The 57,671-nt window shown below is 65.9% G+C and carries 49 protein-coding genes and 3 pseudogenes (1 of these 52 running past the window's edge); 22 read left to right on the plus strand and 30 right to left on the minus strand.

The window, feature by feature from the left end; all coding sequences use genetic code 11:
* From QZ994_RS01495 to QZ994_RS01535, 9 genes and pseudogenes are all read right to left on the minus strand, one after another.
* A pseudogene (locus QZ994_RS01495) lies at positions 1–123 on the minus strand ((Fe-S)-binding protein); the annotation flags it as partial.
* Positions 124–143: 20 nt separating this feature from the next.
* On the minus strand, positions 144–1,703 hold the full coding sequence (locus tag QZ994_RS01500; RefSeq protein WP_290867289.1) for a hypothetical protein: 1,560 nt from the start codon (positions 1,701–1,703) through the stop codon (positions 144–146).
* Positions 1,700–2,059 (minus strand): L-rhamnose mutarotase, encoded by a 360-nt coding sequence (locus QZ994_RS01505; RefSeq protein ID WP_290867291.1) that lies wholly within the window; start codon positions 2,057–2,059, stop codon positions 1,700–1,702. The genes QZ994_RS01500 and QZ994_RS01505 overlap by 4 nt, the downstream gene beginning before the upstream one ends.
* Positions 2,060–2,073: 14 nt before the next feature.
* Positions 2,074–3,042, minus strand: a complete 969-nt coding sequence (locus QZ994_RS01510) for an ABC transporter permease (RefSeq protein ID WP_290867293.1) — start codon at positions 3,040–3,042, stop codon at positions 2,074–2,076.
* Positions 3,039–4,088: an ABC transporter permease gene (locus QZ994_RS01515; protein ID WP_290867295.1), complete on the minus strand. Its 1,050-nt coding sequence runs from the start codon at positions 4,086–4,088 to the stop codon at positions 3,039–3,041. Before QZ994_RS01515 ends, QZ994_RS01510 begins: the two co-directional genes overlap by 4 nt.
* Positions 4,085–5,749, minus strand: a complete 1,665-nt coding sequence (locus tag QZ994_RS01520) for a sugar ABC transporter ATP-binding protein (RefSeq protein ID WP_290867297.1) — start codon at positions 5,747–5,749, stop codon at positions 4,085–4,087. The genes QZ994_RS01515 and QZ994_RS01520 overlap by 4 nt, the downstream gene beginning before the upstream one ends.
* A gap of 21 nt (positions 5,750–5,770) precedes the next feature.
* Positions 5,771–6,766 (minus strand): rhamnose ABC transporter substrate-binding protein, encoded by a 996-nt coding sequence (rhaS, locus tag QZ994_RS01525; RefSeq protein WP_290867298.1) that lies wholly within the window; start codon positions 6,764–6,766, stop codon positions 5,771–5,773.
* Between the two features lie 150 nt (positions 6,767–6,916).
* Complete coding sequence (gene rhaI, locus QZ994_RS01530) at positions 6,917–8,206, minus strand: L-rhamnose catabolism isomerase (RefSeq protein ID WP_290867300.1); 1,290 nt, start codon at positions 8,204–8,206, stop codon at positions 6,917–6,919.
* A gap of 7 nt (positions 8,207–8,213) precedes the next feature.
* Positions 8,214–10,322, minus strand: a complete 2,109-nt coding sequence (locus tag QZ994_RS01535; protein ID WP_290867302.1) for a bifunctional rhamnulose-1-phosphate aldolase/short-chain dehydrogenase — start codon at positions 10,320–10,322, stop codon at positions 8,214–8,216.
* A gap of 267 nt (positions 10,323–10,589) precedes the next feature.
* On the opposite strand from QZ994_RS01535, the gene QZ994_RS01540 reads away from it, so the two are divergent.
* From QZ994_RS01540 to QZ994_RS01560, 5 genes are all read left to right on the plus strand, one after another.
* Complete coding sequence (locus tag QZ994_RS01540; protein WP_290867304.1) at positions 10,590–11,519, plus strand: LysR family transcriptional regulator; 930 nt, start codon at positions 10,590–10,592, stop codon at positions 11,517–11,519.
* 62 nt (positions 11,520–11,581) lie between these two features.
* Positions 11,582–12,544, plus strand: coding sequence for a DHHA1 domain-containing protein (locus QZ994_RS01545; RefSeq protein WP_290867306.1), 963 nt, complete (start codon positions 11,582–11,584; stop codon positions 12,542–12,544).
* Positions 12,545–12,758: 214 nt separating this feature from the next.
* A complete protein-coding gene (locus QZ994_RS01550) occupies positions 12,759–14,357 on the plus strand; it encodes a mechanosensitive ion channel family protein (protein WP_290867308.1) in 1,599 nt (532 codons plus the stop codon).
* 188 nt (positions 14,358–14,545) lie between these two features.
* Positions 14,546–14,755 (plus strand): hypothetical protein, encoded by a 210-nt coding sequence (locus tag QZ994_RS01555; protein WP_290867377.1) that lies wholly within the window; start codon positions 14,546–14,548, stop codon positions 14,753–14,755.
* A gap of 64 nt (positions 14,756–14,819) precedes the next feature.
* Positions 14,820–15,170, plus strand: coding sequence for an RNA-binding protein (locus QZ994_RS01560; protein WP_290867309.1), 351 nt, complete (start codon positions 14,820–14,822; stop codon positions 15,168–15,170).
* Between the two features lie 31 nt (positions 15,171–15,201).
* Here QZ994_RS01560 and QZ994_RS01565 read toward each other — a convergent pair whose 3' ends face one another.
* Positions 15,202–16,230: a Gfo/Idh/MocA family oxidoreductase gene (locus QZ994_RS01565; RefSeq protein ID WP_290867310.1), complete on the minus strand. Its 1,029-nt coding sequence runs from the start codon at positions 16,228–16,230 to the stop codon at positions 15,202–15,204.
* Positions 16,230–17,429, minus strand: coding sequence for a phytanoyl-CoA dioxygenase family protein (locus QZ994_RS01570; RefSeq protein WP_290867311.1), 1,200 nt, complete (start codon positions 17,427–17,429; stop codon positions 16,230–16,232). Before QZ994_RS01570 ends, QZ994_RS01565 begins: the two co-directional genes overlap by 1 nt.
* Before the next feature lie 129 nt (positions 17,430–17,558).
* Between QZ994_RS01570 and QZ994_RS01575 the strand changes: the two genes are divergently transcribed.
* Positions 17,559–18,608 (plus strand): LacI family DNA-binding transcriptional regulator, encoded by a 1,050-nt coding sequence (locus QZ994_RS01575; protein ID WP_290867313.1) that lies wholly within the window; start codon positions 17,559–17,561, stop codon positions 18,606–18,608.
* Between the two features lie 266 nt (positions 18,609–18,874).
* Here the strand turns inward: QZ994_RS01575 and QZ994_RS01580 are convergent, their stop codons facing one another.
* The 13 genes from QZ994_RS01580 to QZ994_RS01640 form a co-directional block, all read right to left on the minus strand.
* Entirely contained in the window at positions 18,875–19,219 is a 345-nt protein-coding gene (locus QZ994_RS01580) for a hypothetical protein (RefSeq protein WP_290867315.1), read from the minus strand.
* 124 nt (positions 19,220–19,343) lie between these two features.
* A complete protein-coding gene (locus QZ994_RS01585; protein WP_290867316.1) occupies positions 19,344–19,994 on the minus strand; it encodes a CoA transferase subunit B in 651 nt (216 codons plus the stop codon).
* Between the two features lie 3 nt (positions 19,995–19,997).
* Complete coding sequence (locus QZ994_RS01590; protein WP_290867318.1) at positions 19,998–20,708, minus strand: CoA transferase subunit A; 711 nt, start codon at positions 20,706–20,708, stop codon at positions 19,998–20,000.
* Positions 20,709–20,812: 104 nt separating this feature from the next.
* The gene (locus QZ994_RS01595; RefSeq protein ID WP_290867320.1) at positions 20,813–22,384 is read right to left on the minus strand and encodes an ATP-binding cassette domain-containing protein; all 1,572 of its coding nucleotides are present in this window, start codon (positions 22,382–22,384) and stop codon (positions 20,813–20,815) included.
* Complete coding sequence (locus QZ994_RS01600; RefSeq protein ID WP_290867322.1) at positions 22,381–23,379, minus strand: branched-chain amino acid ABC transporter permease; 999 nt, start codon at positions 23,377–23,379, stop codon at positions 22,381–22,383. Before QZ994_RS01600 ends, QZ994_RS01595 begins: the two co-directional genes overlap by 4 nt.
* Entirely contained in the window at positions 23,379–24,254 is an 876-nt protein-coding gene (locus QZ994_RS01605) for a branched-chain amino acid ABC transporter permease (RefSeq protein WP_290867324.1), read from the minus strand. The genes QZ994_RS01600 and QZ994_RS01605 overlap by 1 nt, the downstream gene beginning before the upstream one ends.
* Positions 24,255–24,278: 24 nt before the next feature.
* Positions 24,279–25,475, minus strand: coding sequence for an amino acid ABC transporter substrate-binding protein (locus QZ994_RS01610; RefSeq protein ID WP_290867326.1), 1,197 nt, complete (start codon positions 25,473–25,475; stop codon positions 24,279–24,281).
* Between the two features lie 13 nt (positions 25,476–25,488).
* Positions 25,489–26,853 (minus strand): outer membrane beta-barrel protein, encoded by a 1,365-nt coding sequence (locus QZ994_RS01615; protein WP_290867328.1) that lies wholly within the window; start codon positions 26,851–26,853, stop codon positions 25,489–25,491.
* Between the two features lie 28 nt (positions 26,854–26,881).
* The gene (locus QZ994_RS01620) at positions 26,882–27,817 is read right to left on the minus strand and encodes a 3-keto-5-aminohexanoate cleavage protein (RefSeq protein WP_290867330.1); all 936 of its coding nucleotides are present in this window, start codon (positions 27,815–27,817) and stop codon (positions 26,882–26,884) included.
* A 12-nt stretch (positions 27,818–27,829) separates the two neighbouring features.
* Positions 27,830–28,744, minus strand: coding sequence for a 3-hydroxyacyl-CoA dehydrogenase family protein (locus tag QZ994_RS01625; protein ID WP_290867331.1), 915 nt, complete (start codon positions 28,742–28,744; stop codon positions 27,830–27,832).
* A 3-nt stretch (positions 28,745–28,747) separates the two neighbouring features.
* Positions 28,748–29,548 (minus strand): SDR family oxidoreductase, encoded by an 801-nt coding sequence (locus QZ994_RS01630; RefSeq protein WP_290867333.1) that lies wholly within the window; start codon positions 29,546–29,548, stop codon positions 28,748–28,750.
* Complete coding sequence (locus QZ994_RS01635; RefSeq protein ID WP_290867335.1) at positions 29,545–29,892, minus strand: cupin domain-containing protein; 348 nt, start codon at positions 29,890–29,892, stop codon at positions 29,545–29,547. The genes QZ994_RS01630 and QZ994_RS01635 overlap by 4 nt, the downstream gene beginning before the upstream one ends.
* Before the next feature lie 3 nt (positions 29,893–29,895).
* Positions 29,896–30,738, minus strand: coding sequence for a cyclase family protein (locus QZ994_RS01640; protein WP_290867337.1), 843 nt, complete (start codon positions 30,736–30,738; stop codon positions 29,896–29,898).
* Between the two features lie 227 nt (positions 30,739–30,965).
* On the opposite strand from QZ994_RS01640, the gene QZ994_RS01645 reads away from it, so the two are divergent.
* Complete coding sequence (locus tag QZ994_RS01645) at positions 30,966–31,745, plus strand: IclR family transcriptional regulator (protein WP_290867339.1); 780 nt, start codon at positions 30,966–30,968, stop codon at positions 31,743–31,745.
* A 502-nt stretch (positions 31,746–32,247) separates the two neighbouring features.
* Positions 32,248–33,348, plus strand: a pseudogene (locus tag QZ994_RS01650) (IS3 family transposase).
* A 108-nt stretch (positions 33,349–33,456) separates the two neighbouring features.
* Here QZ994_RS01650 and QZ994_RS01655 read toward each other — a convergent pair.
* Positions 33,457–33,702 (minus strand): annotated as a pseudogene (locus QZ994_RS01655) (LysR family transcriptional regulator); the annotation flags it as partial.
* A 105-nt stretch (positions 33,703–33,807) separates the two neighbouring features.
* Here QZ994_RS01655 and QZ994_RS01660 point away from each other — a divergent pair.
* The 13 genes from QZ994_RS01660 (at position 33,808) to QZ994_RS01720 (ending at position 51,112) form a co-directional block, all read left to right on the plus strand.
* A complete protein-coding gene (locus QZ994_RS01660) occupies positions 33,808–35,250 on the plus strand; it encodes an MFS transporter (RefSeq protein ID WP_290867341.1) in 1,443 nt (480 codons plus the stop codon).
* A gap of 16 nt (positions 35,251–35,266) precedes the next feature.
* Positions 35,267–36,247: an aldo/keto reductase gene (locus tag QZ994_RS01665; RefSeq protein WP_290867343.1), complete on the plus strand. Its 981-nt coding sequence runs from the start codon at positions 35,267–35,269 to the stop codon at positions 36,245–36,247.
* 32 nt (positions 36,248–36,279) lie between these two features.
* Complete coding sequence (locus tag QZ994_RS01670; RefSeq protein ID WP_290867345.1) at positions 36,280–37,344, plus strand: NAD(P)-dependent alcohol dehydrogenase; 1,065 nt, start codon at positions 36,280–36,282, stop codon at positions 37,342–37,344.
* Positions 37,341–38,141, plus strand: coding sequence for an SDR family oxidoreductase (locus tag QZ994_RS01675; RefSeq protein ID WP_290867347.1), 801 nt, complete (start codon positions 37,341–37,343; stop codon positions 38,139–38,141). The genes QZ994_RS01670 and QZ994_RS01675 overlap by 4 nt, the downstream gene beginning before the upstream one ends.
* 62 nt (positions 38,142–38,203) lie before the next feature.
* The gene (locus QZ994_RS01680) at positions 38,204–39,019 is read left to right on the plus strand and encodes a carboxymuconolactone decarboxylase family protein (protein ID WP_290867349.1); all 816 of its coding nucleotides are present in this window, start codon (positions 38,204–38,206) and stop codon (positions 39,017–39,019) included.
* Positions 39,020–39,046: 27 nt separating this feature from the next.
* Positions 39,047–39,520 (plus strand): (2Fe-2S)-binding protein, encoded by a 474-nt coding sequence (locus QZ994_RS01685; protein WP_290867351.1) that lies wholly within the window; start codon positions 39,047–39,049, stop codon positions 39,518–39,520.
* A 10-nt stretch (positions 39,521–39,530) separates the two neighbouring features.
* Positions 39,531–41,762: a xanthine dehydrogenase family protein molybdopterin-binding subunit gene (locus QZ994_RS01690; RefSeq protein ID WP_290867353.1), complete on the plus strand. Its 2,232-nt coding sequence runs from the start codon at positions 39,531–39,533 to the stop codon at positions 41,760–41,762.
* Positions 41,763–41,807: 45 nt separating this feature from the next.
* On the plus strand, positions 41,808–42,653 hold the full coding sequence (locus tag QZ994_RS01695; RefSeq protein ID WP_290867354.1) for an SDR family oxidoreductase: 846 nt from the start codon (positions 41,808–41,810) through the stop codon (positions 42,651–42,653).
* A 5-nt stretch (positions 42,654–42,658) separates the two neighbouring features.
* Entirely contained in the window at positions 42,659–43,504 is an 846-nt protein-coding gene (locus QZ994_RS01700; protein ID WP_290867356.1) for a formylglycine-generating enzyme family protein, read from the plus strand.
* A 69-nt stretch (positions 43,505–43,573) separates the two neighbouring features.
* A complete protein-coding gene (locus QZ994_RS01705) occupies positions 43,574–46,780 on the plus strand; it encodes an efflux RND transporter permease subunit (protein ID WP_290867358.1) in 3,207 nt (1,068 codons plus the stop codon).
* Positions 46,773–47,933 (plus strand): efflux RND transporter periplasmic adaptor subunit, encoded by a 1,161-nt coding sequence (locus tag QZ994_RS01710; protein ID WP_290867360.1) that lies wholly within the window; start codon positions 46,773–46,775, stop codon positions 47,931–47,933. The genes QZ994_RS01705 and QZ994_RS01710 overlap by 8 nt, the downstream gene beginning before the upstream one ends.
* Positions 47,930–49,363 carry an efflux transporter outer membrane subunit gene (locus QZ994_RS01715; protein ID WP_290867362.1) on the plus strand — a complete coding sequence of 478 codons (1,434 nt, stop codon included), beginning with the start codon at positions 47,930–47,932 and terminating at the stop codon, positions 49,361–49,363. Before QZ994_RS01710 ends, QZ994_RS01715 begins: the two co-directional genes overlap by 4 nt.
* Before the next feature lie 220 nt (positions 49,364–49,583).
* Positions 49,584–51,112, plus strand: a protein-coding gene (locus tag QZ994_RS01720; protein WP_290867364.1) for an IS3 family transposase whose coding sequence is annotated in 2 segments (ribosomal slippage) — positions 49,584–50,028 and positions 50,028–51,112 — 1,530 coding nt in all. Because the reading frame shifts where the segments join, the coding sequence is not laid out codon by codon here.
* A 279-nt stretch (positions 51,113–51,391) separates the two neighbouring features.
* On the opposite strand, the gene glmS is transcribed toward QZ994_RS01720, so the two are convergent.
* Entirely contained in the window at positions 51,392–53,275 is a 1,884-nt protein-coding gene (gene glmS, locus QZ994_RS01725) for a glutamine--fructose-6-phosphate transaminase (isomerizing) (RefSeq protein ID WP_290867366.1), read from the minus strand.
* Between the two features lie 159 nt (positions 53,276–53,434).
* Here glmS and QZ994_RS01730 point away from each other — a divergent pair, with 159 nt between their 5' ends.
* The gene (locus QZ994_RS01730; RefSeq protein ID WP_290867367.1) at positions 53,435–53,944 is read left to right on the plus strand and encodes an Lrp/AsnC family transcriptional regulator; all 510 of its coding nucleotides are present in this window, start codon (positions 53,435–53,437) and stop codon (positions 53,942–53,944) included.
* 3 nt (positions 53,945–53,947) lie between these two features.
* Here QZ994_RS01730 and QZ994_RS01735 read toward each other — a convergent pair whose 3' ends face one another.
* From QZ994_RS01735 to ttcA, 4 genes are all read right to left on the minus strand, one after another.
* On the minus strand, positions 53,948–54,766 hold the full coding sequence (locus QZ994_RS01735; protein ID WP_290867369.1) for a J domain-containing protein: 819 nt from the start codon (positions 54,764–54,766) through the stop codon (positions 53,948–53,950).
* Positions 54,767–54,849: 83 nt separating this feature from the next.
* Positions 54,850–56,244: a bifunctional UDP-N-acetylglucosamine diphosphorylase/glucosamine-1-phosphate N-acetyltransferase GlmU gene (gene glmU / locus QZ994_RS01740; RefSeq protein WP_290867371.1), complete on the minus strand. Its 1,395-nt coding sequence runs from the start codon at positions 56,242–56,244 to the stop codon at positions 54,850–54,852.
* Between the two features lie 7 nt (positions 56,245–56,251).
* Entirely contained in the window at positions 56,252–56,986 is a 735-nt protein-coding gene (locus tag QZ994_RS01745) for a DUF4136 domain-containing protein (protein ID WP_290867373.1), read from the minus strand.
* Positions 56,987–56,989: 3 nt separating this feature from the next.
* The coding region annotated (gene ttcA, locus QZ994_RS01750; RefSeq protein ID WP_290867375.1) for a tRNA 2-thiocytidine(32) synthetase TtcA crosses the window boundary (this coding region is incomplete at its 5' end): on the minus strand, positions 56,990–57,671 show 682 of its 851 nt. The annotated region continues 169 nt past the right edge of the window.

Consider the following 57,671-nt stretch of genomic DNA (forward strand, 5'->3'; position numbering starts at 1 on the left):
CTGCGGGTAGTGCACGCGCACGCCTTCGCGCTCCAGCAGGGTGACCGCGTCCATGCCGGCGTCGGGCAGGAAGAGGTCGACCAGGCAGGTGGCGAAGAAATAGACATCGGAAGAAGCAGACATGGGCAGGAGCGTACGACGGATCAGGCCTCGGCGGCTGCGGTCGGCAGGGCCTGTGTCCAGTTGGTGTGCAGGGAGCGCAGGCGCTCCAGGGCCATGCCGCGCAAGGGCGCCACGACCTCGACAAAGGCCTCGCCCTGGGCCGCACGGCTGGCCAGGGCCTGCCCTGGCTTGCGCACCACGCGCGGTGCCTGCGCAAGCCGCCAGGCGCCACGGGCCGTGCCTTCCATCGGGTCGATGGAGCGCAGCACCTGCTGGGGGCCCAGCAAGGTGGCCAGCACGGCCAGGATCACCGGGTTGTCGGCCTGCGGTCCCTCCACGATGAGGGGGCCACGCCCCCCTACTTCCTTGGCCAGCCAGGCCGTGACCTGGCCCACGTAGAGCGAGGCCAGCGTCGCGCGGATGGCCGGCGCGACCTCGTGCCAGGCGCGGGCGCTGACCACGGTCGCCGGGTCCCAGCCACGCCAGACCTGGCCGGTTTCGCGCGCGAACGGCCCACCCGCCGCGGCAAAACCCGGGGTGGCCCACCACTCCTGGGCCAGCACGTCTTCCAGCACCGCCAGGGAGGCGAGACCGGGCGCCGCCCCATCGCACAACTGGGCGAACTCGCGACCGGCCATGAAGCGCGCCGTGGGCACGGGCTGGCCGGCCACCGAAACGTTGACCAGTTGGTCGTGTTCGGCGTGCAGCGAGGCCACGTCCCCACCGGGGGACATCAGCACCGTCCAGGTGCCCGTGGACACCAGCGTCAGGTCGCGGCCCATGTGGCGGTAACGGGCCAGGCAGGCATTGCTGTCGTGCACGCCACACAGCACCTGCACATTGGCCGGCAGCCCGGTGCGGGCGGCCAGGGCGGCGCGCAGGCCGCCGAGCACCTCATCGGCCTGGCGCACCGGTGCCAGGCGGTCGGTCAGGCCATGGCGACGCGCCCAGGGACTGGGGCCATCGGCGCGCACCGACCACAGGTGGGTGTGACAGCCCAGCGAACTGCGCTCGCTGGCTCGCACGCCGCACAACCACCAGGCCCAGTACTGGGGGTAAGGCAGCCAGTGTTCGGTGCGTGCCCAGGCCTCCGGCAGGCGGGTCTGCAGCCAGCGCAGCTGCCAGCCGGCATTGAGGCCCAGAGGCAGGTCGGGCGAACCGGTTTCGTCGAAAGGGTCGATGGCGTCGGCCTCGGCACGGCGCAGGGCTGCGTGGCCATCCCACTCGTAGTCCATCGGCGCCATGGCCAGACCGCCCTGCAGCCAGGCCTCGTCGGCCGGTGGTGCGCCGTCTTCGGAAGGGCCCAGGGCGCAGAAGGCGGCGCCATGGGTGCTCACGACGATGCGTGCCACGCGTTCGCGCAAGGCCTCAGGCCAGGCCTGCACGCTGTCCAGCCACCATTGGCGCAAGCGGTCCACGCCCAGGGCCAGGTAGCCCTGGGGTGCCGTGACGGCCGCGTTGTCGCTGTGAGCCTGGGTCTGCACCAGGCCCTCGGCGTCGATCAGGAGCAGCTTGGCGTGGGTCTTGCCAATGTCCACGACCATGGTCAGGTCCTGGTGGGCCGCCAGCGGCTGGATGGCGGGTGGTGTGGTCGTGGTCATGGCAGGTGGAAAAGGCAAGGCAGGGGCTCGCTCACCGGCGAGCCATCGGGGTGGGTGCGCATCAGGTCGGCCATGTGGCCCCACCAGCGGCGCATGACCGGGTGCTGGGGCAAGGCGGCCAGCCCATGCACTTCAGGGTGGCGCAGCACGGCGAAGAGCACGCTGTGTTCTTCGTCCAGGAAGATGCTGTAGTCCCGCACACCGGCGCTGCGCAGCAGCTCGACCAGCTCGGGCCAGATGGCATCGTGGCGGCGGCGGTACTCGGCCACCTGCCCCGGGTTCAGGAACATGCGGAAGGCGATCTGGTGAGAGCCTTCCTGGGGGCCCGCAGGCTGCCAAGTCGAGGGGGAGGACATGGGTGCGTCCCCCCTCAGGCGGCCTGCAGGCGCTGGCCAGGGCGGCGCAGTCGCGGCAGCACCATTGCCCCGATCAGCAAGGCGCCAATCACCATCGACATCACGATGCCCGACACATTGAGCATGCCCAGGGCAAAGGTGAAGCCCCCCAGCAGCACCGCGGCCAGCACGGTGCCGGCGATGCTCCCGCGCCCGCCTTCGATGGCCACGCCACCCAGGATCACCATGGTGACGGCATCCAGCTCCCAGCCCATGGCCAGGTTGGGGCGCGTGCTGCCGATGCGCCCCGTGAGGAGCACCGCTGCCAGGGCTGCCATGAGCCCCGCGAAGACGAACAAGCCCATGCGATAACGCTGCACGGCGATGCCCGAGAAGCGCGAGGCCACCGGGTTCAGGCCGATCGCATACAGGCGCCGCCCGTAGATGGTGGCATGCAGCCACACGCCCACACCCAGGGCTGCCACCACCCAGATCAGGAACTCGATGGGCACGATCAGGCTGTCGATGCCGGTGAGGTCGGCCAGGGTGCCATTGCCCAGGAAGCTCAGGGCCTCGGGGTAACCGGTGATGGCCTGGTCACCCAGCACCACCATGGCCAGGCCACGGTAGAGCGAGAGCGTGCCGATGGTGACCACGATGGACGGCAGGCCCAGGCGCGTGACCAGCCAGCCATTGAGCGCACCGCAGGCGGCCCCGGTGGCGATGGCAGCGGCCATCATGGCGGGCACCGAAGCGCCTTGCTGCTGCACCAGGCCCATGACCAGGGAAGCCAGGGCCATGGTGGCCGCCACCGAGAGGTCGATCTCACCGGCAATGACCAACAGGGCCATGGCCAGGGCCAGCAGGCCTTTTTCAGAGAAGTTGGTCGTGCTGTCTGCCAGGGCATAGGGCGAGAGGAAGCCCTCGATGCCCAGACCAAAGCCGGCGTAGACCGCCACCACCAGCAAGAGGAGCACCCGCTCCCAGGGGCCGAACGCGCTCATGCTTTTGCTCCTTCCGTGACCATCTGTGTGGCCAGTTCGGGGCGTACACCCGCGCCCCCTTTGTCGGTTCGTTCCAGGATCTGGCGGCCACCCAGGCGACCGGCCCGCGCGTTCAGCGCCACCGAAGCCAGGATCACGGCGCCTGCAATCGCCTGCTGCCAGAAGGGCGAGACCTGGATCACCGGCAAGGCCCCATTGATCACGCCGATGAACAGCACACCCAGCAGCGCCCCGGTGACGGATCCCACGCCCCCGCCGATGCTCACGCCGCCGATCACACAGGCCGCGATCACGGTCAGCTCGTAGCCACTGGCCAGCTCGGTGAAGGCGATGGCGTAACGCCCCACCCACAGCAGCCCACCGATCCCGGCCAGCAGGCCAGACAGGGTGTAGACCATCATCAGGCGGCGGTCGACCGGGATGCCGATCACCGCGGCCGCATGCGGGTTCCCGCCATAGGCATAGAGATCGCGCCCTTCACGGCGCCAGTGCAGCAGCCAATAGGCGGCCAGCGCAGCCAGCACCGCACAGCCCACCAGGGCCGGCACGCCCAGCCACTCGAGGCGGGGCAGCCCCTTGATGGCGGGGTGGATGTCCTGCTCCGACATCCAGGCCCCACCGCTCACCACGAAGATGGCGCCGCGGTAGGCCGACATGGTGCCCAGGGTCACGACGATGGAGGGCAGCTTGAAGCGCGTGATCAACCAGCCATTGACCGCACCCAGCAGCGCGCCCAGCACCGCTGCCATCAGCAGCAGGCCAGGCAGGCCCAGCCAGGGGGCGGCACGGCCCGCCAGGGCGCACAACATGCCGGTCAGGGCCAGGTTGGATGCCACCGAGAGGTCCACCCCCCGCGTGAGCAGCACCAGCATCTGGCCCATCACCAGCAGCACCAGGATGGACGAGTCGTTCGCCACATCCAGCACCGTGCGCCAGCTCAGGAAGACGGGAGCGCGCCAGCCCACGGCCAGCGCGATCACCACAACGATGGCCAGCAGCGCGGTCTCGCGCCGCGTGGCCCAGTGTTTCAGGGTTTGCGCGTTCATGCCGCGTACTCCTCACCTGGCTCGGCGGTCAGGCCGAGCACATCCTTGTCACCCGGCAGCGGCGTGGCCGCCACCTCTTTCAGGTCCATGCCGTGCAGGTGGCCAGCCTTGGCCGCATGCAGACCCGATGCCGCGGCCACGATGGTCTCGGCATCCATGTCGGGGCGGGCGTAGGCCTCGACCACACGCCCCCGCTTCATCACCAGCACGCGGTGCGCCAGGTTCATCACCTCCGGCAGTTCCGACGAGACCAGGATGACCGACAGGCCCTCCTTCACCATCTCGGCGATCAGCTCGTAGACGGCCTGCTTGGCCCCCACGTCGATGCCCTTGGTCGGCTCGTCGAGGATGACGATGCGCGGGTTCAGGCCCAGCCACTTGCCGATGATCACCTTCTGCTGGTTGCCACCCGAGAGGCCGGACAACAGCGTGTCCTGCGACGCGGTCTTCACCTTGAGCCGGGCCGTCAGGGCCTGAGCAAAGCGGGTCTCGCGGGCATGGCTCAACCAAGGTCCCCGCGCCAGACCGGCCAGGCCCGCCAGCGTGAAGTTGTGCAGCACCGACATGCCCAGGATGCCACCCTGGCGCTGGCGCTCTTCGGGCACGTAGGCGATGCCGGCCTGGATGGCATCGGTGGGACGGCGAACGTGGAGCTTCTGCCCGGCCAGCGTGACCTCGCCCCGGGCCTGCGGATTCAGGCCCATCAGGGCCAGCATGGCCTCGCTGCGCCCCGATCCCACCAGGCCATAAAAGCCCAGGATCTCGCCACGGCGCAGGTCGAAGTTCACGTCGGCGAACTCGCTGGGGTGGCTCAGCCCCCGCACCGACAGCAGCACGTCGCCCACCGTGTCGGGCACCGCCGGGTAGATCTGTTCAATGGCCCGGCCCGCCATCATGTGAACCAGATCGGGCTCGGTGGCCTCCCCCACCTTGCCCTGCCCCACCGTGGCACCGTCACGCAGCACCACATAGCGGTCGCACACGGCAAAGATCTCGTCGAACTTGTGCGTGATGAACAGCACCGCCACGCCCTGGGCCTTGAGCCCGCGCACGATGCCGTAGAAATCACGGATCTCCTGTTGAGACAGGGCCGCCGTGGGCTCGTCCAGGATCACCACACGAGCCTGTTGCGACAGCGCACGGGCGATCTCGATCAGGTGGCGCTGCGCCAGGCTGAGCTCGGAGACCGGCGTGGTCGCCACAAAGCCTGCGCCCACCTGGTCCAGCACCTGCTGGGCCTCACGGTTCATGCGCCGCCAGTCCACCAGCCCACCGGGGCCAGTGGGCTGGCGCCCCACGAAGATGTTTTCGGCCGCACTCAGGGCCTCGAACATCACCGTTTCCTGGTGCACGGCCACGATGCCCGCAGCCTGCGAGGCCTGTGCCTGGTGGAAACGCAGGGGCTGCCCACCCAGGGTCAGGCTGCCCTCATCGGGGGCGTGCACCCCCGTGAGCGTCTTGACCAGGGTGGACTTGCCCGCCCCGTTTTCGCCAATCAGGGCCAGCACCTCGCCAGCGTGCAGGTCAAGGTCGACCCCGCGCAGGGCATGGGTCGGGCCAAAGCGCTTGTGCACACCACGCAGTTGCAACAAAGGCTGCGAGGGCTGCGGGATGGGCGAGGCAGCAGGCTGCACCGCAGCCAGGAAGTCAGGGGCGTTCATGGGCGCAAGACCTCGGGGTCGTCAGAAGATCTTGGCGAAGCGTTCGACGTTGCTGGCGTCGTAGGTGAAGGGCTCGGACATGGCCGCTTCCTTCTGTGCGTCCAGCTTGACCTTGCCCACGCGGCCCAGCGACACGGTCTCACCCGCCACGCCCTTGACCGTGCCCTTGACGAACTGGTGTGCGACATACACGGCCGAGTAGCCCAGGTCGATGGGGTTCCAGATGGCAAAGTTCTTCACCGCACCGTTCTTGACGTGGCCAGCCATCTCGGAGGGCAGGCCCAGACCGGTCACGAACACGCTGCCGACCTTCTTGTCGTCCTGCACGGCCTTGGCCGCTGCGGCCACGCCCACCGTGGTCGGGGCCACCACGGCCTTCAGGTTGGGAAAGCTCTTGAACAGACCCTGGGCTTCGCGGTAGCTCTTGTCGGTCTGGTCATCGCCATAGACCACGCTGACCAGCTTGATGTTGGCGTAGGCCGGGGTGGCCAGCACCTTCTTCATCTCGCCAATCCAGATGTTCTGGTTGGTGGCCTGGGCCGTGGCCGACAGCACGGCGATCTCGCCACCCTGCGGTGCGACGTCACGCGCCATGCGCACCAGCTTCTCGCCGATCAGGGCGTTGGACGAAGGGGCCAGGTGCATCAGGCGGCCATCGGGGCGGATGGCCGAGTCGAAGGTGATGACCTTGATGCCGCGCTTCATGGCCTTTTGCGTCACAGGCACCAGGGCATCCGGGTCGTTGGCCGAGATGATGATGGCCTTGACGTTCTGGGCGATCAGCGAGTTGATCACCTCGATCTGACCTTCGGCCGTGGCCTTGGCCGGGCCGGTGTAGATGATCTCGACGTCCTTGAGTTCCTTGGCTGCGTCGAGCGCCCCCTGGTGGGCCGCATCGAAGAAGCCGCTGCCCAGGCTCTTGACCACCAGGGCGATCTTGTCGGCCGCGAAAGCGGGGCTGACGGCGGTGACGGCCAGGCTCATGCCCAGCAGGATGTGACGTGCTGTGTGCTTCATGGTCTCTTGTCTCCTCTACGGGGGGGGTCGGCGCCGGACACCACGTCCGGCCCTGACCGACAGCCTCATCGGCCGCGATGGCACCAGGGCTGGGGCTTCACACGCCCGGCTCAAGCCGGGTCGGGAATGGGTTGCGGGAAAGGCCGGCGATCAGACGATGCCGCCGCCACCGCCGCGCACGGCCGGGCGCTCCGCCGCCACGCGGGTGCGGTAGCCACTGGCACGGTAGAGCGACAGCGGGTCGATGGCCGCGCCCACATCCAGGCGGGCACGCTGCAGGATGGGGGTCACATCGGTCTGGAAAGCCGCCTTGAGCAGCTGCGAGCAAGCCAGGGCGTCGTTGCCGTCCTGCGCCGCGTCCAGGGCCACGCGGTCGACCAGCAGGGCCTGGGCGTAGCTGCGCTGCACCTGGATGGCGCTGGTCATCAGGCTCTCGATCGGGTCGGTCACGTTGTGGCTCTGGTCCAGCATGTAGGCGGGCTCGAAGCCAGGCACCTGCTCGTGGGCCGCGGCCACCAGCTCGTTGAACACCAGGAAGAGGCGGTAGGGCGACACGCTGCCGGCGTCCAGATCGTCGTCGCCGTACTTGCTGTCGTTGAAGTGGAAACCGGCCAGCTTGCCCGAAGCAATCAGGCGCGCCACGATCAGCTCGATGTTGACGTTGGGGGCATGGTGGCCCAGGTCGACCAGGCTTTGCGCCTTGGGGCCCAGCGCCACGGCGGCCATGTAGCTGCTGCCCCAGTCCTGAATGACGGTGCTGTAGAAGGCCGGCTCGCAGATCTTGTGTTCCAGGAACATGCGCCAGTCACCGGGCAGCGCGGCGTAGATCTCGCGGCTGCTTTCCAGGTAGCGCTCGAAGGCGCGACGGAAGTGCTGTTGGCCGGGGAAGTTGCTGCCGTCACCGATCCACACCGTCAGGGCCTTGGAGCCGATGGCCTGGCCGATCTCGATGCACTCGATGTTGTGGGCCACGGCCTGGGCGCGCACGGCCGCATCGGTGTGGGTCAGGCTGCCGAACTTGTAGCTGCCGGCCTGGCCGGGCTGGTCGGAGAAGGTGTTGGAGTTGATGGCATCGAAGCCCAGGCCCATGCTGGCAGCCACCTGGCGCAGCTCGCCCCAGTCATTGGTCTTGTCCCATGGGATGTGCAGGGACACGGTGGGCGTGGCGCGCGTCAGCTGGTGGATCACGCCGCAGTCCTGCAGCTTGTCGAACACATGGCGCGGTTCGCCCTGGCCGGGGAAGCGCGCAAAGCGCGTGCCGCCGGTGCCGACGCCCCAGCTGGGCACCGCCACCCCGAAGGTGGCCACCTTGGCGCGCACGGCCTCGATGTCGATGCCACGGCGGGCCAGCTGGTCCCCCAGGTGTTCGTAGTCGTACTGCACCTCGCGCTGCAGCTTGTCGTTGTGGGCCGCAATGAGGCCGGTGTCGATGGTGTTCATGGTGGTCTCAGCGGGTGAATGCGGCCAGGTTGCCGGCGTCGACGTTGAGGATGTTGCCGGTGCTCTTGCCGCTCAGCGGGTCGGCGGCAAAGAAGTAGGTGGCTTCGGCGATGTCTTCCGGGAAGACGCTGCGCTTGAGCATCGAGCGATCGCGGTAGAACGCCTCGAGGTCGCCCTCGTCGATCTTGTTGGCGGCGGCGCGCTCTTCGCTCCACTTGCCTGTCCAGATCTTGGAGCCACGGATCACGGCGTCCGGGTTGACCACGTTGGAGCGGATGCCCAGCGGTGCGCCTTCCAGCGCAAAGCTGCGGCTGAGCTGGATCTCGGCGGCCTTGGCGGCGCAGTAGGCCGTGGCCTGGTTGCTGGCCACCATGCCGTTCTTGCTGGCGATCATCACGATGGAGCCGCCCGTGCCCTGGGCCTTCATCTGCTTGAAGGCTTCACGGCCCACCAGGAAGTAGCCCGTGGCCAGGATGCTCTGGTTCTTGTTCCACAGCGCCAGGGTGGTGTCTTCAATGGGCGCGGCCGAGGCAATGCCTGCGTTGCTCACCAGGATGTCCACGCCACCGAATTCGATCGCAGCCCGGCCATAGGCAGCGATCACGCTGGCCTCGTCGGTCACGTCGCAGCGCACGCCGCGCACATGGTCCTTGCCATGGGCCTTGGCCAGGTCGGCGCTCACCGAGTCCAGGGCCTCCTGGTCGATGTCGGCCAGCACCACGCAGGCGCCTTCGCTCAGCATGCGGCGGGCAATCGCCTGGCCGATGCCACCGGCGCCACCGGTCACCAGGGCCACCTTGCCCACCAGGGGCTTGGGGCGGGGCATGCGCTGCAGCTTGGCTTCTTCCAGCAGCCAGTATTCGATGTCGAAGGCTTCCTGCTCGGGCAGGCCCACGTACTGGTCCACCGCATTGGCCTCGCGCATCACGTTGATGGCGTTGACGTAGAACTCGCCGGCGATGCGGGCCGTGGCCTTGTCCTTCGCGATGGTGACCATGCCGATGCGCGGCAGCAGGATGACGACCGGATTGGGGTCACGCAAGGCCGGGCTGGTCGGGCGCTTGCAACGCTCGTAGTAGGCGCTGTAGTCGGCGCGGTAGCCGGCCAGCAGCTCGCCCAGAGACGCCTTCAGCGCGGCGCCATCGAGGTTGTAGACCGACTCGGGCACGATCAGCGGGCGGATCTTGGTGCGCAGGAAGTGGTCGGGGCAGGAGGTGCCCAGCGCCGCCAAGGGCGCCAGCTCCACGGAGTTGACGAACTCCAGCACCTCGGGGGAGGTGTTCAGGTGCAGCAGCTTGGGCGAGCCTTCGGCGGCCAGGCCCCGCAGCACCGGCAGCACGCGGGCCAGGGTCTGGTCGCGCTCGGCATCGGCCAGGCTGCTCACGGCGGGGCCACCAAAGGCCTTGATCTGGCGGGCGGTGCGCTCCTGCTGCAGCCACTGCTGGGCGCGGGCAATCAGGTCCACCGTGTTCTCGTAGCAGGACTTGGCCGTGTCGCCCCAGCTGAAGAGGCCGTGGCCGCCCAGCACGATGCCGCGCAGGCCAGGGTGGGCCGCGTTGTAGGCCGCCAGTTGCTGGCCCAGCTCGTAACCCGGGCGCAACCAGGGCATCCAGCCCACGGTGCCTTCAAAGACCTGCTCGGTGATGGCCTGCGAGTTGGCCATGGCCGCGATGGCGATCACGGCGTCAGGGTGCATGTGGTCGACGTGTGCGTAAGGCAGCGACGAGTGCAGCGGGGTGTCGATGGAGGCGGCACGCGGGTTCAGGTTGAAGGTGCAGTGCGGCAGGTAAGCCACCATCTCGTCTTCGTGCTCAAGACCGCGGTACAGGCCCTTCAGGGCGCGCAGCTTGTCCATGTAGAGGGTGGAGAAGCCATCGAGCTTCATCGAGCCGACGTCGCCACCCGAGCCCTTGACCCACAGCACCTCGGTCTGCTCGCCCGTGAGCGGGTCCTTCTGCCAGATCTTGGCCGAGGTGTTGCCACCGCCGTAGTTGGTGATGCGCAGGTCGGAGCCCAGCAGGTTCGAGCGATACAGCAGCAGGCCGGGTTCGTCCAGCTTGGCGGCATGGGCATCGTCCCAGGTCGGGAAAGGCAAGGAGGCGTTGGGTGCGGTCATGGAGGTGTTCGGCTTGAGCGGTTGAGGCGCCGTTGGCATGCGCCGGGATCGGTGTGTGGGACGGACTGTAGGTCGCCACAAAGTTCAGCTCAATCCAATGTCTCTTATCGATTTCATCAGATCATCTTATGATTTGGGGTATGACGGACCGCACACCTGAGGAAGGCCGTGCGGCTTGCGCACAAACCCGTCCGAACACCCCAGCCAACCCAGGGAAAGTCCCTGAGAAACGGCCGATGCCCGCACACGGCGTCGCCATCCCTGCTCATGAAAAACCTGACCCTGCGCCAGCTTGAAGTCTTCTCGGTGCTGGCCGATGCCGGCAGCCACTCGGCCGCCGCCGAAGCCTTGGGCATCAGCCAGCCCGCGGTGTCGATGCTGATGCGGCAGCTGGAACAGGACGTGGGGCAGCCCCTGTGGGAGGGACGCGGTCGCAAGCAGGTGCCCAGCACGGCGGGTCACCTCCTGCTGGGCCACGCGCGGGGCGTGCTCGACCAGCTGCGCCGCTTGCAGGAAGGCCTGGCCCAGCTGCAATCGGGGCAAGGCGGGCACCTGCACCTGGGCGTGGTGCCCACGGCCAACTACTGGGCACCGCAGTTGCTGATGGCCTTCCAGAAACGCCACCCGGGCAGCAGCTTCAAGCTCTCGGTGGGGCCGCGCTCGCAGGTGCTGGGCTGGCTGAAGGAACACCAGATCGACGTGGCCATCGGCGGCCACCCGCCCGGCGAGGCCGACGTGGACGCCCAGGCCTTTGCCCGCCACCCGCACTGCATCGTGGCCCCCTTCGGGCATCCTTTGGCAGGGCAGAAACGCGTGTCCTGGTCGGCCCTCAAAGACGAGCCCTTCATCTTTCGCGAAGAGGGCTCGGCCACACGCAGCTTCCTCGAGCACCTGCTGCAAGGCCAATCGCTGCAGGTGAACGCCCGCATCGAGCTCTCGGGTAACGAGACGGTCAAGCAGGCCGTGATGGCCGGCATGGGCATCAGCTTCATGTCGGCGCACGCCGTGCAGGTGGAACTGGCCGCTCGGCGCATGGCCATCCTCGACGTGAGCGGCATGCCCAAGTGGCTGGACTGGTGCCTGCTGGCGCGGCGCGATGGCCAGGCCAGCCCCCTGGTCGCCTCGTTCAAGGAGTTTGTGCTGAGCGAAGGCGCTCGGGTGGCCGCGGTGGTGAGCGATGGGCAAAGCACCCTCTGAGCGCCATGCCCTCGCGCTACCATCGCCCCTTGTCCCCTCCCCACGCATGAGCGCATCCCACCGTGAGCACTGGTCTTTTCACATCCCTGCCTGGCCTGGCCGTCACCCCTGATCGCCAGGATCCCCGCCCCCTGGTGCTCTACCACGCGCATTGCCCAGACGGCTTCGGCGCCGCCCTGGCCGCCTGGCTCTTCTTCGAGGGCGAAGGCGAGTACGTCGGCGTGAGCCATGGCAAGGTCGCCTCGCTGGCCGACCTGCCCGAGGTCGCCGGACGCGCCGTCTACATCCTCGACTTCTCGTTTGACGTGGCCATCATGTCGGCCCTCGACGAGCAGGCCGCCAAACTCGTGGTGCTCGACCACCACCAGAGTGCCGCCGACAAGATCGGCCAGTTCCAGTGCCGCTGTGGCGCGGTGCACTTCGACATGAGCCAGTCCGGCGCGATGCTGGCCTGGCGCTTCTTCCAGCCCGATCGCCCGGTGCCCGCCCTGATCCGCTACGTGCAGGACCGCGACCTCTGGACCTGGGCCTACCCCGAAAGCGCCAGCTTCCTCTCCGCGCTCGACCTCGAGCCCAACGAGTTCCCGCGCTGGGCCGAGATCGCCGCCTTCGACGACGCCCAGGTGGCCGCCTTCTGCCAGCGCGGCACGGCCATGAACGAGAAGTTCCTGCACCTGTGCCAGGACATCGCACGCGGCGCCGCCCCGCTGGTGTTCAACGGTCAGACCGGTGTGATGGTCAACTGCCCCGGCGCCTTCAGCAGCGAGGTGGGCAACATGCTCTCGGCCGAATGCGGCAGCTTCGCCTTCCTGTGGAGCGTGTCGAAAGACGGCAAGGTCAAGGTGGGTCTGCGCGCCGTGGCCGGCTACAACGCCATCCCCCTGGCCGAGGCCATGGGCGGTGGCGGTCACCCTCAGGCCTGCGGCTTCCGCATGGGGCCGGAGCGCCTGGCCGAGTTGCTCACCGGCGTGTTCTGGTCGTCGGACGAGGCCCGGGCTGCGGCAGAGACGGGCACCGGCAGCTGACCTGCGCCCACGCCACCACAGGGTCAGCCTCCCGTCGGAGGCGTGGCTACACTGGGCCCCAACAACACAGGGAGAAGACCTCGTGCCCAGGCCTCCATTGCCCAGCCGGATCAAGGCGATCAACCTGATTCGCCCTGTCTCCGCGTGGCAGGGACTCCGGACGCTGGCGCTGCTGTGGTGGCTTGTCATCGCCCCGCTGGCATGGGGACAAAGCTTGTCCGACCTGGCCGGCAGCGGTGGCGAGGCGCCCACCCCGCTCACCACCATGGCCCAGGCCTACCTGCACAACCGTGCGGTGGTGACCTTCCGTGACGACGAACTCAACGGCGCCGCCTCCGAGCGGGCGGCGCTCGCGCAGCAGGCCATGCGCGAGGCCCTGGCGGCCGGAGGCCCGGGCCTGGTCACCCGCACGGACGCGGCCAACGCGGTGCGTTTCGACATCGACGGGCGCCCTGTGTTCTTCGTCACCACGGGCGACGTGGGCGCGGCGCGCGGCACCGGCACCCTCTCTGCCGTGGCCCATCAGGTGCAGCAACGCCTTCAGCTGGCCGTGGCCGAGCACCGCGAGATGCGAGACCCTCGCCAATGGGGCACCGGGCTGGCTTATGCCATGGCGGCATCGGTCGTGGCCTGGGGCCTGCTGTGGCTGCTGCGCAAGGCTCACCGCTGGCTCGCGCAGACCCTGCAGGGTGCGGTGAAGGGGCAGCAAGGCGCATGGGGGCATTGGCTTCACCAGGCCCACACAGGCCTGAGCTGGCTCGGCACCGCGATGGCATGGGGTCTGGGCCTTCTGCTGTTCGACCTCTGGCTCACCTTCGTGCTGCGCCAGTTCGCCTACACCCGCCCCTGGGGCGAGCGCGCCACAGCCTGGCTGCTGGACACCGCCAGCCAGCTCTTCGGCGCCATCGCCAGCGCCATGCCGGGGCTGACCATTGCCTTGCTCATCTTCGCGCTGGCGCGCATGGCCACACGGGCCATCGCCCTGTACCTTGAAAAAGTGGCACGCGGGGAAGCCCTCCTTGGCTGGCTGGACGCTGACACCGCCATGCCCACGAGGAGGCTGGTCAACGTGCTGGTCTGGTTGTTCGCCCTCGCCATGGCCTACCCCTACCTGCCGGGCGCCCACAGCGATGCCTTCAAGGGTGTGAGCGTGCTCGCAGGCCTGATGCTCTCGCTGGGCGCGTCCGGTGTGGTGGGGCAGGCGATGTCCGGCTTCTCGCTGATGTACTCACGCTCGCTGCGTGTGGGCGAATACGTGAAGATCGGCGAGACCGAGGGCACCGTGGCCGAACTCGGCCTTTTCGCCACCCGCATCCACACCGGTCTGGGCGAAGAGGTCAGCCTGCCCAACACCGTGATCTTCAGCCAGCCGGTGCGCAACTTCTCGCGCCTGGTCCAGGGTGGGCGATTCGTGCTGCACACCGCCGTCACCATCGGCTACAGCACCCCCTGGCGGCAGGTGCACGCGATGTTGCTGGAAGCCGCCCGCCGCACACCCGGTGTGGCCCAGGAACCACCGCCCTCGGTCGTGCAAACGGCCCTCTCCGACTTTTATGTGGAGTACAAGCTCTTCGCACAAGGCAACCAGGCGGCCGCCCAGCGCCGCATCGAGGCCATGAGCGCACTGCATGCCAACGTGCTGGACGTGTTCAACGAAAATGGCGTGCAGATCATGTCGCCGCACTACCGCAGCGACCCGCCAGAAGCCCAGGTGGTGCGACCTGGCGAAGCATGGGCCGCGCCCCATCCGCATGAGCCGCTGAAGCCCGATGCCAGAAAAGAAGGCAGCGCTGACAGGCCAGGCGTGATATAAACTGCCCACTGGCATGCACCCGGCCGCGCTGTCCCAACCAGCCACCCACGCCGTGCACGGATCGCGCCCTGCGACCCCATCGCCCTTTTGGTCTGCCGAGCAGCAGCCAACCGAGCCTTCTGACGCTCCCGCAGGTGCTTTCACCCTCGCGGTTCTGATTGACCCCCATCTCCCATTCAGCCATTTCCATCGGCAAGTTCGTCGTCTCGCCTGCGACACACCAGACTGACAGCGGCCGCTTCCGCGCCTCTTTTTCAGTCCGACGCGCCCAGGGCAACGGCAGCTACTGCCGGGTGTTCCGCTTCGACAAGACCTTTGCCTCGCAAGACGCGGCCAGGCTCTTTGCCGTCACACAGGGCTGGCTGCAAACCTGCATGCCTCATCCGCCCGCGTGCTGAGCCAAGGCGCCAGACCGGCGCCCTCCCCCGGCTCTTTTCTCTCCCCATTCCTGAAAGACTCACCATGAGCAGCAAACTTTATGTGGGCAACCTGCCCTATTCCGTGACCGACGCCAGCCTGCGCAGCAATTTCGCCGAGTTCGGCGAGGTGTCTTCTGCCAAGGTCATGATGGACCGCGACACCGGCACCTCCAAGGGTTTCGGCTTCGTGGAAATGGCCTCGGCCGACGTGGCCCAGGCCGCCATCACCGGGCTGCACGGCGTGTCGGTCGACGGCCGCTCGATCGTGGTCAGCCTGGCCCGCCCTCGCGAAGCGACCACCAACCGTTCGGGTGGCTATGCCGCCGACGGCTACCGCGGCCAGCGTGCCGATGTGGGCTATGGCAACGGTGGGCATGGGGGTGGGCGTTACTGAGACGCAGCGGAGGCCGACTGCCAGCCGACCTTCAAACCGCTTCAGCCTGGCCCGACATGAATGACCGCGTGAGGGCTTGCGCGATGCGGGTGGCCTCGGTGGCGTCGTGCAGGGTGGCGGGCAACTCGCCCTGGCCCAGGCAGGCGCGCACAAAGGCCTGCATTTCGCGCTGAAACGCGGGCTCAAAGCGCGCATAGAAGTCGGGCAAGGCGCGATGCTGAACGCCACGCGCTGAGCGGTACACGCTGGCGTCTGCATGGGCGCCCACGCCCACCTGCATCGTGCCTTCGGTGCCGATCACCTCCAGCGTGGTCTCATGGCCGTGCGGCATGGTTCGGCTGGCGTAAAGCATGGCCCTCGCACCGCCTTCAAACTCGACGATGGCCATCGCGTTGTCGACGTCATGGTGCTCGGCCAGGCCGGGGTGCAGCGCGATGGTGCCGCTGGCATAGACCTTGGTCGCTTTCGGGTTGCCCAGCATCCAGCGCGCCAGGTCGATGTCGTGCACACAGCAGTCATTGAAGATGCCGCCCGAGGTGGGCGAGAAGCGCACGAAAAAGCCATTCGGATCGTTCATGTCGCAGGTCTGCGAGCGCACCAGGAAGGGCCGCCCCAGGTCGCCACGGGTGATGGCCTCACGTACACGCTCGAAGTCGGGATCGAATCGGCGCTCAAAGCCCACCATGGCGACCTGTTGCGGGCGCGTGGCAGCCAGGGCCGTCAGGGCCTCGCAGGTGACCACGTCCAACGACAAGGGCTTTTCGACAAACACGTGCTTGCCCGCTCGCAACGCGGCCTCGAACTGCGCCGGGTGCGCGGTCGTGGGGCTGGCCAGCACCACCGCGTCCAGCCCCGGGTGCCGCAGCAACTCGGCCAGATCGGTGTAGGTCGCGTCCACGCCCAGTTCACGCTGGGCCCATTGCAAGGCTTCTGCGCTGGGGTTGCACGCGGCCACCAGACGCGCATGCGGGGTGTGACGCGCCAAGGCCAGCGCATGGCGTCGACCCAGCCTGCCCAGGCCGACGATGCCCACGTTCAACGGAGCTTGTGTACGGCTCATCATTCGGCTCCTTGGGGCGTGGTGTGGCGGCGCGAGGCCAGGGTGTTCAGGTGGGTGTTCAGGCGCTCAGCGGGCCACTGCTCGTCCAGGGCTCGGTGCACCCAGTGCTGGACGCTCATCGGCGCCAGGCCGCCCAGGGGCGGGTCGCGATCGAGGTTGGTGGGGAAGGCATAGCCTTCGGCCGACGCGGCCAGTACCCGATCGACATCGGCGCGGCTCAAGGCGCCGGACTGCCGCAAGGACAGCAACTCGGGGTAAAGCGCTTGCACCATGCGCTGGCGATCGACCGACTCCATCGCCCGGCCAAAGGCGGACGAGACCTGCAGCAGGTTGGCAATGCGCTGGATGCCTGCAGATTGGTTGGCGCCGGCGGCATGCAGCAGTGCCGGGTTGAAGAACACCGCATCACCCTTGAGCAAAGGCAGTTGCACACGGCGCTCGGCAAAGCAGGCGCGGAAGTCTTCACGCTCGGCCACGAGGTAACCGTGGCTGAACTTTTGCGAGTGGGGCAGGTAGAGCGTCGGGCCGCTTACCAGAGGCATGTCGACATGGGCCACCGCGCCCTGCAAGGTCAGCATGGGCGAGAGGCGGTGCACATGGGCTGGATAGGCCTCGGCCTGTGCCGGGGTGCAAAAGCCCAGGTGGTAATCGCGGTGGGCCACTTGGGCGGCACCGCCGGGGCGCACGTTGTTCACCTGCGAGGTGACCTGGTAGGCCGGGCCCAACCAGGCCTCGCTGGCCAGCGCGATCATGTCGTTGGCGTAGTAGCGCGCAAACAAGGCCGGGTCCAGCACGCACAACTTCTCCAGCGCATTCCACACACGGTCGTTGGCACCGGCCTTGGCAAAGTGGTCTCCGCCGCTGTCACCGTTGCAGCGCTCTTGCGCAATGAGTTCGAAGAAGCGCGCGGTCACCGCGTCGACCAGCTGCGCCGACGCCACCGCGCCTTGCAGCACCAGGATGCCGGGCCCCGATTCCCACACCCACGCCCATTCGGCCATCAGCGCCGCACGTTGTGGCCCGCCCCCCTCGCGCAGCGACGTGCGCAAGGCAGCACAGTCATAGACCGGCACCCCTCGCAGGATGTGGCTGGCGCTCGGGCAATCGGCGGGCGCGGTTTCCTGCTGCAGCAGTGCCTGCAGATCGGGCAATCGCGCTTCTTCGGCACGCAGCCAGCGCGCCGTATTGGGGTGGGTCATCACCGTCTCCGGATCTCGTTTTGATGGCGCCAGTTTAGAAATCCGGCTGCGGTTCTCACAGGCCCAAACACCTCAAAAAGACCTCAGAATGGTGCGACCCTCGCCCCCCTTCCGAACCCGAGACATGCCATGGCCCACCCCATTGCGATGAAGGAAATCGCCCTCCAGGCAGGCGTCAGCCTGGCCACGGTGGACCGTGTGCTGCATCAGCGTGAAGGTGTGCGTGCCACCACCCGGCGGCGCGTGGAACAGGCCTGCGCAGAGTTGGCCCGGCAGCAACAGCAGATCGGTCTCACAGGCCGACGCGTCATGATCGACCTGGTGATGGAGGCGCCTGAGCGCTTCAGCCGCATCGTGCGCGAGACCCTGGGCTCGGCCATGCGGCAGGCGCGGCCGGCCGTCTTCCGTGCCCGGGAACATCTGGCCGAGACCCTGAGCGTGGCCGACCTGGTGGCGGTGCTGGACGGCATCGCCCGACGCGGCAGCCACGGGGTCTTGCTCAAAGCGCCCGATGTGCCCGAGGTGAACGAGGCGGTGCTGCGCTTGATGAAGCGGGGTATCCCTGTGGTTACCCTGGTGACGGATTTGAAGGGCGTACCCGCCCATGCCTACGTGGGCCTGGACAACCAGCGTGCGGGTGAAACCGCCGCCTACCTGATGGCGCAGTGGATGCCCTCAGCCAAGGCCAGGGCCGAGGTGCTGGTGTCCAGCAGCGGGCAGCGCTTTCAGGGGGAGGATGAACGCATCCAGGCCTTCACGCGCACCCTCGCCACCATGCGGCCCGCTTGCAAGGTGCATGTGCTGGACAAGGGGCGCGGCCTGCCTGGACCCACGGCCGCTTCTGTGCGCCACTTGCTGGCCTCACGGCCGGGCGTGTCGGCTGTGTATTCGGTGGGTGGGGCCAACCAGGCCATCCTGGCGGCTTTCGACAAGGCCGGGCGCGCATGCCGGCCATTCATTGGCCACGACCTCGATGCGGACAACCTCGCGCTGTTGCGCGCAGGTCGGTTGAGCGCGGTGCTGCACCACGACCTGCACCATGACTTGCACATGGCATGTTTGCATTTCATGCAGGCACAAGGCTTGTCGGCAGTTGGCAGCCAACTCATGCGATCTGACATCGAGGTCATCACGCCGTTCAATTTGCCTCATGTTGCTAGCATCCCCTTGCATCCATGAGGGCAAAGCGCAAGTGACCAGCCTGACAGGCGGTGCCCCGCGGCTGCGACACACGAGGCCCCCTCACCTGCCTCGCAGCGAGTGGGCACGCAGGCAGCATCATGTTGTGGGTCACAGGCAAGGACTGGCTTGATATGGGACAGCGCAGAAAACCCAGCCCGCTTCAACAGCCCATTCTCCAACTCCGACAGACCTTATTCAGTCAGATCAGTCGATGTTCATTGCCAACAAAGCCGCAGATAGCACTCCCTCGAAAGCCCCGAGAATCACCGCGGCTCAATACAGAGCAAAGTCATAGACATCACCTCAAAAACTTCAATTGAACACCCTCCCTTGGCGGCAAAGTCATAGACGGGGCCGTTATCAGCTCCCCGGTACACCTCGCCGAGCAGCTTCAAGGACTCTGGTTGGCGAAGAACGGGGGGAACTTCCGCAGCACTTTGCACAGCCGCCATGTCCACCAAGATGGCCGTGAAATTTGCAATGTCTTCTGGGTTTTGCACTAACACCGCATCGATTTGATCTAACGGTAGTGCAATTCGGTCCCCAGTGTTTCGCTTCTTTCCAAAGAAGACATGTGCCCCTGCGATGCGCCACTCAGCTTCCGCCATCTGATCTCGCCCTTGGACTGGCCTGCTACCAGTTCAGTGGCCACCTGCCGCATCCATGTTCAGGGCATGCGGTCAGGCACGCTGGTGCGCATTTCACCGGCGAGTGCGCCCACACGCATGTTCATCAACCGTTCACCGCTACGTCAAGGAAAGCGATCTGTGCACCGGTTTTGGCACGCACCTCGTCTTCGCTCACGCCCGGGGCCAGTTCCACGCACACAAAGCCCTTTGGGGTCACGTCCATCACGCACAGCTCGGTGATGACGCGGTCGACCACGCCCACCCCTGTGAGTGGCAGCGCGCACTGCTGCAGCAGCTTGTGCTCGCCGCTCTTGGCAGCGTGCTCCATCAGCACCACCACACGGGCCACGCCGGCCACCAGGTCCATGGCACCGCCCATGCCCTTGACCATCTTGCCCGGGATCATCCAGTTGGCCAGATCCCCCTTGTCGGACACCTGCATGGCCCCCAGGATGGACAAATTGATCTTGCCGCCGCGGATCATGGCAAAGCTCTCGTGGCTGCCAAAGATCGAGCTGCCCGGCAAGGTGGTCACGGTCTGTTTGCCGGCGTTGATCAGGTCGGCATCGACCTCGTCCTCGTTCGGAAAGGGGCCAATGCCCAGCATGCCGTTTTCAGACTGCAGCCACACGTCGATGCCCGGGGCCACGTGGTTGGCCACCAGGGTGGGCAGGCCGATGCCCAGGTTCACGTAGAAGCCGTCCTGCAGTTCCTGGGCGGCGCGGGCCGCCATCTGGTCGTGGGTCCATGCCATGGCTCAGGCTCCCTTCGGGTTCTGTTGGGTGGTGCGCTTTTCGATGCGCTTCTCGGGCGAGGCGTTCAGCACGATGCGGTGCACATAGATGCCGGGCAGGTGCACGGCATCGGGGTCGATGGCACCGGTCTCGACGATCTCTTCCACTTCCACCACGGTGAGCTTGCCAGCCATGGCCGCCGCCGGGTTGAAGTTGCGCGCCGTGCGGCGGAACACCAGGTTGCCCGACTTGTCGGCCTTCCAGGCCTTGACCAGGGCCACATCGGGCACCAGGCCACGCTCCATGACGTAGAGCTCGCCATCGAACTCGCGCGTCTCCTTGCCTTCGGCCACCAGGGTGCCCACGCCCGTCTTGGTGAAGAAGGCGGGGATGCCTGCGCCACCGGCACGCAGCTTCTCGGCCAGCGTGCCCTGGGGCGTGAATTCCAGCTCCAGTTCACCCGAGAGGTACTGGCGCTCGAACTCCTTGTTCTCTCCCACATAGCTGGAGATCATCTTTTTGATCTGGCGCGTGTTGAGCAGCTTGCCCAGGCCGAAACCATCGACCCCGGCGTTATTGGAGATCACCGTCAAGTCCTTGACGCCGGTGGCTTGCAGCGCGTCGATCAACGCTTCCGGGATGCCGCAGAGGCCGAAGCCCCCCACGGCCATCAGTTGTCCGTCTTGGACGATGCCGGCCAAAGCGCTGGCCGCATCGGGATAGGTCTTGTTCATGTTGTCTGGGCCTTACCAGGCCAAAAAATTGTGAGACCGCCATGTCGGTACGGGACATCACGCTTGTGATCGGCTTGAGTGGACACAAGTCACCAGCGAGACCATCAATCGGCCGTGCCGATATAGAGGTGCCGCAGCATCGGGTCATGGCGGATGCTGGATGCCGGCCCCGACAACGCAAAACGCCCATGCTCCATCACGTGCACGGCGTCGGCCAGGTCCAACGCCCGCTCCACGTCCTGCTCGACGATCAGCATCGTCAGACCCAATTCACGCAGGGCTGACAAGGCCTGGTAGAGCCGGTCCATCATCACCGGAGCCAGCCCCAAGCTGATCTCGTCAAACAGCACCAGGCGAGGCCGGGACATCAAGGCACGGCCGATGGCCAGCATCTGCTGTTGCCCGCCGGACATCGAGGTGCCACTCTGGCGGCGACGCTCCTTGAGGTCCGGGAACAGGGCGTAGACTTGATCCAGCCGCACCCGCATGTCGGCCGGGGCCACTGAACGTGCCGCCAGCATGAGGTTTTCTTCCACGGTCAGCGGCGAGAAGATGCGACGGCCCTCCATGCATTGGGCAATGCCCTTGTGTGTGATCACATGGGCAGGCAAGCCGGTCACGTTTTTGCCATCGATCAGGTACTGACCTGACGTGGGCCGAATGGCCCCGCTCAGGACATGGGCCAGCGTGGTTTTGCCTGCGCCATTGGTGCCGAGGATGGCCATCACCTGCCCCGGGTGCACCGAAAGGTCAATGCCATTGAGCACACGCGCCTGGCCGTACCCGGCGTGGACGCCCTGGAGCTGCAGCAGTGGTTGCTGGCTTTGCTTGGCTTGCTTCAGCCCTTGTGCATCCCACAAGGCGTTCAGGCTGCCCTGGAACAGAGGCACAGCAGGCGTGCCCGGCGCATCGGGTGCAGGAGCCTGTCCGTGCGCGGTGCCCAAGTAGACGGCGGACACCTCCTCACTGGCCAGCACCTCGCTGGTCGGACCCTCGGCAATTTTCTTGCCGAAATTGATCACCACAAGACGCTCGCAACACTCACGAACCACGCGCAGCACGTGCTCGATGATGACGATGCCGGCCACCTCGGAGCGCAGGGACTGGATCAGCTCGATCAACTCGCTGACCTCCGCGTCCACCAGACCGGCACCCACCTCATCGAGCAGCAGCAGCTTGGGGTCGAGCGCCAGCGCACGGGCCACCTCCAGGCGCTTGCGTCGCAACAGCGGCAGGCCTCGGGCGGGCAGGTCAGCCGCGTCCAGCATGCCAGTGCGCTGCAGGATGTGGTCGCAGGCGGCTTGCACTTCTTGAGCCGACGCGAATGGGTGCAGGGAATAACGTGCCGCCAGCAGGTTTTCGCGCACCGTCATGTCCATGAACGGCCGGGGGATCTGGTAGGTGCGACCTATGCCCAGGCGGGCACGCTCGCTGGCCGCCAGCGTGGTCACGTCCTGGCCCAGGAACACGATGCGGCCTTCGCTGGCTTGCAGGGCTCCACCCAGCAAGCCGATCAGCGTGGACTTGCCCGCACCATTGGGGCCGATGATGCCCAACACTTCACCGGGCTGGATGCTCAGCGACACGTGGTCGGTGGCGGTGAGGCCACCGTAGCGCTTGACCACATCCTTCATGACCAGCAATGGGCCTTCTTGGCTTGTTTGGATCGTGTTCATGCGGCTTGCTCCTTGTTGCTCCAGCGGGCGACCGCTGCCCTGCCCTTCCCCATCAGCCCCACCAGGCCCTTGGGCGCGAAACGGATCACCAGGATCAGGATCAGCCCAGTGAGCAACAGGTGCACGGCGGGGTAATCGGCCAGCAGCTCACCCAGGGCCACCACGAAGATGGCACCCACCAACGGCCCGGCGCGCAGGCCCTGTCCGCCGATGATCACGATGGACAGCACGTTGACCGTCCACTGCAGGCCAAAGGTGCCATAGGGTTCGACCGCGCCCAGCTTCAGGCCCTGCAGCGCCCCGCCCAGCCCCATCAGGAAGCTGGCGATCAGGAAGGCGAGCAGCTTGATGCGGAATGGGCGGACCCCCATTTGCTGCGCGGCGTCTTCGTCATCACGCACGGCACGCAGCAGGATGGACAGACGCGATCCAGTGATGCATGACATCAGCAGCGTGGTCAGCGCCGCCAGGCCCACAGCCAGCAGGAACAAGGCACGCAGGCCGGGTGGGTCACTTTGCAGGAAAATGCCTGTGGCGCCGCCAAAGCCGTTGTGGTTGACCATGAACAGGCGAGCCGACTCGGCCATGGCCAGCGTGCCCACAGTGAAGTACAGCCCTCTCAGGCGGAACACCGCACGCGACAACAGCAAGGCCAGCAGGGCCGCGCCACTGCCCGCCAGCAGCCAGGCACTGGCGATGCCGAATCCGGCATTGAGCAGGCTCACCATCGCATAGGCGCCCACACCGAAGAATGCGGCCGTGCCCAATGACACCAGCCCGCCGTAACCGGCCAGCAGGTTCCAGGCTTCGGCCAGCGTCAGCATCAACATCAGGCGAAAGCCGATTTCCAGGCCGTAATCGGACAGGCCGCCGCTGCCCATGGCCGCGGCCAGCAACAGCAAAGCGATCAGGGCAGAGCCCGAATGACGCACGAAGCGATGACGGATCACAGGCACATTGGCCTCTCTTGCAATCAAGGAAGTGGAGGTGTTCATCAGCGGACTCCTTGGGAAACCATGCCCGTGGGGCGCAAAGCCAGGGCCAGCAGGAAAACCAGCAGGCCGATGAGGTCTCGGTAACCATCGCCCAGCCACATGGCGCCCAGGCTCTGGATGACACCCAGGGCGACACCAGCCAGCAAGGTGCCGTGGATGTTGCCAATGCCGCCCAGCACCACCACCGCGAAGCTGATGAGCAAGTAGGTCGCACCGGTGCTGGGTGTGAAGGAAAACGCAGTGCCGATGAGCACTCCGCCCATGGCCGCACAGGCGGCGCCCAGACCGAAGGTCAGGGCATGCACGCGGCGCACGTCCACGCCGAGCACCGCTGCGGCTGTGGGGTCGGCGGCGCTGGCACGCAAGGCCCGGCCAAAGCCCGTCTTGCTCACCAGGATGTGCACGCCCAACACCACCACCACCGAGACGGCAAAGCCGATCAAGTAGATCTCGGGCACGGTGACAGGCCCCACCGTCAGCGGGCGGGCCGCATAAGGCGTGTCGATGGTGCGGGTGTCGGCGTGAAAGCCCAACAGGTAGAGGTTCTGCAAGATGATGGACGCACCGAACATGGTCATCATCGGTGCCTCCATGCCCTTGCCAGCCAGCGGGGCGATCAGCAGGCGTTGCAAGGGCATGCTGATCAACGCCATGGCGACCCCGATGAGAGGCAGGCCCAGCAGCGGGTCCAGCCCCAGCCAGCTCAGCATGAACAGCCCCAGGTAGGCCCCGCCCACCAGGAACTCCCCATGGGCCAGGTTCACAAGCTTCATCACCCCCAGGGAAATTGAAAGGCCCAGCGCGGTGAGCGCCAGCATGCCGCCCAGCAGCACGCCCGAAGCGATGCTGCTGGACACCATTGACACATCAAGCATGGCTTGCTCCTTTGGCCCAGCGGCTCAGTTGGCTGCAGGCAGCGGGAAGACCAGCTTGCCGTTGGCGCGGTTGGCAGGCCACACCACCACAGACTTGCCGTTCTGCCATTGCATGACGGTGATGGGGATGCGGGACACGTTGGAGGCGTCAAACTTCACCTGGCCGACCACGGTCTGCTTGTCGGTCTTGGCCAGGGCGGCATTGATCTTGTCGCGCTCCAGCGAGCCCGCTCGGGCGATGGCGTCCAGCAATACCACGGCAGCGGCGTGAGAATCCGCGATGTGCTGACTTTGTGACTGACGCGTCTCGGTCTCGAAGCGCTTGGCCAGGTCGGCCGCACCAGGGTACGGGAAGCTCGGGTCCCAGTAGCCGCCCACAAGCACGCCATGGGCCAGCTTGCCCAGACCTTGCGAGAACATCTCCGGCTCGGCGCCCTTTTCCACCACCAGCAGCTTGGGCTGCAGGCCGGCCGAGGCCATCTGCTTTCGGATCGCCATGCCCTGCGGCGGGATCGCGTCCACCAGCACGATGTCCACGCTGGCAGCCTTCGCCTGGGAGATCATCGAGGTGAACTGCTGCGCATCCACGGGGAAGGAAGCGTTGTTCACCACCTCGAAGCCACCTTCCTTGGCCAGTTGGGGCCACAACTGCCCGCCCACCACGCGGCCATCGGGCCCGTTGTCGGCCAGCACGGCAATGCGCTTGTTGGTGACAAGGTTGTAGTCCGCCATCATCTTGAACGGTGCGGCGGCCAGGTCGGCCTCGTCAAAGAAAATGGTCCATGCGTACTGCCACTTGCGCACCGCCAGGAAGGCCTTGATGGGGTTACAGCCCGTCACGAGCGGCACCTTGCGGCGTTCGGCCACCAGCGCACCGGCGTTGACCAGGGCTGGCGTGCACGAACCCAGCATGGCGGTGACCTGGTCGCGCGAGATCAGGGTCTCGGTGTTGCCTGCGGTGGCGTTGGGGTCGGTCTTGTCGTCGCGCACCACCAGGCGCACGGGCAGCTTCTTGCCGTCCACGGTCAGGCCACCGGCCTTGTTGATGTCGTTGATGGCGGTCTCATACCCCCACTTCTGGTACATGCCGAAGCCGGCCAGCGTGCCAGACAAGGGCAGGGAAGCGCCAATGACGATCTCATCGGCAGCGTGGGCCGGCTGGAACGCGGGCAATACCACCAGGGCAGCAGACAGGGCGATCAAACGTGTGTGAAAACTCATGGTGTGTTCCTGCTCAGAAATAGAAGACCAGGTCAGCGGACAAGGTGGTCTGGTTGCTGGCGCTGCCGCCGCCAAAGGCCTTCACGCCCTGGTTGTGGCTTTGCCAGTCGTAGCGCAGTTCGGGGCGCAACAAGACATTGCGCGTCAGGTCGATGCGGGCACCGAGGGTCAAGGCATTGAAGTCGCCCGGCACGGCGGTGACGGGGAACAGCGCGATGCCCTTGCGGTCCTGGAAGGTCTCGGCGCGCACCGCGTACTGCAGCGTGTCGCGGGCACGCCAGCTGACCTGGGCATTCAAGCCGCGGTAGCGCCCACCGGTGAAGCCGGGCCCCGTGAGGATGTCGATGGTGTCGGCCTGACCATCACCTTTTTGCTCGCCCATCAGGGCTTCGGCATGCACCTCCACGCGGTCCATGGGGTGAGCCACGATGCTCAGCGAATGGTGCGAGCGGCGCTGGCCACGCGGCGAGATCAGCCGGGAGGTGGGCATCTGCGGCGTCACATCCGGATCGCTTTGCTCATTGCCGCTCATGAAGCTGTAGTCCACCCAGGTGGCCATGTCGCTGCTGCGCCAGCGCACCGCGCCAATCAGGCTCTTGTCGCCGTTGTTGTCACGCCAGTTCTGTCGACCGTTGACCAAGCCCATCTCGGTGGCCACCAGACCCAGCTCGCTGCGCAGCACGTTCACCGAGGCCAGCACGCCGGCCACCTGGTCAGGCTGGGCCACGAATGCATAGGTGCGTGAATAGAAGAAGTCCGGCCCCGGGCGGAACGAGGGCGGGATTTCGTAACCCACCCCGGCGCCGAAACGCCCCGCCATCACCGCCACGCCCTGCCACCAGGGCAGATAGGCTTCGGCATACACCTGCGGCGTGGCCCAGTAGTTCTGTCGGTTCGAGCCCGGCGCCACGCCACTGGGGCTCTGGTTCACCCGCCAGTCGGCGTCCAGGCCATGCATGCTGGCGGGCAGGCCATTGCGGCCGTAAAGCAGCTCTGCGTTGAAGCCCCAGGAATAGTCCCAAGGCACAGGGCCTGGCAGGGGCGTGATGCGGGGCAACAGGTTGCCTCGCATGGCCTGGCTCATCACCACGTGCAACTCGTTGAGCTGCAGACCCTCGTCGCTGGGGCCGACCACGGGGAAGTTGCTGTGGCCGCCAGTGGCCTGGGCGTGGGTGGAGCGGTTGTTCACCGCGTAGCCGGCCTGCAGGTAGCCCTGCAGCTTGATGCCTGTAGCCTGCTCGAATCCGTCGAACAAGGCATACGGTGCGGTGTCCGCCACGGGCGGGGAATCGGGGTCGGACTGGGCCAGCGCGGCCGGGCCAGACATCGTCAGCGCCCAGGCCGCAGCCAGGGCAACAGGGGTGAGGGTGCGCTTCACGTGGGTGTCTCCTGTTGGTGTCGTCTGATCAGAAACTGACCTGGTCACCGCCCTTGAGCGCCAGCATGGCGCGGGCCTCGGCCGGGGTGGCCACTTCCAGCCCCAGCTCTTCCAGCAGGGTGCGGATCTTGCGAACCTGTGAGGCGTTGCTGGGGGCGAGCTGGCCACGCCCTAAATAGAGGCTGTCCTCCAGCCCCACCCGCACGTTGGCTCCGCGGATGGCTGCATACGTGAGCAGCGAAATCTGGTGGCGACCGGCGCCCAGCACCGACCAGTGGTAATCGTTGCCAAACAGGCGGTTGGCCGTCTGGCGCATGAAGTCGACGTTCTCCGGGTCCGGCCCGATGCCGCCCAGGATGCCGAAGATGGTCTGGATGAAGAACGGTGGTTTGATCAGGCCGGCGTCCACAAAGTGCGCCAGGTTGTAGAGGTGGCCCACGTCGTAGCACTCGAACTCGAAGCGCGTGCCGCAGCCCTCACCCAGGTCCTGGAGGATGTGGCGGATGTCCCTAAAGGTGTTGCGGAAGATGATGTCTTCGGTGCCTTCCACGTAAGGCTTTTCCCAGTCGTACTTCCAGTTCTTGATCTTGCTGGCCGCCGGGTGGATGGAAAAGTTCATCGAACCCATGTTCAAGGAGGCCATCTCGGGCTTGAAGCGCAGCGGCGGCGCCAGGCGCTCGGCCAGCGTCATCTTGGTGGAGCCTCCGCTGGTGATGTTGATCACCGCATCGGTGGCCTCCTTGATGGCCGGCAGGAATTGTTCAAACACCTCCGGGTCGGCCGAGGGGCGGCCATCATGCGGATCACGCGCATGCAGGTGCAGGATGGCAGCACCAGCCTTGGCCGCGTCGATCGCCTCCTTGGCGATTTCCTCTGGCGTGATCGGCAGGTGCGGCGACATGGCCGGCGTGTGGATGGCGCCGGTCACTGCGCAGGTGATGATGACCTTGTTGGGTTTGGCCATGGTGTGGCTCCTTCATCGTGATTCGGCTTGGTTCATGGCGACAAGGTGGGCACGCACCTTGTCCTTGAGGTCTTGCTGGGCCTGTTTGCTCCAGCTGCGAAAGCCCTGGCCGGTCTTCATGCCCAGCCTCCCTTGGGCGACGAGCTGGCTCAGGTAGGGCGATGGGCCCGCCGTGTGATCGATGTGTGGCAACACGGTCTCGTGGATGGCCAGCGTCAGGTCCACGCCCACCAGGTCGGCGTTCTCCAATGGGCCCAGCACCGGCAGGCGTCGACCAAAGCTGGCCTTGACCACGGTGTCCACGGTCTCGGCGTCGCACACGCCCTCGGCCACCAGCGCGATGGCCTCGCGCCACAAGGCGTGCTGCATGCGGTTGCCAATGAAGCCTGGCACATCCTTGTGCACCATCGCAGGCGTCTTGCCGGTGCGGGCCAGCAGGTCGAACATCTGCTGTGCCTCGGCGTCTCCGGTCTCGGGTGTCTTGATCACCTCCACCAGGGGCACCAGGTAAGGCGGGTTCCACCAGTGGGTGCCCAGGGCGCGGCGGCCGGTGCGCAGGCCCGACATGATCTGCGTGATAGGGATCACGGAGGTGTTGCTGGCCAGCAGTGCATGGGCCGGAGCCAGGGTTTCCAGCTCAGCAAACAGCTGCTGTTTCCACGCCAGGTTTTCCGGGCCAGCCTCGATGACCACGTCGGCGTCACGCACGGCAGCGGGCAGCTGGGCGTGGGCTTTGACGCGCTGGGCAATCTCAGGCGACAACCCCAGGCTGCTCAGGTTGTCGGCGATGCGCGCGTTCAAGGAGACCAGTGCATCGGTGGACACGTCGAACACGCTGACCGGGTGACCGGCCACCGCGAAGACCTGCGCGATGCCATGGCCCATGAGGCCGGCGCCAATGATGGCGATGCGTTCAGGGTGGGCCATGCGTCACCCCGCCGTGTAGCCGCCATCGGCGTACACCGTGTGGCCGGTGTGGAAGTCCGAGGCTTTGGAGCACAGGAACAGCAAGGGGCCGGCCAGGTCTTCCGGCTCACCCAGGCGGCCCAGCGGCACGCGTTGCAGGAAGCCGCCACGCACCTCGCGAGCCTTGTCGGTGTCTTCGAACATCCAGGCCGTCAGTGGCGATCGGAACACGGTGGGCGCGATGGCGTTGACGGTGATGCCGTGCTTGCCCCATTCGCAGCCCAGCGCGCGGGTCAGGCCGTCGGTGGCCGCCTTGGAAGCACAGTAGGCGCTGTAGCCCGCCGGGTGCCCCAGCTTGCCGCGAGCCGACGACACCAGCACCACCTTGCCGCCGCGCCCATGGGGAATGACTCGCTCGCCAAAGGCCTTGCACAAGAGCCAGGCGCTGGTGACGTTGCCATCCATCACCGATTCGAACCGCGCCAGCGGCATCTCGGTGATGGGACACGGGTCGTTGAGGCCCGAGCCCACCACCAGGATGTCCAGCGCATCCCAAGCCTGCAAGCCGACATCAAGGATGTCCGCGCAGGCCGCTTCGGTCGACGGCCGGCGTGCCACGGTGCGCACTTCGGCGCCTAGCTCACGGCAAGCCTGGGCCGTGTCGGCCAAGGCCTCTTCGTTGCCTGCGGCCAGCACCAACCGGGCGCCGGCCGCCGCCAGCACACGTGCCGCCAGCGACCCAAACGCCCCGGAAGCACCGGTGACCACGGCCACCTTGCCCCGCACCTCAAACAGGGACAGCGGGTTCTTCAACCAATCGCTCATGGCGTCTTCTCCGGATACGGCATGGCGACCAGCATCGTGGCCACCTCATTGCCGTGGTTCTTCACTTCACGCACCTCACCAGGCGGGATGCAGCAGCTGTCCAGGGGGCCCAGCACCACTTCCGTGGCGGCCGTCTTGAGGGTGATGGCGCCTTGCAGCACCACGTACACCTTCTCCAACGGCGAGCTGTCTGGCCCCGCCCCGCCACCCGGCAGGAAGTGGGACAGTCCGATCCACAGCCTTTCGGGGCCGCCCTGCTCGAAGCCGAGCAGCCGCAGCGAGCGCATGTCGTAGTGGTTCGGGGCCTCGTAAGGCTGGGCCTCGCCGAAGCGTTTGACCAACATGGCTCAGTCCTTGCCGTTGGCAATGCGGTAGCTGCCCTTGCGGTCCACGATGGCCACCAGGCGCACGATGCAACCGTCACCCTTGGTCCAGCGCCATGGGAAGGCGGCGAAGGTGACGCGCATGCCGGTGACCTTGTCGATCTCGCCGCCCACGTTCTCGATGCCGCAGATGCCAGCCTTCAGGATGGCCTGGTGGCAGGGCTCCCATTCGGGGAAGTCTTCGATCACCTTGCGGCCGGTTTCGCGTTCGTACTCGCGATTCACATCGGGCAGCAGACCGTTGGGCCAACCCGGGCCGTGCGGGCCAATGGCCGTGCCCAGGGGGTGGTCCAGGGCCTGGGTGTCGGTGCCGATCATCTTCACCTTCTTCTTGGCGAACCACTCACCGGCGTCCTTGTAGAAGCCGGGCGAGTAGGCGTAGTACTGGCGGTTGTCGCCGTAGGTTTTGTGCCATCCGGTGTTGACGATGACGATGTCGCCCTCTCGGATCTGGGGCGAGGCCTTCTCCAGGTCCTCGGCGGTGATCACCTCCCACTTGCCCTTGGGGATGGACACCACCACGCCGGTGCCGAAGAAGTGCGGCAGGGGCACCTCGTCCATGAAGGCCGTGCCCTCCACGACGTGAGCCGGCGCATCGATGTGCGTGCCCGAATGCATCACGGTGGTGATCTTCTGGGTCAGCACACCTGACTTGGCCATGCTGTGCAGACGTTCGATCTTCACGTCTTCGAAATACGGCCAGCAGGGCTGCCCCAGGCCCCAGGGGTGGCTCAGGTCATAGAACTCCAGGCCCATGTCGTTGTTGAGGTTCTCCTGGTACTCCGTACCGCGGATCGTCGTGGTCATGCTTGACTCCTGATGGCGCCACACCCCGGTTGGGTGCGGGCAGGTTGAGATCTTTATCCAACCACTATCCGGTACAGCTGTACCGCAATGCGATTCGATGAAGGCATAGTCGTTCAGGAACTCACCCCTCGCCAATGGGACAATCCCTGACAGCAGAAACCCGATCCAGCGCGGCTGGCACACTGGGCACCAGCGCGAAGACACACACCGTTCGAAAGCAAAAAAACGTGAACTCGGAGCAATCAGGCAAGGAAGCCGGCGCATCTGCCGACAAAAGCGGGATCCAGGTGATCGCGCGTGCAGCCGCGGTGCTGCGGGCATTGAAAGACCACCCTCAGGGCTTGTCCTTGGGTGAGTTGGCCAAGTTGTTGGGGCTGGCCCGCTCGACCGTGCAGCGCATCGTGGAAGCGCTGGACCGGGAGAACCTGGTCATCGCGGCCTCACCCACGCGGGGTGTCCGGCTGGGCCCAGCTCTGTTGGCCTTGGCTGCGGCCACACGCTTCGAAGTGGCCGAGATCGCGCGCCCCATCCTTCAGGAAATCTCTCTGGAGTGCGGCGAGACGGTCGACTTGTCCATCCTCGACGGCGACAAGCTGGTTTTCGTGGAGCAGATCGTGGGTGTGCACCGCCTGCGCGCCGAATCCGCCATCGGGGTGTCTTTCCCATTGCACTCCACCGCGCCAGGCAAGGCCATGCTGGCCCTGATGACCGACGAGGAGCGGGCCAACCTCAAACCCAAGCTCAAACTCACACGCATCACGCGGCATACCGTGTCATCGTGGCCCGTGCTGATGGCCGAGTTGGACAAGGCCAGGGAGACCGGCCTGAGCCATGACCTGGAAGAAAACTCGATGGGCATTTCTGCTGTGGCCACGGCCTTGCGCGTGTCCACCGGCGAGATGATTGCGATCTCCATTCCCGTGCCAACGCAGCGCTTTGATGGCATGCGCAAGCAGTTGGAGAAGACGCTGATGTTGAACTCTGCCCGCCTGCACGGCCTGTTGTGAGATCTCAGACCTCGTTGACAAGCCACACGGCGCTGGGGCCAGCCTCTCAGTGCCACGACAAGTGAACCAGCCTGGGAATTGTGGAAGTGGGCTGCTGCCCAATGGTGACCACCTGCCCTCGAAACCCCTGTGCAGGGGCTACACAACACGAGGCGCCATCGCTTGCAACCAGCAAAGCTGTTTGGCAAACTAGCAACGCGTTCAACCGGGAGGTTGAACCCGCTGTCAGGACAACCTGCAGCACCGTCGGTAAGGCGCGATGCCCCGATGCCTGTACAGAGGCTTAGCCATCGCGGGGACTTTCCATATCGGAGTCCCCATGACCAGCCAAATCCAACGCTCAAGAAGAACTGCTTTCGATCGCCAATGCGGCAAGTGGTACTACTGCGGCCTGCGCATGTGGCTAGATGGTCCTGCTGGTGATCTGAGCTCAGAAAGTCGAGCCATCTGAAGCGATAGTTTTCCGGCACATTGGCCCCAGCAGGGGCTAGCGGAGGACATGATGAAGAAGAGTCGGTTTTCGGTCGAGCAAATCGTCGCAGCGCTCAAGCAGGCGGAGATGGGAATGCCAGTGGCGGACTTATGCCGCAAGCTTGGGATCAGTGAGCCCACGTACTACCGCTGGAAGAAGCAATACGGCAGCCTGGAGCCCGACCAGGCCCGCGAACTCAAGCAGCTACAGGAAGAGAACGCTCGGCTCAAGAGGCTGGTGGCCGATCTGAGTCTGGATAAGGCAATCTTGCAGGACGTAGCCGCAAAAAAATGGGGCGGCCCGCGCTGAGGAAGCAAGCTGTGGCCTATGTCATGGGCCACTACTGCATCAGTCAACGTCGGGCCTGCACGCTCATCAAACTGTCGCGCAGCACGCTGTACTACCAGCCTGTTCGCGACCCTAGGCCAGAACTGCGACTTCGCATGAAGGAGCTGGCACAAACCCGAATCCGCTACGGGTATCGGCGTCTTCATGTTTTGCTCAAACGCGAAGGCTGGCAACTGGGGCGCAAGCAGTGTTACCGCATCTACCGTGAGGAAGAGCTGCAACTGCGCTCCAAGCTGCCCAAGCGTCGCAAGATGGTCATACAACGTCGACAGCGCTTTGCAGCTACGAGACCCGGTGAGGTCTGGTCAATGGATTTCGTGGCCGATCAGTTCGGCAATGGGGGCAAGTTCAGAATTTTGACGGTGGTCGATGTCTTCAGTCGGCAAGCGCTGGCAGTCGACGCGGGCTTGAGACTCCGAGGTGAACATGTGGTTGAGACGCTCAACCGCTTGGTGCGATGGCATGGCGCACCCAAAGTTGTCTTCGCCGACAACGGCAGCGAGTTCACTGGCCGTCTGATGGACATGTGGGCCTACCACCATGGGGTGCGATTGGACTTCAGCAGACCCGGCAAACCAACGGACAACAGCTTTGTAGATACCTTCAACGGCAGCCATCAGGGATGAGTGCCTGAACGTGAACTGGTTTGCCTTGTTGGACGAGGCTCAACGGCTTTTAGAGGCTTGGCGAAGGGACTACAACGAGAGCCGACCTCACAGTGCTCTCGACTACCTGACGCCCGCTGAATACGCCCGTAAGATCAAGGAGTTGGAGCCTGCCTAGTGGCTCCTTGAACAGCCCGGACTATCGGTACGGCTGGCTCGGCAAATGGGATCGGATCAACCCTTGGGCCTCTCTCCAACTGATTGGAATGGCTGGAGGGGGCAGGTCAAGGGCACGATCCAGGGTGGCAAGCGCAGGCCGGGTCGTTTCCAGGAATCGTTGCCCCTCATCCGTCAGCGACAGGCTGCGCGTGGTCCGGTTCAGCAGCCGCACCCCGAGGTGCTCTTCCAACTGCAGCAAGGCCTGGCTCGCCGCCTGAGCCGTCACGCCTTGCGACAGCGCAGCCTTGCGGATACTGCCCAACTCGACGGCCCTCGCCAACGTGGCGATGGCCCTTAACTCATTGATGGCCATAACTATTTTCAAGAAGATGAAGGTGTTAATTTAAACATCTGCTTGAATATGGTTCAAGCATTTGTCATCTAGTTGATTGAAAGAGGTGTGCCTAAAGTTCCGGACATGAACTCTTCACCCCATCGAACCGGCGGCACCCAGGTCGGACATCGCGCAGGCGTGCTGCTGCTGGTGTTGGCCAGCTACCTGATGATCGTGTTGGACATCTCCATCGTCATCACCGGCCTGCCCAAGATTCGCGAAAGCCTCGGCTTCAGCCCGGCGGCGCTGTCGTGGGTCCACACCGCCTACACACTCAGCTTTGGCGGGCTGCTGATGGCCGGCGCCCGGGCCGGCGATTTGTTCGGCCGCAAGCGCATGTTCGTGCTCGGCTTGGTGGTGTTCCTGTTGGCATCCCTGGCGATTGGCCTGGCGCCGTCTCCAGCCTTCCTGGTCGGCGCCCGGGCCGTGCAGGGCATGGGGTCGGCCATCCTCGCCCCGGCAACGCTTTCGCTGTTGTCGGTGACCTTCACCGACGGCGCCGAGCGTGCCAAGGCCCTGGGTTGGTACGGGGCCACCGCCGGCGTGGGCGCCAGTATCGGTATGGTGCTGGGTGGTGTATTGGCCGACCTGCTGTCCTGGCGTGTGGGATTTTTCATCAACGTGCCCATCGGTCTGGCACTTGTCTGGGGCGCGCTGCGCTACGTCGAGGAAACACCCAAGCACGCCGGTCGCCTCGACGTCCTCGGTGCTGTGCTGTCGACGGTGGGCATGGTTGCCCTGGTGTACGGTCTGGTCGAAGCTGCAGAAACGAGCTGGCTGGCACCGCAAAGCTGGCTGCCCCTGCTTGCCGGCACCGTGCTGCTCGCCGGATTCTTCACCCATGAAGCACGCACCGCACAGCCGCTGCTGCCGCTGCGTCTTTTCAACAACCGCGCACGTTCGGGTGCCTATGCCGCCAGGCTGCTGTTCCTGGCCGGCGTGATCGGCTTTTGGTTCTACCTGACGCAATACCTGCAGGGCGTTCTGGGCATGCGGCCATTGCAGGCGGGCATGGCCTTCCTGCCCGCCACCATCGTCCAGTTGCTGGCGGCCCTGGGCGTTTCCCGCCTGGCCCATCGCTTTGGCAATGACCGCGTGCTGGCGGCCGGCGTGGCACTGACCGCCGCAGGCATGGCCTGGCTGGCCCAAGTCGGTGCCCACAGCAGCTATCTGAGCAGTGTGGCGCTGCCCATGGTCGTCCTCGGCATCGGCCAGGGCCTGGCCTTGAGCCCGCTGACGGTCGCCGGTGTGGCCGGCGTTGCGCCCAGCGATGCGGGCGCGGCATCCGGGCTGGTGAACGCATCCCACCAACTGGGGGGCTCCGTCGGCTTGGCGATGTTGGTGGTGGTGTTCTCCGCTGCTGGCGGCTACAGCCCGGACGCCACGGTCGATCTCGCCCACCGGGTGTCGATGAGCCTGGATGCGAGCGCGGTCCTGCTGGCGCTGGCCTTGCTGGTCGTCATCAGCTGTGTTGTCCAGCGACGCCCCTTGCCAGGTGCTGCCAACGCACTGCCGGCCACCCACTGAACTTGAAAGGACAACCATGAACAAACGTCAACTTGGCCGCAGCGGTCTGGAGGTTTCGGCACTGGGCTTGGGCTGCATGGGTCTGAGCTTCGCCTATGGACCGGCGATGGATCGCGGCGCAGCCGTGCAGTTGATCCGGCAGGCCTTCGACCGAGGGGTGACCTTTTTCGATACGGCCGAGGCTTACGGTGCGCTGAATGAAGAAATGGTGGGTGAAGCGCTGGCGCCGGTGCGCGATCAGGTCGTCATCGCCACCAAGTTCGGATTCAAGGACGGCAATGCCATGGCCGGTGTGGACAGCCGGCCCGAACGCATCCGCGTCGTCGTCGAGAACTCGCTGAAACACTTGCGCACCGACTACATCGACCTGTTGTACCAGCACCGCGTCGATCCCCGGGTACCCATGGAGGATGTGGCGGGTGCGGTCAAGGACCTGATTGCCGAGGGCAAGGTGCGCCACTTCGGCTTGTCCGAGGCCGGGGAGGAGTCGATCCGCCGTGCGCATGCGGTGCAACCCATCGCAGCGTTGCAGAGTGAATATTCGCTGTGGTGGCGTGAGCCCGAGCTGAGCATCCTTCCGTTGTTGGAGGAGCTGGGCATTGGCTTCGTGCCTTTCAGTCCTCTGGGCAAGGGGTTCCTCACGGGCGCAATCACATCGAGCACTGAGTTCGCCAAGGACGACTTCCGCAATGTCGTGCCGCGCTTCAGCGCTGAGGCCCGCCAGGCCAATCAATCCCTGGTTGATGCCCTTGGCGACATCGCGCAAGCCAAGACCGCAACGCCAGCCCAAGTGGCGCTGGCCTGGTTGCTGGCCCAGCGCCCCTGGATCGCCCCCATCCCCGGCACGACGAAGCTGCACCGTCTGGAGGAGAACCTGGCGTCGACCCAGCTGACCTTGAGCCAGGCCGACCTTGAGCGCATCGCCGAGGTGCTCGCGCGCATCCCTGTGCAAGGCGCGCGCTATCCCGCCCAGCTGGCCGCCCGGGTCGGGCGCTGAAACCTAGAACCACCTTTCTGGAACATTCCCCCATGAGCTATCCCGTCAAGAGCTACGCAGCCCAATCCCCGACTGGCCCCCTCGGCCTGTTCCAATTCGACCGCCGCAGCCCGCGCGCTGACGACGTGGTCATCGATATCCTGTATTGCGGCGTCTGCCACTCGGATGTGCACAACGTGCGCAACGACTGGGGCAATGCGAAGTACCCGATGGTGCCGGGCCATGAAATCGTCGGACGCGTGTTGGAGGTTGGTCCCGAAGTCACCCGCTTCAAGGCGGGTGACCGCGTCGGTGTGGGTTGCATGGTCGAGTCCTGCCGCCACTGCGGCGCCTGCGGCAAGGGCTGGGAGCAGTATTGCGAGAACGGGGCGACCTACACCTACAACGGCACGGACCCAGTCGACGGCACGCGCACGCAAGGTGGCTACAGCGAAAAGGTCGTGGTGGCCGAGCATTTCGTGCTGAAGGTGCCGGACGCGCTGGACCTGGCCGGTGCCGCGCCGCTGCTGTGCGCCGGCATCACCACGTACTCGCCGCTGCGCCATTGGAACGTCGTTCCCGGCAGCAAGGTGGGCATTGTCGGCCTGGGCGGTCTCGGCCACATGGGCCTCAAGCTTGCCAAAGCCATGGGCGCGGAGGTCACCCTCTTCAGCCGCTCACCGGGCAAAGAGGCCGATGCGCGCCGTCTGGGTGCGGACCACATCGTCATCTCTACCGACCCGGCCCAAATGGCCGCCGTGGCCGGCCGATTCGACCTCATCATCGACACGGTGCCCTACAAGCACGATGTGAACCCCTATGTGCCTACGCTGGCCTCAGGCGGCACCATCGTCATGGTCGGCTACCTTGGCCCCCTGGAAGACTTCAACACCGGCCCGCTGGTCTTCAGCCGCAAGGGGCTGGCCGGCTCGCTGATTGGCGGCATCGCTGAAACCCAGGAGATGCTGGACTTCTGCGGCCAGCACGGCATCCACTCGGACATTGAAGTCATCCGCATCCAGGACATCAACGAGTCCTACGAGCGCATGCTCCGGTCGGACGTGAAGTACCGCTTCGTGATCGACATGGCTTCGCTCAGGCAAGAGGTGGCGGCATGACCGAAGCAGCCACGACGCCGGTGCTGAAGGTCCTGGTCGTGGGCGCCACCGGCAGCATCGGGCGGCTCGTGGTCGAGCAGGCGCTGGGTCGCGGCCACACGGTACGTGCGCTGGTCCGGGACGCGGCGCGCGCTCGATCACTGCCTGCCGCCGCGCTGCGTGTGGTCGCGGACCTGACCAAGGCGGACACGCTTGTGTCCGCAGTCGCGGACATCGACGCCATCGTTTTCACGCATGGCTCCGACGGCGGTGGAAAGCAGGGGGCCGAGCAGGTGGATTACGGCGCGGTCCGCAACGTCTTGCAGGCCCTGGGCGGCCGCCCTGTGCGCATAGCCCTGATGACATCCATCGGCACCACCAACCGCACCGGTGCCTACAACCGGTCGACGCAAGCGCATGACTGGAAGCGCCGAGGCGAACGCCTGGTGCGAGCCAGCGGCATGCCCTACACCATCGTTCGCCCAGGGTGGTTCGACTACAACGCCGCGGATCAGCATCGCCTGGTTTTCCTGCAGGGCGACAAGCGCCATGCCGGCGACCCCAGCGACGGTGTCGTCGCACGGCTGCAGATCGCGCAGGTCCTGGTGCACAGCCTGACATCCGCGCCAGCCACGGGCAAGACCCTGGAACTGGTGGCCGAGCGCGGTTCGGCCCAAGAGGACCTGGACAGATTGTTTGGCGCGCTGCTGGCCGACCGTCCCAGGGCGCTCGACGCCATCCTCGACGAGGCCAACATGCCGTTGGAGTCTGAGCCTGCACGTGTTCGTGAGGACTACGGCCAAGTGGCCACCGCCTGATCTCATCGGTGGCGCTGGCCCAGCTGGCGCGACCGGACAGCCAAGCAACAAGGAACTACCTTATGAAATCCATCGTCACAGCCGCTGCCATGGCCCTGTCCGTGCTCGACCCGGCGGTTGCCGCCGGCACTGAACTGCAAATCAGCCGTGCAGGCAGCCGGGCCGCCTACATCGCCCCTGAACAGAATTTCACCGGCAAGGTCAGCGTCGAGATGCTGCAGACCCCCAGCGGCGAGGAACGCGCCTCTGCCGGCTCGGTGAGCTTCACGCCCGGGGCGCGCACGGCCTGGCACAGTCATCCGCTCGGTCAGACCCTCATCGTTACCGCAGGCATCGGCCGCATTCAGCGGTGGGGCGGGCCGGTGGAGGAAATTCGCGTCGGCGATGTGGTTCACATTCCTCCCCACGTCAAGCATTGGCATGGCGCCGCGCCGGACAGCGCGATGACCCATATCGCCATCACCGAGATGCTCAATGGCAGCGCTGCCGATTGGATGGAGCAAGTGCCCGAGGAGCAGTATCGCGTCGCGCCGGCCACCGTGGTCAAGGCGGCGGGCGCTCAGCCCAGTCAGGGGCAGACGCTGTTCGGCGACATCGCACCGAAGTTCGCCCAGCTCACCGACGAGGTGCTGTTCGGCGATGTCTGGGCCCGTCCCGGGCTGTCCCGGCGGGATCGCAGCCTGGCGACGGTGAGCGCACTGACCGCCATGTACCGCCCGGAACAGTTGAAGGGGCACCTGGCCCTGGCGCGCCAGAACGGGCTGTCGGAAGCTGAGTTGGTCGAGGTGCTGACGCACCTGGCCTTTTACGCGGGCTGGCCCAACACGGTGACCGCCATCGGTGTGGCGCGCGACGTCTTCTCCCAGCCCAAGCCCTGACACCCATCTGCAACTCGGGAACGCATCATGAGCACGCTCAACGTCAACGGCAAAGTCCACCAGGTCGATATCGACCCCGGCACGCCCATTCTCTGGGTCTTGCGGGACAGCCTGGGCATGACCGGCACCAAGTTCGGCTGCGGTGCGGCCCTGTGTGGCGCCTGCACCGTGCACCTGGACGGCCAGGCGATTCGCGCCTGCGTCACGCCGGTTTCGGCCGTCGCAGGCCGGCGCATCACGACGGTCGAAGCCGTGACTGACGGTCGGGACCGCGTGGGCGCGGCGGTGCATGCGGCCTGGGTGAAGCATGACGTGGCGCAGTGCGGCTATTGCCAGAGTGGTCAGATCATGACGGCCACGGCCTTCCTGGCTTCGCTGCCCAAGGGGCGTTTGCCCACAGCCGAAGAAATTGACTCGGCGATGTCCGGGAACATCTGCCGTTGTGGCACCTATGACCGCATCCGTGCCGCAGTTGCCGATGCCGCCAGGGCCATGGCCTGAAGGAGCCCTCATGCAACCCGAAACCTTCATCGGCGAGCTGCCGCCCGCCTTGCGACAGCTGATCGAGCGCGAAGTCCCCGAGGGTCCGATGCCCAGACGCCAGTTTCTGAAGTTGTCCGGCGCCACCGGTCTGGCACTTGGCGCGTTCCCGGTGCTCGCCACGGCGCAGACAGCCGGTGCTGCGCCCGCGCTGAAGCCGACGCAGCAACCCTCGGCCTTTGTCGAGATTGCACCGGACGGTGGGGTGACCGTGGTGGTCAATCGCCTGGAATTCGGCCAGGGCGTGCAGACCGCGCTGCCGCTGATCCTGGCCGAGGAGCTCGACGCCGACTGGTCGCGCGTGCATAGCCGGCTGGGTGACAGCGCACCGGCCTACGTCGATCCCATCTCGGGACTGCACCTGACCGGCGGCTCTTCGAGCATCCGCAACAGCTACACCCAGTACCGCGAGCTGGGAGCCCGTGCGCGGGCCATGCTCGTGGCTGCAGCGTCCGCCCGCTGGCAGGTGCCGGCGGCGCAGCTGCGCACGCAAGCGGGTCGCGTGCTCGGGCCTGGTGGCCGCAGCGCAGGCTACGGCGAACTGGCTGCGGCCGCGATGACCCAGCCGGTGCCAACCGAGGTGCGTCTGAAGAACCCAGAGGACTTCCGCCTCATCGGGCATGCCACCACGCGCCTGGATGCCCAGGCCAAGAGCAGTGGACGTCAGAGCTTCGGCATTGACGTGCGCCTGCCCGGCATGCTCACGGCGGTCGTGGCCCGGCCGCCTGTTTTCGGCGCGAAGCTTCGCTCGGTGGACGATGCTGCGACAAAGGCCATCAAGGGGGTGAAGGGGGTGTTCCGAATTGCGCTGGACCGGGGTGCAGAGGGCGTGGCGGTGCTTGCCGACGGCTACTGGCCGGCCAAGCAGGGCCGCGATGCGCTGAAACTGGACTGGGACACGACCGGGCCTGAGAAGGTGGACAGCGCGCGCCAGCTCGCGCTGTACCGTGAACTGGCCCGGCAGCCCGGTGCCCGCCACTTCGACGCCGATATGGCGCCGCTGGCCGCTGCGCCCCAGACCCTCGAAGCCGAGTTTGCCTTTCCCTACCTCGCTCATGCGGCCATGGAGCCACTGAACTGCACCGTGCAACTCGCCGATGCCGGTGCCGAGCTGTGGACCGGCTCGCAAATGCCAGGCCTGGACGCCAGCACCGCGGCCCAGGTGCTGGGGCTCAAGCCCGAGCAGGTGCGTATTCATGTGCAGTCCTCGGGCGGCGGGTTCGGCCGGCGCGCCATGGGCAATCGCGACTATGTGGTCGACGCGTGCCGCATCGCCCAAGCTGCGCGCCAGGCAGGGCATGCAGCGCCGATCCGGCTGGTCTGGAGCCGCGAGGACGACATGAAAGGTGGGTTTTACCGGCCGATGCACCTGCACCGCGCGCGCATCGGTTTCGATGAGCGGGGCAGGGTGCTGGCTTGGGATCACGTGATCGTCGCCCAATCCATCACCGACGGCACGATGTTCGGCAACTTCATGATCAAGGGCGGCATCGATCGAACGGCTGTCGAAGGCATGCGCGATCCCTATCCGTTGCCCATGCGGCTGACGGTGCATCACCCGAAGCTCAATGTGCCCGTGCACTGGTGGCGCAGCGTCGGCAGCACGCATACCGCCTTCGTGATGGAGACCCTGATCGACGAGATTGCCCGTCGAACGAAGCAGGACCCCGTGGCCTACCGACTGACCCTGTGGGGTGAGCAGAACGCCCGACACCGCGCTGCCCTGCAGCTGGCTGTGGACAAGAGCGGCTATGGCAAGCGAGCCTTGCCCGAGGGGCGGGCTTGGGGCGTGGCGGTTCACCAGGCCTTCGGCTCGGTGGTGGCCTATGTCGTCGAGGCCTCTGTCGCTGAGGGAGGTCCGGTGCTGCACCGGGTGACCGCGGGGGTGCACTGCAACCTCGCGGTGAATCCGCGCACCGTTGAAGCCCAGGTTCAGGGGGCGGCCATGATGGGCCTGTCCATGTGCCTGCCGGGCTCGGCCATCACGCTCAAGGACGGCGTCGTCGAGCAAAGCAATTTTGGCGACTACACGGTCGCGCGCATGACCGACGCCCCGTCGTTCGACGTGCACATCGTCCCCAGCGCCGACGCGCCGACCGGCATGGGCGAACCCGGCCTGCCGCCCCTGGCGCCAGCCTTTGCGAACGCCATCGCACGCCTGACCGGCCAGCCCTTGAGAGAACTTCCGTTCCGCCTGGCCTAAGCGCCCAGCATCCCTCAGCCCATTGACATTCAGAAGGAGCAAATGATGAACAAGGACATCGTGGTCGTGATTGGAGCCGGCTACATCGGCCAGGCTATCGCCCGCCGGGTCGGTGCCGGCAAGCATCTGCTGGTGGCCAACCATACGCAAGCGGCCTCTGATGCTGCGGCAGAGGTGCTGGCCGACGCCGGCTTCGACGTCAGCACCAGCGTGGTCGACATCTCTCAGCGTGCTTCTGTAGAAGCCCTGGTCGCGAAGGCCCAGGAACTGGGGCCGATTACCGGCCTCATCCAGGCGGCAGGTCTGTCGCCGTCCCAGGCACCCATTGAGGCCATCCTGAAAGTCGACCTGTACGGCAACGCTGTGGTGCTGGAGTGCTTCGGCGCAGTGATGGCGCGTGGCGGTTCGGGCGTTGTGATTGCTTCGCAGTCCGGCCACCGGTTGCCTGCGCTGAGTCCCGAGCAAGACCATCAACTGGCCATGACGCCGACCGAAGAGCTGCTGCAACTTCCCATGCTGCAACCGGGACAAGTCAAGGACACCCTGCATGCCTATCAGCTCTCCAAGCGCGGCAACTCCTTGCGCGTGATGGCCGAGGCCGTGCGGTGGGGCCAGCGCGGCGCCCGCATCAACACCATCAGCCCCGGCATCGTGATGACCCCGCTGGCACGCGACGAACTGACCGGCCCGCGTGGCGCCGGCTACCGTCGCATGATCGAGGCGTGCGCGGTCGGACGGGCGGGAACGCCTGACGAAATCGGCAATGTGGCCGCCCTGCTGATGGGGCCGGACGGGGGCTTCATCACCGGCAGCGACATCTTGATGGATGGCGGCGTGACGGCGGCCTACAAGTTCGGCTCGCTCGCGCCAGTAGCTGGCGACCGGACCTGATCCCGATGTTCACGATCACGGCCAATAGGTGCGCCACAGCGGCCGGGACAATGCTGCTGTCCGTTGCGATGGCCTCTGCTGCCTCTCTCGACTCGGTGCCGCGCGAACACGTCAATAGCATCGGAATGCGCTTCATACGTATCCCAGCCGGCAGCTTCGAAATGGGCGCCGCCAACGATGACCACGAAGCGGGAGCCAACGAGAAGCCACGGCACTCTGTCACCATCAGCCAGGACTTCTATCTCGGCCAATTCGAGGTGACGCAAGCCCAATGGGAGGCGGTTATGGGCAGCAGCTCATTCGCGCAGGATCGCTCCAATCCGTTCTATGACCTTCCGGGGATGGCGGCTCGTTTGAATCACCCGCAGAACCCTGCCACGGTGTCCTGGAACGACGCCCAGCAATTCATCCAGCGACTGAACCAGCGAGAAAGCCACGCCCGTTACCGTCTGCCCACGGAAGCCGAATGGGAGTACGCGGCGCGAGCCGGCACCAGCTCTGCTTATTCGTTCGGCGACGATCCGCGCCAGCTCTGGCGCCATGCGTGGTACGGCGAGAACTTCGCCACCGGCTCCACGCACGCCGTGGGTCAGAAGCTGCCCAACCCATGGGGTCTCTACGACGTCCACGGCAACGTGTGGGAGTGGGTTCAGGACTGGTATGCCGAGCGCTATTCCGCCGCCGCAGTGACCGATCCTGGCGGCCCGACCTCAGGCAGCAGCAAGGTGGTACGTGGAGGTAGTTGGCACGAAACCTCTGGTAGCTGGCGCACCTCGTTTCGCAAGCCCTACGCGCCTACCTACCGCGGCATCAGCATCGGCTTTCGCCTGGCAATGAACTTGGAACGATGACCCGCGCCGTTGTACCCGTGCAGTCCTCTTCGTTGACAAGCCTGAACCACTCACCCGAGACCACACCCCATGTTAATTGGTGCCGTCCGCGTCGCACTCAGACGCCCCTACACCTTCGCCGTGATGGCGCTGTTGCTGCTCATCATCGGCCCGCTGGTGGCCCTGCGTACGCCGACCGACATCTTCCCGGAGATTCGGATTCCGGTGATTGCGGTGGCCTGGCAATACACAGGCCTGTCGCCCGACCAGATGTCGGGGCGCGTCTCGGCGCCGTTCCAGCGCATTCTGACCACCTCGGTGAATGACATCGAGCACATCGAGGCCAGCACTTACCAGGGCGTTGGCGTCGTCAAGATCTTCTTCCAACCGGGGGTCAACATTGCCACCGCCAACGCGCAGGTGACGGCGGCTTCCCAGGTCGCGCTGCGCTTGATGCCTGCGGGCATCCAGCCGCCCGTCATCCTGAACTACAACGCGGCCACGGTGCCCATCCTCCAGGTGGCGCTGTCTGGTGAGGGCTTGTCGGAGCAGCAACTGTTCGATCTGGGCATGAACACGGTGCGAACGCCCCTGGTCACGGTACCCGGCGCAGCCATTCCCCTGCCTTATGGCGGTAAGCAGCGCCAAGTCCAGATCGACGTGGACCCGGCTGCGCTTCAGGCACGAGGACTGTCTGCACAGGATATTGCAGCCGCGCTGGCTGCCCAGAACGTGCTGACGCCCATCGGCACGCAGAAAATTGGCAGCCTGGAATACCCCATCCAGCTCAACAGTGCGCCATCGGCCATTGCCGACATCGGGCGCATTCCGGTGAAGGTCGTCAACGGGACGACCATCCTGCTGAGTGATGTCGCCCAGGTTCGTGACGGCAATGCGCCGCAAACCAACATCGTTCATGTGGATGGCGGTCGCTCGGTGCTGATGTCGGTGCTCAAGAACGGATCGACCTCTACGCTGGCCATCGTTGACGGCGTGCGAGAGAAGCTGGATCAGATGCGTGCTGCGCTGCCGGAGGCACTCAAGGTGCTGCCCATCAATGACCAGTCCATCTTTGTTCGCGCCGCCGTCAAGGGCGTCGCGCTGGAAGGTGCAATTGCGGCCGTCCTCACGAGCGTGATGATCCTGCTTTTCCTGGGGAGCTGGCGCCCCACGCTCATCATCGCGGTGTCCATTCCTCTGTCCATCCTGGGCGCCATCATCGCCTTGTCAGTGTTGGGGCAGACACTCAACCTCATGACCTTGGGCGGTCTGGCGCTGGCCGTGGGCATCCTGGTGGACGACGCCACGGTGACCATCGAGAACATCAGCTGGCATCTGGAGCAAGGCAAGGATGTCGAGACGGCCATCCTGGACGGCGCGCGGCAGATCGTGGTGCCGGCACTCGTCTCGCTGCTGTGCATCTGTATCGTGCTGGTGCCGATGTTCTTCCTGGATGGCGTTTCTCGCTTCCTTTTCGTCCCGATGGCCATGGCCGTGATGTTGGCCATGGTGTGTTCGTTCATCCTGTCGCGCACCCTGGTGCCGACCCTGGCCAAGTACCTGCTGCGCCCGCACGAGGCGCACGCGAGCAACGGTACGTCGCGCAACCCCTTGGTCCGCTTCCAGAAGAAGTTCGAAGCCGGGTTCGAAGGCGTTCGAGGCCGCTACCGTGTCCTGCTGGAAGCGGCCATGGCTCGCCGCGGCCGCTTCCTGCTCGGCTTCTCAGCAACCGTCCTGGCCTCGTTTGGCTTGCTGCCTTTCATTGGAAGCAACTTCTTCCCTTCGGTGGATTCCGGCCAAATCCTGATGCACGCCCGGGTTCCGGTTGGCACACGCATCGAGGAGACCGCCACCCGATTCGCAGAGATTGAGCGCGCCATCCGCAAGGTGATTCCGGCCGCAGAGATTGAGACCTTGGTGGACAACATCGGTCTTCCACCCAGCAATATCAACCTGACCTACAACAGCACGGGTGTCTCCGGATCGCATGATGGCGACTTTCAGATTGCCCTGCGCGAGGGCCACAAGCCCACGGCGGACTACGTCAGAGAACTGCGAAAAGTGCTGCCGGATGCATTCCCGGACAGCCAGTTCTGGTTCCCGCCGGCAGACATCGTCAGCCAGATTCTGAACTTTGGCGCCCCGGCGCCCATCGACATCCAGGTTCGCGGTCGTGACCTGGATGCCAACTTCCAGTTCGCGCAGCGTCTGGCGGCTCGCCTGCGCAGTGTCTCCGGCGTCGTGGATGTGCGTATCCAGCAGTCCAACACGGCCCCGGTGTTCAACGTGGCGCTGGATCGCGCACAGGCCCAGCAACTCGGCTTGACGGCGCGAGACGTCACCAACAGTCTCGTGGTCAACCTGGCCGGTAGCAGCCAGGTTGCACCCACGTTCTGGCTCAACCCTGCCAACGGCATCAGTTATCCCATCGTGATGCAGACGCCCCAGCACGAACTCGACTCGTTGGCAGCCTTGCAGAATCTGCCGGTCGGCAACGGCAGTGCCACGGGCTCGGCAACCTTGGGGGGTGTCGCAAGTTTCGAGCGAGGCATGGGAAGCACAGTCATCAGCCACCATGACGTTCAGCCCATGGTCCAGGTCCATGCCGCGGCGCAGGGACGCGACCTGGGCGCGGTGGCGGCAGACATCCGCGCCGTGCTGACCGAGTTGCACGGTGATCTGCCCAAGGGAGCCACGGTTCAGCTGATGGGCCAGGTGCAAACCATGGACCGTGCCTTCACCGGGCTTTTTGTCGGCATTGCTGGGGCCGTACTGCTGATCTACCTGCTGGTGGTGGTGAACTTCCAGTCTTGGCGGGACCCCGCAGTCATCATCTCCGCATTGCCCGCCGCACTGGCTGGCATTGTCTGGATGCTGTTTGCCAGCCAGACGACCCTGTCGGTTCCCGCGCTGACCGGCGCCATCATGTGCATGGGCGTGGCAACGGCCAACAGCGTGTTGGTGGTGAGCTTTGCGCGTGAGCGCCTGACCGAACTTGGAGACGCCACTGCCGCCGCGCTTGAGGCGGGCTCTATGCGTTTCCGCCCCGTGCTGATGACGGCGCTGGCCATGGTCATCGGCATGCTTCCCATGGCCCTGGGCCTGGGTGAGGGCGGCGAGCAGAACGCGCCCCTCGGCCGGGCGGTCGTGGGGGGGCTGATCACCGCGACGGTGGCCACCCTGGTCTTCGTCCCCGTGCTCTTCAGTCTCGTGCATGCCCGTGACAAACGCGCGGCCAATGAATCTTCGTCTGCCGATCCCTTCAACGCATCTACGGAGCAAAGCGCTCATGCCTAATTCGATGAAATCCCTCCGGGCTCGAGCTCGGGCCCGGGCTCCGGTCCTGGTGGTCGTACTCGCTGCTGCTGGCGTCATCGCCGTCGGGCTCATCTCCCGACGCACGCAGGCCCAGGAACTACAGGCCCTGGCCGTGGCCCAGGCCGTTCCGGCCGTAAAGACTGTGGCCCCAACGTCGCTGGCTGCTGCCGAAATGGAATTGCCTGCGCGCATTGAGGCATGGGCGCGTGCTCCGCTCAACGCAAGAGTCAGTGGCTATCTGAAGGCCTGGCACGCCGACATCGGAGCCAAGGTCAAGGCCGGGCAACTGTTGGGTGAGATCGAGACGCCGGAACTGGACCAGCAACTCTCGCAAGCGCGCTCGGAACTGACCACCGCGCGCAGCAACGCTGCCCTGGCCGCAAGTACCGCCCAGCGCTGGCAGGCATTGCTGGGCAGTGATTCGGTCTCGCGCCAGGAGGTCGACGAGAAGGTGAGCGACCTCGCGGCCAAGGAGTCCCTGGCCAAAGGTCTGCAGGCCAACGTGGACCGCGTCCAGGCGACAAAGCAGTACGCTCGACTGGTCGCGCCATTCGACGGCGTCGTGACGGCGCGCAACACCGACATTGGCGCGCTGGTGACCGCGGGATCGGCACCCGGACAGGAACTCTTCGTCGTCTCCGACATCCGTCGCCTGCGCATCTATGTGACCGTGCCGCAGCGGCAAGTCCCTCGCATCCGGCTTGGCAGCGAGGCGATTCTCGCGGTGCCCGAACGCCCAGGCCAGCTCTTCAAGGCGCGTGTGGAATCGCGAGCCCAGGCCATTCAGGCAGGAACGGGAGGCATGCTGGTGCAACTGGTGGTGGACAACGCCGCCGGCGAACTGCTGCCGGGCTCCTTCGCGACCGTCAAATTCCCGCAGGCAGGCAATGCAGGCCGCCTCGGCGTTCCACCCGGCGCTCTGATCTACGGCAAGGATGGGGTTCGCGTCGCGCTCCTGCAAGGTGACAGGGCCGTCATCAAGCCGGTGAGCATCTCCAGAGACCTCGGCTCCGTGGTCGAACTGGGTGGAGGCATCGCGCCATCGGACCGCGTCATCGACAGTCCGCCCGATGGGCTGAGAAGCGGTGATCGGGTACGCGTCACCAGCGATACGAGCAAGGCATCGTCATGAGCCTCGTCAAGAATCGAGGGGCGCGAGCCTGGCTGCTTTCCCCCATCGCCCTGGCGCTGATCGCGTGCGCGCAAGTTGCGCCGGTCGCGCCACCCAGGGTCGAGGTGCCGCCGGCTTACAAGGGAGCGGCGACACCGGCTTCGCGTGACGAGTCGAGGATTTCCCTGAACTGGTGGGAACTCTACGGTGACGAGGAGCTGAATCGGCACCAGGCGGAGCTGCTTGAGCGCAGCCCGGACCTTGCCAGCGCGCTGGCACGCCATGAGCAAGCGCAAGCAGCGATGAGTGCCGTTCGTTCGACCCAAGCGCCGACGGTAGGTGTTGGCCTGGGGGCGCAGCGACTGCGGCAAAGCGAACTCAGGCCCCTGCGTGTACTGGGGCCGAACTCGCCGGATCGGTACAACAGCGCCACGGCGGAGCTGGACCTTTCCTATGAAGTCGACCTCTGGGGGCGGGTCAGGCAGCGTGTGGCCGCCGGAGAGGCCGAACTGCGCGCAGCCGATGCCGATCTTCAGGGGGCACGCCTCTCACTTCAGGCGCAGTTGGCTGACAGCTGGCTGGCACTTCGTGGAGCCGACGCCGAGCTAAGCCTGCTGCGCGAGACTTTGACGAGTTACGAGCGCGCTGTCGAACTGCTCGACGCCCGCCATCGCCAAGGAATTTCATCGGGGCTTGACCTAGCGCGCGCGCAAGGCCAGGCGGACGCAACGCGTTCACAGTTGAAGCAGGCGCAGGCGCGTCGAGCGGTGCTGGAGCATTCCGTGGCTGCCCTGATCGGTGCCAACGCCTCGACCTTCAGTGTTGCGCCGCGCGTCGTGAAGTTCACTACCCCTGCCATCCCGGTGGGCTTGCCATCGGAACTGCTGGAGCGGCGCCCCGACATTCGAGCCGCAAAAGAGCGCGTCAGTGCAGCGGCCGCGTCTGTGGGAGTGGCCAAGGCGGCCTTCTTCCCGGCCCTGACGCTGGGGGCCCAGGGCGGCTTCCAAAGCAGCGATTTCAGTCGCTTCATCGAAGCGCCCAACTTGTTCTGGGCCATTGGTCCGAGCTTGGCGGTGACCTTGTTCGATGGTGGCCGACGCAAGGCCGAGCAAGCGCGCACCGAGGCCGTCTTGGACGAAGCGGGCCAGCGCTACCGGGGCGTGGTGCTGGGCGCATTCCAGCAGGTTGAAGACCAACTCGCCTTATTGAACAACTACGCCGACGCCGCCGCCAGCGAACAAGCCGCAGCGGCGAGTGCGAACCGAGCTTTGGAAATGGCGGAGAGCCGCTACCGCGGTGGTGCCGCCAACTATCTTGACGTGCTGACTGCGCAGACTGCCCAGCTCCTCGCGCGGCGAGCCGAGTTGGACTTGCTCACCCGCCAGCGCCGCGCATCTGTGCAGCTCATTCGGGCTTTGGGGGGCGGGTGGTCTCCGGGCGCCGAGGCGTAACGACAACTTCGTCGTTGAGCTGAAATCTGGTGCTTGAGGCTAATAGGTGCTCGCCCTCGCTTGCGTCATTAGCCAGACGCCATCACGCAGTTCGAGGTCGATGTCCAGCTGCAGCGGCCAAGTTCCTCGCGCCCCCCAAATTGTTGAATCACGAGCAAAACTGAGCCACTGAAGGGCGGGGGTGCGGACGAATTCTTGGACTACCTTCAGGTAGTAGTTCATGTATTCATACGAGGATCGGCTGCGAGCCGTGCAGCTCTACATCAAGTTGGGCAAACGTATTGGGTTGACCATTCGCCAGCTCGGCTATCCAACGAAGAACGCGCTCAGGAACTGGTACCGCGAATTCGAGACGAGCCAAGACTTGCGCGCAGGTTACGCACGTCGGCCCAGGTACTCCGAGGCGGACAAACGCCGGGCAGTGGAGCATTACCTTGAGCACGGCCGCTGCATCGCGCTGACGATCAAGGCGCTCGGCTATTCCTCAAGGGCAATGTTGTCTGCGTGGCTTCAAGAGCTCCATCCGCAGGATGGCGTGCGTGTCGTTAGCCGATCCCCGGAGCTGCCCCCCGAAGCCAAGCAGTCTGCGGTGATTGCCTTGTGCACACGCCACTCCAGCGCGCAGACTGTCGCCAACGAGGTTGGCGTGTGTCGTGGCTCGCTGTAAAGTGGAAGAATCAACTGCTCGGCCGCGACGTATCCGCATCGATGAAGCGCAAGCAAGACGCCCCCGCAAGCTCCGATCAAGCAGCCTTGGAACAACAGCTAGAAGCGCTGCGACAGGACGTCAGGCGGTTGCAGCTCGAGAAGGACCTGCTGAAGAAGGCGAACGAACTCCTAAAAAAAGAACTGGGCATCGACCAGCAGGACCTGACGAATCGGGAGAAGACACTGTTGGTTGATGCCCTGAAGGCCACTTACTCGGTGACGGACCTGCTCTGCGAGCTCAAGCTGCCACGCAGTTCCTATTTCTACCATCGGGCCCGACTTCAAGTGGCCGAGAAGTATGCCGACGTGCGCAAGGCCATGACCGACATCTTTGAGCGCAACTACAGGTGCTACGGCTCCCGGCGGATACACGCCTCGCTGGCCGACCGGTCGATGACCGTGTCTGAGAAGGTTGTGCGGCGCCTGATGAAGGAAGAATGCCTGGTTGCCGCAACAAGTAAGCGTCGTCGGTACGGCTCGTACATGGGTGAGATCAGCCCCGCGCCGGACAATCTCCTCAACCGAGATTTCAGCGCCAGTGCACCGAACGAGAAGTGGCTCACCGACATTACGGAATTCCATATCCCGGCCGGCAAGGTCTACTTGTCGCCCATGATCGATTGCTTCGATGGCATGGTCGTGAGCTGGTCAATCGGCACTCGACCAAATGCCGAGCTGGTCAACACGATGCTGGATTCGGCCATCGACAAGATTGCTACCAGCAGCTCCAGGCCCGTGGTGCATTCGGACCGCGGTGCCCACTATCGCTGGCCGGGCTGGCTATCGCGGATTACCGACGCCAAGATGATTCGATCCATGTCGCGCAAAGGGTGTTCGCCTGACAACGCTGCATGTGAGGGCTTCTTCGGCCGCTTGAAGATCGAGATGTTCTTCTCTCGCGACTGGCTGCACACGACCATCGACGAGTTCATCGCCTGCTTGGACACATACATCCGGTGGTACAACGAGGCGCGGATCAAAGTCTCCCTTGGTGCTCGCAGCCCTGTCGAGCATCGCCAAAGCCTGGGAATCGCCGTTTAACCAGTCCAAGTTTTCTGCCGCACCCCCCACATCGAGCGAGGACTGCGCTCGGTCGGCCTCTGACATCCTGATCCTCGGACGGCGCGAAAAACACCAGTGCGCCGAGCACACCCGCGGCTGTTACAGGTTTCGACAGACCTTATTCAAACGCTGCATGTCGGGCGGGCAAAAATCAGCGCATTCGACAGGTCTTGAGGCCTTCAAAACTGTTGCGCCTTACCTGGGAAGAGTCCGACAGACCTTATTCCAACCGATCACCAGTCAAAAGCCCCCAGCACCTCACTCCACCGTGACGCTCTTGGCCAGGTTGCGGGGCTTGTCGACGTCGGTGCCCTTGGCGCAGGCCGTGTGATACGCCAGCAACTGCAGCGGCACAACGTGCAAGATCGCTGACAAGGCACCGTAGTGCTCGGGCAGGCGGATCACGTGGATGCCGGGCTCGGCCTGGATCTGCGTGTCGGCGTCGGCGCACACATAGAGCTCACCGCCGCGGGCCTTCACTTCCTGCATGTTGCTCTTGAGCTTTTCCAGCAGGGCGTCGTGGGGGGCCACCACCACCACGGGCATCTCGGCGGTCACCAGGGCCAGGGGGCCGTGCTTGAGTTCACCGGCCGGGTAGGCCTCGGCGTGGATGTAGCTGATCTCTTTCAGCTTCAGCGCGCCTTCGAGGGCGATGGGGTAATGCAGGCCGCGGCCCAGGAACAGGGCGTTGTCCTTGCGGGCAAAGGACTCGGCCCAGGCGATCACCTGGGGCTCCAGCGCCAGCACGCTTTGCAGCGCGGCGGGCAGGTGGCGCATGGCCTTGAGGTGGCCAGCTTCGGCCTCGGCGCTCAGGTGGCCGCGCAGCTTGGCCAGGGTCAGCGTGAGCAGGAACAGCGCCGCCAGCTGGGTGGTGAAAGCCTTGGTCGAGGCCACGCCAATTTCCACACCGGCGCGGGTCACGTAGGCCAGCTTGCACTCGCGCACCATGGCACTGGTGCTGACGTTGCAGATGGTCAGCGTCTGCTCCATGCCCAGGCTGCGAGCGTGCTTGAGTGCGGCGATGGTGTCGGCCGTTTCGCCCGACTGGCTGATGGTCACGATCAGGGTGCGCGCATCGGGCACGCTGTCGCGGTAGCGGTACTCGCTGGCGATCTCCACCTGCGTGGGGATCTTCGCGATGGACTCCAGCCAGTACTTCGCGGCCGAGCCCGAGTAGTAGCTGGTGCCGCAGGCCAGGATCAGCACGCGGTCGATCTGGCCGAACACGGCCTCGGCCTGCTCGCCAAACAGCGTGGGCGTGATGGCCTCGACGCCTTCCAGCGTGTCGGCAATGGCGCGCGGCTGCTCGAAGATTTCCTTCTGCATGTAGTGGCGATAGGGGCCCAGCTCGACGGCGCCGCTGTGCGCGGTCACGGTGCGCACGGGGCGCTCTTCAGGGCTCACGCGCTGGTGGACTTCGCTGCCGGCGGCCTTGTGCTCGATCCAGTGGCGGCCCGGCTGCAGGTCGACCACGTCGCCCTCTTCCAGGTAGACGATCTGGTCGGTCACACCGGCCAGGGCCATGGCATCGGAGGCCAGGAAGCGCTCGCTGGCGTCCACGCCGCCCACGCCCATGATCAGGGGCGAGCCCTGGCGTGCGCCGATCACGCGCTGGGGTTCATCGCGGTGGAACACGGCAATGGCGTAGGCGCCCGTGAGGCGCGAGGTGGCGGCCTTGACGGCGGCAAACAGGTCGCCGTCGTAGAGGTGGTCGACCAGGTGGGCGATCACCTCGGTGTCGGTCTGGCTCAGGAACACGTAGCCCTTGGCCTGCAGTTCGGCGCGCAGTTGCTCGTGGTTCTCGATGATGCCGTTGTGGACCAGGGCGACGCGGCCCGGCTTGGCCGTGGCGGCATCGGCACCCGGGCCGTGGGAGAAGTGCGGGTGGGCGTTGTGCACGGCGGGCGCGCCGTGGGTGGCCCAGCGGGTGTGGGCGATGCCCAGGGTGCTGGCAATGCCTTCTTCGGCGGCCTGGCCGTTGAGCTCGGCAACGCGCTGGGTGCTGCGCGAACGGCGCAGGGCCCCGTCTTGCAGCACGGCCACGCCGCAGGAGTCGTAACCGCGGTATTCCAGGCGCTTGAGGCCTTCAACGAGGACGGGAACGATGTTGCGCGAACCGACCGCGCCGACGATGCCACACATGCTGCTTCTCCTGAAACCTTGAGCGATGGCAGGATGCTAGCCACGTCAGCGAGAAATGTTCATCCTTTATTGGGTGACTTTTGCACGATTCACCCAACACCACCCATACATGGGTGACTTTCATCACCAATCCCATTCATTTGAATTATTCTTCCACGCATGAGCACCCTGGAACTCGACGACATCGACCTGCGCCTGCTGGACCTGTTGCAGGCAGACGCCAGCCTGTCCAACCAGGCGCTGTCGGAGCGCGCCGGCCTCTCGGCCGCGACCTGTCACCGGCGCGTCAAGCGCCTGCGCGACACGGGGGTGATCGAGTCCGTGGTGGCCATCGTCTCACCGCAGAAACTGGCCGAGGCCTGCGGCTGGGGCTTGAGCGCCCTGGTCGAGGTCAGCCTCGATGTGCAGACCAGCGAGGCGCTCGACGCCTTCGAAGCCCGCGCCGCGGCCGAGCCCGCGGTGCAGCAGTGCTGGCGGGTGTCGCCCGGCCCGGATTTCGTGATCGTGGCCCAGGTGGCCGACATGCCCGCCTACCTCGAACTGGCCAGGCGCCTCTTCAACCAGGACGGCCAGGTGCGCAATGTGCGCGCCTTCTTCGCCACCAAACGCGCCAAGTTCGGCACGCAGTTGCCACTGCCAACGGCCAGCGCGAAGCGCACGCCCACCTGAGCGTCACCGCTGAGGGGCGGGCTCGGGTGCAAGCGGGTCGACCAGGCGGGTTTCTGTGCGCAGGTTCAGCGGCTTGCCGTCCAGCAGATGCTGGCGGACCTGTTCTGCCGCACGGGCCAGTTGCTGGGCTCGGGCCGTGTCGACCGGGCGCCCACCCAGAGGGCCTTCTTTGTCCAGCGCGGGCAGGGCCTTGAGCAACTCTTCGTCCGACATGCGGGCGAGTTCGTCCACCGTGGGCTTGTGGTCGGCCGCTGTGCGAGCCGGTGCACGCGCCAAGGCTTCGGTCTGGGGTGGCTGGCGGGCCGCGGCATCGGCCGCAACATCGGCCGCGCCAGGGCGGCCGGCGTCCGGCAGAGCGGCGTACTGGTCGGACAAGGCCTGATCGATCTGGTTCTGAGCGGCCAGGTGCGCGGCCAGAAAGCCGACCACGCCAACCACCACCACCGAGGCCACGCCCCCCACCACCATCACCCGGCGCGGCAGCTGCCACCAACGGGTTTCGGGCATCACGCGGGGGGTGAGCCAGTCCATGTCGACGCGGGTGTTGGGGCCGGTATCGGGCTCGTCGTCCACCGCGTTGTCGAAGCGGGGCTGCGGGCGCGAAGGGGTCAGGCTGGCGTCGTAGTGGCTGCGCAGAACGGGATCGATCAGGATCTCGTAGGCCGCATTCAGGGCGGCCATGTCGGAGTGGGCCGCGTCGTCCGGACCGGTGCTGCCACCCAGGCGATCGGGGTGCAGCTTGGCGGCCAATGCACGGTAAGCCGCCCGGATCACCTCCGCGGGGGCATCGTTCGACACCTTCAGTCGTTGGTAGTGGTTCACGGGTCGAGGGATCCTGCGTTTTTTTGACGGCCGATGCCTGTCATGTTAGCGGTTCGCCCCGGCCCGGCCACCCGGAGCGGCCCTCAGCGCTTGGCTTTCTGGGGGCGATTCCAGCCCGCCAGGCTGACCTGCTTGGCACGCGCCACGGTGAGCTGACCTGCCGGAGCGTCCTTCGCAATGGTGCTGCCACCGCCAATGGTGGCGCCATCCCCCAGCTGGATGGGCGCGATCAGCACGCAGTTGGAGCCCACGTGCACGTCGTTGCCGATCACGGTGCGGTGCTTGTTGGCACCGTCGTAGTTGGCCGTGATGCTGCCGGCGCCGTAGTTGACGCGCTCGCCCACGGTGGCATCACCCAGGTAGGCCAGGTGGTTGGCCTTGGCTCCCTTGGCCAGCGTGCTGTTCTTCACCTCGACAAAGTTGCCGATGTGGACCTCGTCGCCCAACTCGGCGCCGGGGCGCAGGCGGGCAAAGGGGCCGATCAGCGCGCCCGCACCCACGGTCGCACCCTGGGTGTCGCCATCGATGTGGGTGAAGGGGTGGATGACGGTGCCCGCGCCGATGGTGGCGTTGCGGATCACGCAGTTGGCGCCGATCTGCACGCCATCGGCCAGGGTCACCTTGCCTTCGAAGACGCAGTTGACGTCGATGTCGACGTCGGCGCCGCACTGCAGGCTGCCGCGCAGATCGAAGCGGGCCGGATCGGCCAGGCGCACGCCCTGCTCCATCAGGCGATTCGCCTGGGCACGCTGGTGGCGGCGCTCCAGTTCGGCCAGCTGAGCGGGGCTGTTGACGCCCAGCACCTCGACCTCGTCCTTGGGTTGGGCGGCCACGACCTTCACGCCATCGGCCTGGGCCATGGCGACCACGTCGGTCAGGTAGTACTCGCCTTGGGCGTTGCGGTTGTCCAGGCGGGCCAGCCACTGCTTGAGGCGGGCCGTGGGCGCGGCCATCATGCCGGTGTAGACCTCGCGGATGTCGCGCTGCGCGGGCGAGGCATCCTTGTGCTCGACGATGGCCAGCACCTGCTCGCCCGAGGCGTCGCGCACGATGCGGCCGTAGCCGGTGGCGTCGGCCAGGGTGATGGTCAGCAGGGCCAGGTGCTCGCCCGCACAGGCGTCGACCAGAGCCTGGGCGGTGCTGGCTTCGATCAGGGGCGTGTCGCCATTGAGGATGAGGGTGGTGCCGCCTTCGGGCAGCACGGGCACGGCCTGCTGCACGGCGTGGCCCGTGCCCAGTTGGGGCTCCTGGCGCACGAAACGCAGCGGTGCCTGGGCAAAGGCCGCTGTCATGCTGCTTTCCACCAGTTCGGCGCCGTGGCCGGTGACCACGACCTGCTGATCCGCCTGCAGGCTGGCGGTGGTGCCGATCACATGCGCCAGCATCGGACGCCCGGCCAGCTTGTGCAGCACCTTGGGGCGCGAAGACTTCATGCGGGTGCCTTTGCCCGCGGCCATGATGACGATGGAAAGCGACATGGTGTGTTTATCGTTGGGATTCGGGAAGTGTGGCGGGCGCGACCGGCTCGGGGGCATCGGCCTCGGCACCGTCGAGCGAGACGGTCACGGTGCGGCGGCTGCCCGGCGCCTGAGGGAAGCCCTGCAGGGCCGCACGGAACAGGGGGGCCCACAGGGCCGGATCGGCGGCGCCCATGCGATCGGCGCTCGCGCGGCTTTCATAGAGCAGCTGCTTGCTGCGCGCATCGCGGACCAGCACGCTGGCCTGCATCTGCACCCAGGGGGGCTCGGCGCTCATGGCCAGGCCCATGCCGCCCATGCCCCACCAGCCGCCCTGAATGGCGTAGGCCGGGTAGACCCAGCGTGGGGGCTCGCCCTTCTTGCGCGAGGGCACCAGCACCGGCGCGGCCGCATAGGGCTGGAAGAAGGGGTCGGGCCGCACGCGACGGTCCACCTGCACCTGCAGGCCCAGCTGCACCGTGTAGGCCGCCTGCTCGGGTGAAGCCGCGAGGCTGAAACCTTCGGCGGCCAGCGCCGGTTGCGCGGCGGCTTCCAGTTCGGCCTGGCGTGCGGGCTCGCTGTCCTGCGAGGGCAGGCGTTCGAACACATAGGGTCCGGCCTGCCGCCCCGCCGGCCATTCGCCAAAGGTCGCGACCTCGGTGCGCACATCGCGCAGGCTGGCGCAACCGCTCAGCCCCACCCCGCACAGCGTCAGCCAGCAGACCATCCACAGGCCACGGCGCACGGCAGGGTGCAGGCTCATGGCTCAGGCCTCCTGGCCAGCCTTGCGGATGGGGATCACCGACAGCGGCACCCCGATCTCGGCGGGCAGGCCATCGGTGGGGGTGCCGCAGCCCTCGTCCTCGTCAAAGGCGATGTCGCCCCCAGGCACCGGGGCCCCGGTGGCGCGGACCGTCTCGAAGGGGTAGAGCTGGCGGTCCATCAAATGCGAAGGCACCACATTCGCCAGGGCGGTGAACATGTTGTCGACCCGACCGGGGAATTTGCGGTCCCAGCCCTGGATCATCTCCTTCATGGCCTGGCGCTGCAGGCCGTCCTGGCTGCCGCAGAGGTTGCAGGGGATGATGGGGAACTCGCGGTGGGCGGCGAAGCGCTCGATGTCCTGCTCACGGCAATAGGCCATGGGGCGGATCACGGTGTGCTCGCCGTTGTCGGTGACCATCTTGGCCGGCATGCCCTTCAAGCGCGAGTTGAAGAACATGTTCATCAACAAGGTCTCCAGGATGTCGTCGCGGTGGTGGCCCAGGGCGATCTTGGTGCAGCCCAGCTCCTTGGCCACGCGGTAGAGGATGCCGCGGCGCAGGCGCGAGCACAGGCTGCAGGTGGTCTTGCCCTCGGGGATGACCTTCTTGACCACGCTGTAGGTGTCCTGTTCCTCGATGCGGAAGGGCACGCCCACCTTGGTGAGGTACTCGGGCAGCACGTGC

Source organism: Aquabacterium sp., assembly GCF_021768455.1.
Taxonomy (GTDB): Bacteria; Pseudomonadota; Gammaproteobacteria; order Burkholderiales; family Burkholderiaceae_C; genus Aquabacterium.

Coding starts and splice junctions, on each gene's coding strand:
- QZ994_RS01590 (WP_290867318.1), bottom strand. CDS start 20,708: ATGAACAAGACCTATCCCGATGCGGCCAGCGCTTTGGCCGGCATCGTC.
- glmS (WP_290867366.1), bottom strand. CDS start 53,275: ATGTGTGGCATCGTCGGCGCGGTCGGTTCGCGCAACATCGTTCCCGTC.
- QZ994_RS01600 (WP_290867322.1), bottom strand. CDS start 23,379: ATGAACACCTCCACTTCCTTGATTGCAAGAGAGGCCAATGTGCCTGTG.
- QZ994_RS01505 (WP_290867291.1), bottom strand. CDS start 2,059: ATGTCCTCCCCCTCGACTTGGCAGCCTGCGGGCCCCCAGGAAGGCTCT.
- QZ994_RS01520 (WP_290867297.1), bottom strand. CDS start 5,749: ATGAACGCCCCTGACTTCCTGGCTGCGGTGCAGCCTGCTGCCTCGCCC.
- QZ994_RS01715 (WP_290867362.1), top strand. CDS start 47,930: ATGAGCCTCGTCAAGAATCGAGGGGCGCGAGCCTGGCTGCTTTCCCCC.
- QZ994_RS01540 (WP_290867304.1), top strand. CDS start 10,590: ATGAAAAACCTGACCCTGCGCCAGCTTGAAGTCTTCTCGGTGCTGGCC.
- QZ994_RS01710 (WP_290867360.1), top strand. CDS start 46,773: ATGCCTAATTCGATGAAATCCCTCCGGGCTCGAGCTCGGGCCCGGGCT.
- QZ994_RS01670 (WP_290867345.1), top strand. CDS start 36,280: ATGAGCTATCCCGTCAAGAGCTACGCAGCCCAATCCCCGACTGGCCCC.
- QZ994_RS01695 (WP_290867354.1), top strand. CDS start 41,808: ATGAACAAGGACATCGTGGTCGTGATTGGAGCCGGCTACATCGGCCAG.
- QZ994_RS01745 (WP_290867373.1), bottom strand. CDS start 56,986: ATGAGCCTGCACCCTGCCGTGCGCCGTGGCCTGTGGATGGTCTGCTGG.
- glmU (WP_290867371.1), bottom strand. CDS start 56,244: ATGTCGCTTTCCATCGTCATCATGGCCGCGGGCAAAGGCACCCGCATG.
- QZ994_RS01675 (WP_290867347.1), top strand. CDS start 37,341: ATGACCGAAGCAGCCACGACGCCGGTGCTGAAGGTCCTGGTCGTGGGC.
- QZ994_RS01730 (WP_290867367.1), top strand. CDS start 53,435: ATGAGCACCCTGGAACTCGACGACATCGACCTGCGCCTGCTGGACCTG.
- QZ994_RS01515 (WP_290867295.1), bottom strand. CDS start 4,088: ATGAACGCGCAAACCCTGAAACACTGGGCCACGCGGCGCGAGACCGCG.
- QZ994_RS01575 (WP_290867313.1), top strand. CDS start 17,559: ATGGCCCACCCCATTGCGATGAAGGAAATCGCCCTCCAGGCAGGCGTC.
- rhaS (WP_290867298.1), bottom strand. CDS start 6,766: ATGAAGCACACAGCACGTCACATCCTGCTGGGCATGAGCCTGGCCGTC.
- QZ994_RS01625 (WP_290867331.1), bottom strand. CDS start 28,744: ATGGCCCACCCTGAACGCATCGCCATCATTGGCGCCGGCCTCATGGGC.
- QZ994_RS01700 (WP_290867356.1), top strand. CDS start 42,659: ATGTTCACGATCACGGCCAATAGGTGCGCCACAGCGGCCGGGACAATG.
- QZ994_RS01565 (WP_290867310.1), bottom strand. CDS start 16,230: ATGAGCCGTACACAAGCTCCGTTGAACGTGGGCATCGTCGGCCTGGGC.
- QZ994_RS01585 (WP_290867316.1), bottom strand. CDS start 19,994: ATGGCATGGACCCACGACCAGATGGCGGCCCGCGCCGCCCAGGAACTG.
- QZ994_RS01685 (WP_290867351.1), top strand. CDS start 39,047: ATGAGCACGCTCAACGTCAACGGCAAAGTCCACCAGGTCGATATCGAC.
- QZ994_RS01500 (WP_290867289.1), bottom strand. CDS start 1,703: ATGACCACGACCACACCACCCGCCATCCAGCCGCTGGCGGCCCACCAG.
- QZ994_RS01680 (WP_290867349.1), top strand. CDS start 38,204: ATGAAATCCATCGTCACAGCCGCTGCCATGGCCCTGTCCGTGCTCGAC.
- QZ994_RS01605 (WP_290867324.1), bottom strand. CDS start 24,254: ATGCTTGATGTGTCAATGGTGTCCAGCAGCATCGCTTCGGGCGTGCTG.
- QZ994_RS01660 (WP_290867341.1), top strand. CDS start 33,808: ATGAACTCTTCACCCCATCGAACCGGCGGCACCCAGGTCGGACATCGC.
- QZ994_RS01510 (WP_290867293.1), bottom strand. CDS start 3,042: ATGAGCGCGTTCGGCCCCTGGGAGCGGGTGCTCCTCTTGCTGGTGGTG.
- QZ994_RS01535 (WP_290867302.1), bottom strand. CDS start 10,322: ATGACCGCACCCAACGCCTCCTTGCCTTTCCCGACCTGGGACGATGCC.
- rhaI (WP_290867300.1), bottom strand. CDS start 8,206: ATGAACACCATCGACACCGGCCTCATTGCGGCCCACAACGACAAGCTG.
- QZ994_RS01640 (WP_290867337.1), bottom strand. CDS start 30,738: ATGACCACGACGATCCGCGGTACGGAGTACCAGGAGAACCTCAACAAC.
- QZ994_RS01610 (WP_290867326.1), bottom strand. CDS start 25,475: ATGAGTTTTCACACACGTTTGATCGCCCTGTCTGCTGCCCTGGTGGTA.
- QZ994_RS01595 (WP_290867320.1), bottom strand. CDS start 22,384: ATGAACACGATCCAAACAAGCCAAGAAGGCCCATTGCTGGTCATGAAG.
- QZ994_RS01630 (WP_290867333.1), bottom strand. CDS start 29,548: ATGAGCGATTGGTTGAAGAACCCGCTGTCCCTGTTTGAGGTGCGGGGC.
- QZ994_RS01580 (WP_290867315.1), bottom strand. CDS start 19,219: ATGGCGGAAGCTGAGTGGCGCATCGCAGGGGCACATGTCTTCTTTGGA.
- QZ994_RS01560 (WP_290867309.1), top strand. CDS start 14,820: ATGAGCAGCAAACTTTATGTGGGCAACCTGCCCTATTCCGTGACCGAC.
- QZ994_RS01690 (WP_290867353.1), top strand. CDS start 39,531: ATGCAACCCGAAACCTTCATCGGCGAGCTGCCGCCCGCCTTGCGACAG.
- QZ994_RS01620 (WP_290867330.1), bottom strand. CDS start 27,817: ATGGCCAAACCCAACAAGGTCATCATCACCTGCGCAGTGACCGGCGCC.
- QZ994_RS01635 (WP_290867335.1), bottom strand. CDS start 29,892: ATGTTGGTCAAACGCTTCGGCGAGGCCCAGCCTTACGAGGCCCCGAAC.
- QZ994_RS01665 (WP_290867343.1), top strand. CDS start 35,267: ATGAACAAACGTCAACTTGGCCGCAGCGGTCTGGAGGTTTCGGCACTG.
- QZ994_RS01570 (WP_290867311.1), bottom strand. CDS start 17,429: ATGACCCACCCCAATACGGCGCGCTGGCTGCGTGCCGAAGAAGCGCGA.
- QZ994_RS01705 (WP_290867358.1), top strand. CDS start 43,574: ATGTTAATTGGTGCCGTCCGCGTCGCACTCAGACGCCCCTACACCTTC.